General features: G+C 70.1%; 52 protein-coding genes and 1 pseudogene (2 of these 53 running past the window's edge). 29 read left to right on the top strand and 24 right to left on the bottom strand.

The window, feature by feature from the left end; genetic code table 11:
• Positions 1–1,486: the 5' portion of a chromosomal replication initiator protein DnaA gene (gene dnaA, locus ACZ6WH_RS21355; RefSeq protein ID WP_469729922.1), read on the bottom strand. Its footprint begins 524 nt before the window's first position; the window shows 1,486 of its 2,010 coding nt (coding positions 1–1,486); its start codon is at positions 1,484–1,486; the stop codon falls past the left edge of the window.
• A 358-nt stretch (positions 1,487–1,844) separates the two neighbouring features.
• Here dnaA and rpmH point away from each other — a divergent pair, with 358 nt between their 5' ends.
• The 9 genes from rpmH (at position 1,845) to ACZ6WH_RS21310 (ending at position 8,717) form a co-directional block, all read left to right on the top strand.
• Positions 1,845–1,982: a 50S ribosomal protein L34 gene (rpmH, locus tag ACZ6WH_RS21350; protein ID WP_003949374.1), complete on the top strand. Its 138-nt coding sequence runs from the start codon at positions 1,845–1,847 to the stop codon at positions 1,980–1,982.
• A 24-nt stretch (positions 1,983–2,006) separates the two neighbouring features.
• Entirely contained in the window at positions 2,007–2,399 is a 393-nt protein-coding gene (rnpA, locus tag ACZ6WH_RS21345; protein ID WP_469729921.1) for a ribonuclease P protein component, read from the top strand.
• Positions 2,396–2,716 carry a membrane protein insertion efficiency factor YidD gene (gene yidD, locus ACZ6WH_RS21340; RefSeq protein WP_432856856.1) on the top strand — a complete coding sequence of 107 codons (321 nt, stop codon included), beginning with the start codon at positions 2,396–2,398 and terminating at the stop codon, positions 2,714–2,716. The genes rnpA and yidD overlap by 4 nt, the downstream gene beginning before the upstream one ends.
• Before the next feature lie 3 nt (positions 2,717–2,719).
• Positions 2,720–3,910 carry a membrane protein insertase YidC gene (yidC, locus tag ACZ6WH_RS21335; RefSeq protein ID WP_432856858.1) on the top strand — a complete coding sequence of 397 codons (1,191 nt, stop codon included), beginning with the start codon at positions 2,720–2,722 and terminating at the stop codon, positions 3,908–3,910.
• Positions 3,911–3,922: 12 nt separating this feature from the next.
• Positions 3,923–4,429 (top strand): Jag family protein, encoded by a 507-nt coding sequence (locus ACZ6WH_RS21330; protein ID WP_361553353.1) that lies wholly within the window; start codon positions 3,923–3,925, stop codon positions 4,427–4,429.
• Between the two features lie 132 nt (positions 4,430–4,561).
• Positions 4,562–5,287 (top strand): 16S rRNA (guanine(527)-N(7))-methyltransferase RsmG, encoded by a 726-nt coding sequence (rsmG, locus tag ACZ6WH_RS21325; protein ID WP_361553350.1) that lies wholly within the window; start codon positions 4,562–4,564, stop codon positions 5,285–5,287.
• Positions 5,288–5,628: 341 nt separating this feature from the next.
• Positions 5,629–6,699, top strand: a complete 1,071-nt coding sequence (locus ACZ6WH_RS21320) for a ParA family protein (RefSeq protein ID WP_469729920.1) — start codon at positions 5,629–5,631, stop codon at positions 6,697–6,699.
• Positions 6,696–7,790 carry a ParB/RepB/Spo0J family partition protein gene (locus ACZ6WH_RS21315; protein ID WP_432856863.1) on the top strand — a complete coding sequence of 365 codons (1,095 nt, stop codon included), beginning with the start codon at positions 6,696–6,698 and terminating at the stop codon, positions 7,788–7,790. Before ACZ6WH_RS21320 ends, ACZ6WH_RS21315 begins: the two co-directional genes overlap by 4 nt.
• A gap of 309 nt (positions 7,791–8,099) precedes the next feature.
• Positions 8,100–8,717, top strand: a complete 618-nt coding sequence (locus tag ACZ6WH_RS21310; RefSeq protein WP_052866242.1) for a GNAT family N-acetyltransferase — start codon at positions 8,100–8,102, stop codon at positions 8,715–8,717.
• A gap of 64 nt (positions 8,718–8,781) precedes the next feature.
• Here the strand turns inward: ACZ6WH_RS21310 and trxA are convergent, their stop codons facing one another.
• From trxA to ACZ6WH_RS21275, 7 genes are all read right to left on the bottom strand, one after another.
• Positions 8,782–9,108: a thioredoxin gene (trxA, locus tag ACZ6WH_RS21305; protein ID WP_030615259.1), complete on the bottom strand. Its 327-nt coding sequence runs from the start codon at positions 9,106–9,108 to the stop codon at positions 8,782–8,784.
• A gap of 45 nt (positions 9,109–9,153) precedes the next feature.
• Entirely contained in the window at positions 9,154–10,146 is a 993-nt protein-coding gene (gene trxB, locus ACZ6WH_RS21300; protein WP_432856868.1) for a thioredoxin-disulfide reductase, read from the bottom strand.
• Between the two features lie 142 nt (positions 10,147–10,288).
• A complete protein-coding gene (locus ACZ6WH_RS21295; protein WP_469729919.1) occupies positions 10,289–11,284 on the bottom strand; it encodes an anti-sigma factor family protein in 996 nt (331 codons plus the stop codon).
• Entirely contained in the window at positions 11,281–11,964 is a 684-nt protein-coding gene (sigM, locus tag ACZ6WH_RS21290) for an RNA polymerase sigma factor SigM (RefSeq protein ID WP_469729918.1), read from the bottom strand. The genes ACZ6WH_RS21295 and sigM overlap by 4 nt, the downstream gene beginning before the upstream one ends.
• Before the next feature lie 352 nt (positions 11,965–12,316).
• A complete protein-coding gene (locus ACZ6WH_RS21285; protein ID WP_469729917.1) occupies positions 12,317–14,017 on the bottom strand; it encodes a protein kinase family protein in 1,701 nt (566 codons plus the stop codon).
• A 108-nt stretch (positions 14,018–14,125) separates the two neighbouring features.
• Positions 14,126–16,432 (bottom strand): murein biosynthesis integral membrane protein MurJ, encoded by a 2,307-nt coding sequence (gene murJ, locus ACZ6WH_RS21280; RefSeq protein WP_469729916.1) that lies wholly within the window; start codon positions 16,430–16,432, stop codon positions 14,126–14,128.
• 46 nt (positions 16,433–16,478) lie between these two features.
• A complete protein-coding gene (locus tag ACZ6WH_RS21275; protein WP_469729915.1) occupies positions 16,479–18,842 on the bottom strand; it encodes a DUF6049 family protein in 2,364 nt (787 codons plus the stop codon).
• Positions 18,843–19,040: 198 nt separating this feature from the next.
• On the opposite strand from ACZ6WH_RS21275, the gene ACZ6WH_RS21270 reads away from it, so the two are divergent.
• Positions 19,041–20,516 carry a CCA tRNA nucleotidyltransferase gene (locus ACZ6WH_RS21270; RefSeq protein ID WP_469729914.1) on the top strand — a complete coding sequence of 492 codons (1,476 nt, stop codon included), beginning with the start codon at positions 19,041–19,043 and terminating at the stop codon, positions 20,514–20,516.
• Positions 20,517–20,545: 29 nt separating this feature from the next.
• Here the strand turns inward: ACZ6WH_RS21270 and ACZ6WH_RS21265 are convergent, their stop codons facing one another.
• The 3 genes from ACZ6WH_RS21265 to ACZ6WH_RS21255 form a co-directional block, all read right to left on the bottom strand.
• Complete coding sequence (locus tag ACZ6WH_RS21265; protein ID WP_469729913.1) at positions 20,546–21,868, bottom strand: MFS transporter; 1,323 nt, start codon at positions 21,866–21,868, stop codon at positions 20,546–20,548.
• A gap of 99 nt (positions 21,869–21,967) precedes the next feature.
• Entirely contained in the window at positions 21,968–23,050 is a 1,083-nt protein-coding gene (locus ACZ6WH_RS21260) for an inositol-3-phosphate synthase (RefSeq protein WP_469729912.1), read from the bottom strand.
• A gap of 49 nt (positions 23,051–23,099) precedes the next feature.
• Positions 23,100–23,777: a PadR family transcriptional regulator gene (locus tag ACZ6WH_RS21255; protein ID WP_432856893.1), complete on the bottom strand. Its 678-nt coding sequence runs from the start codon at positions 23,775–23,777 to the stop codon at positions 23,100–23,102.
• 365 nt (positions 23,778–24,142) lie between these two features.
• Here ACZ6WH_RS21255 and ACZ6WH_RS21250 point away from each other — a divergent pair, with 365 nt between their 5' ends.
• Together ACZ6WH_RS21250 and ACZ6WH_RS21245 are read left to right on the top strand one after the other, a co-directional pair.
• Entirely contained in the window at positions 24,143–26,767 is a 2,625-nt protein-coding gene (locus ACZ6WH_RS21250; protein ID WP_469729911.1) for a transglycosylase domain-containing protein, read from the top strand.
• Positions 26,768–26,899: 132 nt separating this feature from the next.
• A complete protein-coding gene (locus ACZ6WH_RS21245; RefSeq protein ID WP_469729910.1) occupies positions 26,900–28,360 on the top strand; it encodes a glycosyltransferase family 87 protein in 1,461 nt (486 codons plus the stop codon).
• Positions 28,361–28,475: 115 nt separating this feature from the next.
• On the opposite strand, the gene ACZ6WH_RS21240 is transcribed toward ACZ6WH_RS21245, so the two are convergent.
• The 3 genes from ACZ6WH_RS21240 to ACZ6WH_RS21230 all read right to left on the bottom strand — a co-directional run bounded on the left by ACZ6WH_RS21240 (position 28,476) and on the right by ACZ6WH_RS21230 (position 31,149).
• Complete coding sequence (locus tag ACZ6WH_RS21240) at positions 28,476–29,507, bottom strand: alanine racemase (RefSeq protein ID WP_361553300.1); 1,032 nt, start codon at positions 29,505–29,507, stop codon at positions 28,476–28,478.
• A 67-nt stretch (positions 29,508–29,574) separates the two neighbouring features.
• The gene (locus ACZ6WH_RS21235) at positions 29,575–30,693 is read right to left on the bottom strand and encodes a lipid II:glycine glycyltransferase FemX (protein WP_432856899.1); all 1,119 of its coding nucleotides are present in this window, start codon (positions 30,691–30,693) and stop codon (positions 29,575–29,577) included.
• A 126-nt stretch (positions 30,694–30,819) separates the two neighbouring features.
• The gene (locus ACZ6WH_RS21230) at positions 30,820–31,149 is read right to left on the bottom strand and encodes a hypothetical protein (protein ID WP_432856902.1); all 330 of its coding nucleotides are present in this window, start codon (positions 31,147–31,149) and stop codon (positions 30,820–30,822) included.
• Positions 31,150–31,379: 230 nt separating this feature from the next.
• Between ACZ6WH_RS21230 and rpsF the strand changes: the two genes are divergently transcribed.
• From rpsF to rplI, 4 genes are all read left to right on the top strand, one after another.
• Positions 31,380–31,670, top strand: a complete 291-nt coding sequence (rpsF, locus tag ACZ6WH_RS21225) for a 30S ribosomal protein S6 (protein ID WP_003978891.1) — start codon at positions 31,380–31,382, stop codon at positions 31,668–31,670.
• Positions 31,671–31,748: 78 nt separating this feature from the next.
• Positions 31,749–32,339, top strand: coding sequence for a single-stranded DNA-binding protein (locus ACZ6WH_RS21220; protein ID WP_361553290.1), 591 nt, complete (start codon positions 31,749–31,751; stop codon positions 32,337–32,339).
• Positions 32,340–32,461: 122 nt separating this feature from the next.
• Positions 32,462–32,698, top strand: a complete 237-nt coding sequence (gene rpsR, locus ACZ6WH_RS21215; RefSeq protein WP_003978893.1) for a 30S ribosomal protein S18 — start codon at positions 32,462–32,464, stop codon at positions 32,696–32,698.
• 18 nt (positions 32,699–32,716) lie between these two features.
• Positions 32,717–33,163 carry a 50S ribosomal protein L9 gene (gene rplI / locus ACZ6WH_RS21210; protein ID WP_361553287.1) on the top strand — a complete coding sequence of 149 codons (447 nt, stop codon included), beginning with the start codon at positions 32,717–32,719 and terminating at the stop codon, positions 33,161–33,163.
• Positions 33,164–33,312: 149 nt separating this feature from the next.
• On the opposite strand, the gene ACZ6WH_RS21205 is transcribed toward rplI, so the two are convergent.
• Positions 33,313–34,650 (bottom strand): MATE family efflux transporter, encoded by a 1,338-nt coding sequence (locus ACZ6WH_RS21205; protein ID WP_469729909.1) that lies wholly within the window; start codon positions 34,648–34,650, stop codon positions 33,313–33,315.
• A gap of 464 nt (positions 34,651–35,114) precedes the next feature.
• Between ACZ6WH_RS21205 and dnaB the strand changes: the two genes are divergently transcribed.
• The 4 genes from dnaB (at position 35,115) to ACZ6WH_RS21185 (ending at position 41,266) form a co-directional block, all read left to right on the top strand.
• A complete protein-coding gene (gene dnaB / locus ACZ6WH_RS21200) occupies positions 35,115–36,584 on the top strand; it encodes a replicative DNA helicase (protein WP_432864514.1) in 1,470 nt (489 codons plus the stop codon).
• Positions 36,585–36,732: 148 nt separating this feature from the next.
• Positions 36,733–38,166, top strand: coding sequence for a serine hydrolase domain-containing protein (locus tag ACZ6WH_RS21195; RefSeq protein ID WP_469729908.1), 1,434 nt, complete (start codon positions 36,733–36,735; stop codon positions 38,164–38,166).
• A 157-nt stretch (positions 38,167–38,323) separates the two neighbouring features.
• The gene (locus ACZ6WH_RS21190; RefSeq protein ID WP_469729907.1) at positions 38,324–39,475 is read left to right on the top strand and encodes a pyridoxal-phosphate-dependent aminotransferase family protein; all 1,152 of its coding nucleotides are present in this window, start codon (positions 38,324–38,326) and stop codon (positions 39,473–39,475) included.
• A gap of 789 nt (positions 39,476–40,264) precedes the next feature.
• Positions 40,265–41,266 (top strand): TetR/AcrR family transcriptional regulator, encoded by a 1,002-nt coding sequence (locus ACZ6WH_RS21185; RefSeq protein ID WP_469729906.1) that lies wholly within the window; start codon positions 40,265–40,267, stop codon positions 41,264–41,266.
• A 136-nt stretch (positions 41,267–41,402) separates the two neighbouring features.
• On the opposite strand, the gene ACZ6WH_RS21180 is transcribed toward ACZ6WH_RS21185, so the two are convergent.
• Both ACZ6WH_RS21180 and ACZ6WH_RS21175 read right to left on the bottom strand, forming a co-directional pair.
• Positions 41,403–41,855 (bottom strand): GNAT family N-acetyltransferase, encoded by a 453-nt coding sequence (locus ACZ6WH_RS21180; protein WP_469729905.1) that lies wholly within the window; start codon positions 41,853–41,855, stop codon positions 41,403–41,405.
• Between the two features lie 166 nt (positions 41,856–42,021).
• Positions 42,022–42,501 carry a MarR family winged helix-turn-helix transcriptional regulator gene (locus ACZ6WH_RS21175; RefSeq protein ID WP_361553269.1) on the bottom strand — a complete coding sequence of 160 codons (480 nt, stop codon included), beginning with the start codon at positions 42,499–42,501 and terminating at the stop codon, positions 42,022–42,024.
• A 132-nt stretch (positions 42,502–42,633) separates the two neighbouring features.
• Here ACZ6WH_RS21175 and ACZ6WH_RS21170 point away from each other — a divergent pair, with 132 nt between their 5' ends.
• Positions 42,634–43,986: an MFS transporter gene (locus ACZ6WH_RS21170; RefSeq protein ID WP_469729904.1), complete on the top strand. Its 1,353-nt coding sequence runs from the start codon at positions 42,634–42,636 to the stop codon at positions 43,984–43,986.
• 150 nt (positions 43,987–44,136) lie between these two features.
• Positions 44,137–44,574 (top strand): GlcG/HbpS family heme-binding protein, encoded by a 438-nt coding sequence (locus ACZ6WH_RS21165; RefSeq protein WP_469729903.1) that lies wholly within the window; start codon positions 44,137–44,139, stop codon positions 44,572–44,574.
• A gap of 51 nt (positions 44,575–44,625) precedes the next feature.
• On the opposite strand, the gene ACZ6WH_RS21160 is transcribed toward ACZ6WH_RS21165, so the two are convergent.
• On the bottom strand, positions 44,626–45,228 hold the full coding sequence (locus ACZ6WH_RS21160) for a DUF2269 domain-containing protein (protein WP_469729902.1): 603 nt from the start codon (positions 45,226–45,228) through the stop codon (positions 44,626–44,628).
• 229 nt (positions 45,229–45,457) lie between these two features.
• Here ACZ6WH_RS21160 and ACZ6WH_RS21155 point away from each other — a divergent pair, with 229 nt between their 5' ends.
• The 3 genes from ACZ6WH_RS21155 to ACZ6WH_RS21145 all read left to right on the top strand — a co-directional run bounded on the left by ACZ6WH_RS21155 (position 45,458) and on the right by ACZ6WH_RS21145 (position 49,255).
• The gene (locus ACZ6WH_RS21155; RefSeq protein WP_432856928.1) at positions 45,458–46,093 is read left to right on the top strand and encodes an HAD family hydrolase; all 636 of its coding nucleotides are present in this window, start codon (positions 45,458–45,460) and stop codon (positions 46,091–46,093) included.
• Positions 46,094–46,483: 390 nt separating this feature from the next.
• A complete protein-coding gene (locus tag ACZ6WH_RS21150) occupies positions 46,484–47,980 on the top strand; it encodes a globin domain-containing protein (protein WP_469729901.1) in 1,497 nt (498 codons plus the stop codon).
• 525 nt (positions 47,981–48,505) lie between these two features.
• The gene (locus ACZ6WH_RS21145; protein WP_469730016.1) at positions 48,506–49,255 is read left to right on the top strand and encodes a pyridoxamine 5'-phosphate oxidase family protein; all 750 of its coding nucleotides are present in this window, start codon (positions 48,506–48,508) and stop codon (positions 49,253–49,255) included.
• A 145-nt stretch (positions 49,256–49,400) separates the two neighbouring features.
• Here ACZ6WH_RS21145 and ACZ6WH_RS21140 read toward each other — a convergent pair whose 3' ends face one another.
• The 5 genes and pseudogenes from ACZ6WH_RS21140 to ACZ6WH_RS21120 all read right to left on the bottom strand — a co-directional run bounded on the left by ACZ6WH_RS21140 (position 49,401) and on the right by ACZ6WH_RS21120 (position 53,130).
• Entirely contained in the window at positions 49,401–49,880 is a 480-nt protein-coding gene (locus ACZ6WH_RS21140; RefSeq protein ID WP_030615351.1) for an NUDIX domain-containing protein, read from the bottom strand.
• 129 nt (positions 49,881–50,009) lie between these two features.
• Positions 50,010–50,906 (bottom strand): LysR family transcriptional regulator, encoded by an 897-nt coding sequence (locus ACZ6WH_RS21135; protein WP_469729900.1) that lies wholly within the window; start codon positions 50,904–50,906, stop codon positions 50,010–50,012.
• Between the two features lie 261 nt (positions 50,907–51,167).
• A complete protein-coding gene (locus ACZ6WH_RS21130) occupies positions 51,168–52,295 on the bottom strand; it encodes a cystathionine gamma-lyase (protein WP_469729899.1) in 1,128 nt (375 codons plus the stop codon).
• Positions 52,292–52,714 (bottom strand): annotated as a pseudogene (locus ACZ6WH_RS21125) (arsenate reductase/protein-tyrosine-phosphatase family protein); the annotation flags it as partial. The gene ACZ6WH_RS21130 and the pseudogene ACZ6WH_RS21125, both read right to left, overlap by 4 nt.
• 38 nt (positions 52,715–52,752) lie before the next feature.
• Entirely contained in the window at positions 52,753–53,130 is a 378-nt protein-coding gene (locus ACZ6WH_RS21120) for a phage holin family protein (RefSeq protein ID WP_469729898.1), read from the bottom strand.
• A gap of 48 nt (positions 53,131–53,178) precedes the next feature.
• Between ACZ6WH_RS21120 and ACZ6WH_RS21115 the strand changes: the two genes are divergently transcribed.
• The 4 genes from ACZ6WH_RS21115 (at position 53,179) to ACZ6WH_RS21100 (ending at position 55,576) form a co-directional block, all read left to right on the top strand.
• Positions 53,179–53,496 (top strand): cupin domain-containing protein, encoded by a 318-nt coding sequence (locus ACZ6WH_RS21115; RefSeq protein WP_361553237.1) that lies wholly within the window; start codon positions 53,179–53,181, stop codon positions 53,494–53,496.
• A 190-nt stretch (positions 53,497–53,686) separates the two neighbouring features.
• A complete protein-coding gene (locus tag ACZ6WH_RS21110; RefSeq protein ID WP_432856945.1) occupies positions 53,687–53,908 on the top strand; it encodes a DUF5326 family protein in 222 nt (73 codons plus the stop codon).
• A gap of 366 nt (positions 53,909–54,274) precedes the next feature.
• Positions 54,275–55,045, top strand: coding sequence for an IclR family transcriptional regulator (locus ACZ6WH_RS21105; RefSeq protein WP_469730015.1), 771 nt, complete (start codon positions 54,275–54,277; stop codon positions 55,043–55,045).
• Positions 55,046–55,150: 105 nt separating this feature from the next.
• On the top strand, positions 55,151–55,576 hold the full coding sequence (locus ACZ6WH_RS21100) for an SsgA family sporulation/cell division regulator (protein WP_469729897.1): 426 nt from the start codon (positions 55,151–55,153) through the stop codon (positions 55,574–55,576).
• Between the two features lie 17 nt (positions 55,577–55,593).
• On the opposite strand, the gene ACZ6WH_RS21095 is transcribed toward ACZ6WH_RS21100, so the two are convergent.
• Positions 55,594–55,931, bottom strand: partial view of a YibE/F family protein gene (locus ACZ6WH_RS21095; protein ID WP_469729896.1) — the end only. The gene runs 1,060 nt beyond the window's last position; the window shows 338 of its 1,398 coding nt (coding positions 1,061–1,398); its start codon lies beyond the right edge, outside the window; it ends in the stop codon at positions 55,594–55,596.

The following is a 55,931-nucleotide window of genomic DNA, read 5'->3' as shown; positions in this document are numbered from 1 at the left end:
CGGGCGGCTGGACGTCCGTGATCAGGCCCCACTCGAAGCGGTTGCGCAGCCGGTCCTCCAGGGTCACCAGCTGCTTGGGCGGCCGGTCACTGGAGAGCACGATCTGCTTGTTCGCGTTGTGCAGCGTGTTGAAGGTGTGGAAGAACTCCTCCTGCGTCGACTCCTTGCTCGCCAGGAACTGGATGTCGTCGACCAGCAGGATGTCCATGTCGCGGTAGCGCTTGCGGAACGCGTCCGCCTTGCCGTCGCGGATGGAGTTGATGAATTCGTTGGTGAACTCCTCGGAGCTCACGTATCTGACTCTCGTGCCCGGGTACAGGCTCCGCGCGTAGTGGCCGATCGCGTGCAGCAGGTGCGTCTTGCCGAGCCCGGACTCGCCGTAGATGAACAGCGGGTTGTACGCCTTGGCCGGAGCCTCGGCGACGGCGACCGCGGCGGCGTGCGCGAAGCGGTTCGAAGCGCCGATCACGAAGGTGTCGAAGAGGTACTTCGGATTCAGCCGCGCGGTGGGCTCGCCGGGGCCGGTCGCCGGCGCGGGCTGCGCCGCGAGCGGGCCGGGGGCGCCGCTGGGCGCGGGAAGGTTGCTGCCGTGGCCGCCCGGTGCCGCGTGCCGGCCGTGGCCGCCGGGCTGGAGGCCGTCGGTGTCGCGGTGCTGCGGGGACTGCTCGTACGGAGAGCGCGGCGCTTCGGAGTGCGGACGGTCACTGCCCTGTCGGCGGTAGTCGTCGCCACTCTGCGAGCGGTAGTCGTCACCCTGTGACCGGTAGTCGTCGTTCTGCGACCGATAGTCGCCGTGTGCCGGGCGGCCGTGCTGCTGAAGATGCGAGGGCGGCGTGGCATACGGGTCGCGCTCGGGGAAGCCGCCGAGCCGCTGCTGCTGCCAGCCGTAGTCGTCGTGTCGCCCGGAGTCGTCGCCCATGCCGGACCGGCGGTCGTCCGCGTGCTGCGGCCAGGCGCCGGGCGCGGGGCGCGGCTGCGGGTGCTGCTGCTGGTACTCGGGGTAGGCGGGGCGCACGGTGGGCAGCTCGTCGTTCTGATGGCCGCCGTGTCCACCCTGGGGTACGCCCTGTGGACCGTTTTCGTGGCCGCCCTGGGGCCCGCTCTGCCGACCGTAACCCTGGCGGCTGTCGTAGCTGTCGTACGCGTCGTGCGAGAGCTGCGGCTGCTGCGAGGGGAGGTGCTGCTGCGGAGGCGCGGGGGGCTGGGGCGCCTCGGAGGTGTCGTCGACGGTGATCGCGATACGGATCGGGCGGCCGCACTCGTGGCTCAGCGCCTCGCCGATCAGGGGGGCGAGCCGGCCTTCCAGCACGCCCTTCGCGAACTCATTGGGAACAGCGAGCAGCGCGGTGTCGGCGACCAGGGCGAGCGGCTGGGTCCGCTTGAGCCAGTCCTGGTCCTTGGGCTTGAGGCTGTCGCTCTCCGCCCGGAGCAGGTGGTCGAGTACCCGCGGCCACACTGCGGCAAGATCTGCAGGGACGTCAGCCACAGAGCACGCTCTCTCAGCAGGTCCCACGAATGTGTGATTCTCAGGACGGGCGGGAAGGAATCGGAGTTCAGCCACGGTAGTCAGCTGACCCGCGCGTGTTCAAGTTGTTGTCCACAGCCTGTGTACAGCGTGTCCTGTCATGGAGCCGGTTTGACCGGATGATGCGGCCGCGCGTACCGTAACCAGGTCGAGTTGTCGATGGCTGCTGCCGCCTGCCTCCGATGGGCAAAGATCGCGCCCAGCGATCGTGTAGCGGTGCACTCGGGCGTATGCGAGCTACTCGTGGGCGCACGGTGACAGCCAGTCGACGCCCCACACCTGTCTCGCAAGAGGCAACAATCTTTCCTGGAGCCCCCGAGTGAGCAAGCGCACCTTCCAGCCGAACAACCGTCGCCGCGCCAAGACCCACGGCTTCCGCCTGCGCATGCGTACGCGTGCCGGCCGCGCGATCCTCGCGTCCCGCCGTGGCAAGGGTCGCGCCCGTCTGTCGGCCTGACAGCCCGGCCTCTAGGTCCATGTCGTGCTGCCTACCGAGCATCGGCTGAGGCGGCGCGAGGACTTCGCGGCCGCGGTACGCCGAGGACGCAGGGCCGGGCGCCCGCTCCTCGTCGTCCATCTACGCAGCGGTGCAACGGACCCGCACGCACCGGGGGAAATGGTTCCCCCGGCGCGTGCGGGTTTCGTCGTGAGCAAGGCCATTGGCAATGCCGTGGTCCGCAACAAGGTCCAGCGCCGGCTCCGCCACCTCGTGCGCGATCGGCTGGATCGGCTGCCCGCCGGTAGCCTGGTTGTTGTACGAGCGCTGCCCGGCGCGGGCGATGCGGAGTACGAAGCGCTCGCGAATGATCTCGACGCCGCGCTGCAGCGCCTGCTGAGGACCCCCGGGCGGGACCCAGGAGGGGGCGCTTCATGAAGTACCCGCTGCTGCTGTTGATCAAGTTGTATCAGTGGACCATCAGCCCCTTGCTGGGCCCGGTCTGCAAGTACTACCCGTCGTGCTCCCACTATGGCTACACGGCCATCGACAGGCACGGCGCGGTAAAAGGGACAGCGCTGACCGCCTGGCGCATCCTGCGTTGCAATCCGTGGTCGCTCGGTGGTGTCGACCATGTACCGCCCCGGAAGCATCCGGTCTGGCACCAGCGGCTGAGGAGCCGCCTGGGAGACGGGCCCGCCGCCAATGAGCCCGCCGCACAGCCCGAGACTCAGCCCAACGCCCAAGGAGCTTGATTCGTGGACACGATCCTCGGTCCTCTCTATACCGCTGTCTCCTGGATCATCGTCCAGTTCCACTCGCTGTACAGCCTGGTCTTCGACCGGAACAGCGGCGCGGCATGGGGTCTGTCCATCGTGTCGCTCGTGGTTCTGATCCGTATCTGTCTGATCCCGCTCTTCGTGAAGCAGATCAAGTCGACGCGGAACATGCAGGCGCTCCAGCCGAAGATGAAGGCGATCCAGGAGCGCTACAAGAGCGACAAGCAGCGCCAGTCCGAAGAGATGATGAAGCTCTACAAGGAGACGGGCACCAACCCGCTCTCGAGCTGTCTCCCGATCCTGGCCCAGTCACCGTTCTTCATCTCGCTGTACCAGGTCCTGAACCACATCGCGCAGAACAAGACCGTCGGTGTGATCGACGCGCCGCTGCTGGCGAGCGCGCAGAAGGCCCACATCTTCGGTGCCCCGCTGTCCGTGAAGTTCATGGACTCGGCGTCCAAGGTCGAGGCGCTCGGTGCTTCCCTGACCGACGTCCGGGTCGTCACGGTCATCATGATCGTTCTGATGTCGGCGTCGCAGTTCTACACCCAGCGCCAGCTGATGACGAAGAACGTCGACCTCACGGTGAAGACGCCGTTCATGCAGCAGCAGAAGATGCTGATGTACGTCTTCCCGGTCATGTTCGCCGTCTTCGGTATCAACTTCCCCGTCGGTGTCCTCGTGTACTGGCTGACCACCAACGTGTGGACCATGGGCCAGCAGATGTTCGTCATCCGCCGTAACCCCACTCCCGGCAGCAAGGCCTTCGAGGAGCGCCAGGCGCGTCTGAAGGCCAAGGGCAAGCTGAAGGAGGACCCGGCGGAGGTCGAGGCGAAGCAGGCCGCCGAGGAAGCGCGTCAGCACCGCCAGCAGCCCAAGCGCCAGAGCAAGTCGCAGCGGCAGACCGCGGCCCCCGTGGCCGGCGGCACGCAGACCCGTACGCGGGCCCGCGCGGGTGCGCAGGGCGGGGACTCCACGGCCAAGGAAGGCCAGACGAAGCAGTCGCTGGAGAAGGACTCGGGCCAGAAGGCGGACGCGGCGAAGAAGAACGCCGCGCAGAAGTCGCAGGGCGGCAAGGGCAAGGGCAGCTCCGCCGCCGGTTCCTCCCGTAACGCCAAGTCCGGACAGCGCAAGGGCCAGCAGCGGCCCAAGCACCCGTCCAAGAAGTAGAAGGAGTTCTTCGTGACGGACACGACCCCTGCCGCCGAGGGCACCGACACCCTGTCCCGGCTGGAGCAGGAGGGCGAGATCGCGGCTGACTACCTCGAGGGCCTGCTGGACATCGCGGATCTCGACGGTGACATCGACATGGACGTCGAGGCCGACCGTGCCGCGGTGTCGATCATCAGTGACTCCACCGGCCGTGACCTGCAGAAGCTGGTCGGCCGGGACGGTGAGGTGCTGGAGGCGCTCCAGGAGCTGACCCGGCTGGCGGTGCACCGGGAGACCGGCGACCGCAGCCGTCTCATGCTGGACATCGCGGGCTACCGAGCCCGTAAGCGCGAGGAGCTCGCGGAGCTGGGTGCCAAGGCGGCCCAGGAGGCGAAGACCTCGGGCGAGCCGGTGAAGCTCAAGGCGATGACGCCGTTCGAGCGCAAGGTGGTGCACGACGCCGTCGCGGCGGCCGGGCTGCGCAGCGAGTCCGAGGGCGAGGAGCCCCAGCGCCGGGTTGTCGTGCTCCCGGCCTGATCCGCCGGCGCTCGCGCGTTTCTTGTGGCCCCGTCTGTTCGCAGGCGGGGTCATGTCTTGTCAGCCTTCTGTGTGGACCGGAATCCGACCGGGCACCGGCAGTATCAGCAGTTCAGAGGAAGGGCGGTAACCGTGACGGAGTCAGCGGCGGAGCTTCCCCCGGCGCCGGAGGCGGCGCGGGAGATGTTCGGTGAGCGCTTCCCGGAGGCCGTACGGTACGGCGAGCTGCTCGCCGACGCGGGCGTGCGGCGCGGGCTGATCGGTCCGCGTGAGGTGCCGCGGCTGTGGGAGCGGCACTTGCTGAATTGCGCGGTGCTCTCCGAGGTGGTCCCCGAGGGTGTCTCGGTGTGCGACGTGGGCTCGGGCGCGGGCCTTCCGGGCATCCCCCTGGCGCTGGTGCGCCCGGACCTGAAGATCACCCTGCTGGAGCCGCTGCTGCGGCGCACGAACTTCCTTCAGGAAGTCGTGGAGCTGCTGGGCCTGGACCATGTGACCGTGGTGCGGGGCCGGGCCGAAGAGGTGATGGGCAAGATTCCTCAGGTCCACGTGGTGACCGCGCGTGCGGTGGCGCCGCTGGACCGGCTGGCCGGCTGGGGCGTGCCGCTGCTGCGGCCGTACGGCGAGATGCTGGCGCTCAAGGGCGACACCGCGGACGAGGAGCTGAAGGGTGCCCGGGCGGCGCTCAGCAAGCTCGGCGTCGTGGAGACGTCCGTGGTGCACGTCGGCGAGGGCGTGGTGGACCCGATGTCCACGGTCGTCCGCGTGGAGGTGGGCGAGAGCCCCGGCGGCGTCCGCTTCGCGGCCAAGCGCGCCAAGGCGAACCGCGCCAACCGGCCTGCCAGGGGACGGCGACGCTAGGCCTCAGCAGCGCACAAAACCAGACGCAGACAGGAGCGCTTTCCGTCCGCTGACGGGGAGCGCTCCGGCCGTCCGAGTCCAGTGGTGTCGCTCGAACCGGCCAGGCCCATGCTCCATACAAACCACCAAAACGACATAAGCCGGAGTGTCGCGGGGGAATGGGACACGGTGCTGGCATCGTGTTTCACGTGAAACGTCGCTCCCTGCTGCATGGAATCATCAGCCGAGGTCGTGCGGCTGCCGCACCGCGAGGCCACCGACCCGGTCGGGTCACGGATGTATCCACAGAGGAGGATTCATCCACAGGAGACAGGGCCTCCCTGGTTCACGACACCGAAACCATGGCAGGCTCTGAGCATTGCGAGCCTGAAGTCGAGGAGAGTGAATCCTTGCGGTCCGACGCCAACATCGCGGGCCCGATGACCGATCCGGTCCCCGGTCCCCGTAGCGAGTCGCTCGGGGACGACGTTTCACGTGAAACGCCGCCCCCCATGGACGACACCCCGATCGGTCGTGCTGCTCAGTTGGCGGTCCAGGCCCTGGGCCGTGCGGGAGAGGGCCTTCCACGCCCCGAGCAGACCCGGGTCATGGTGGTGGCCAACCAGAAGGGCGGGGTCGGTAAGACCACGACCACCGTGAACCTGGCGGCCTCACTCGCCCTGCACGGGGCACGAGTGCTGGTGGTCGACCTGGACCCGCAGGGCAACGCCTCCACGGCCCTGGGGATCGATCATCACTCCGAGGTCCCCTCCATCTACGACGTGCTGGTGGACAGCAAGCCGCTCTCCGACGTGGTGCAGCCGGTGCCGGACGTGGAGGGGCTGTTCTGCGCGCCCGCCACGATCGACCTGGCCGGCGCGGAGATCGAACTGGTCTCGCTGGTGGCGCGGGAGAGCCGGCTGGACCGGGCCATCAAGGCCTATGAACAGCCGCTGGACTACATCCTCATCGACTGTCCGCCCTCGCTCGGTCTGCTCACGGTCAACGCCCTGGTGGCCGGTGCCGAGGTGCTGATCCCGATCCAGTGCGAGTACTACGCGCTGGAGGGGCTGGGCCAGCTGCTGCGGAACGTGGACCTGGTCCGAGGCCACCTGAACCCCAAGCTGCATGTGTCGACGATCCTGCTGACCATGTACGACGGGCGTACCCGGCTTGCCTCCCAGGTCGCCGATGAGGTGCGCAGCCACTTCGGCAGCGAGGTACTGAGAACCAGCATTCCCCGCTCGGTGCGTATTTCCGAGGCGCCGAGCTACGGGCAGACGGTGCTCACCTATGATCCGGGCTCCAGCGGATCGCTGTCCTACCTCGAAGCGGCGCGGGAGATCGCGCTGCGCGGGGCACCGGGGACGGCAGGCCAGGGGCTCAGCGTGACCTATGAATCACAGCACAGCATGTCGGAGGGGACTCAGTGAGCGAACGACGTAGAGGACTGGGCCGCGGGCTCGGTGCGCTGATCCCCGCGGCACCGCAGGGTTCGGACAACGCCGGCCCCGCGGTGGGCAGGGGAACGACATCGCCGTCGGCAGTGCCGGTGATGACGTCGGAGCGAGGCGTGGCCGCGGCGAAGGTGGCAGCGATCCCGGACGCCGCCGTTTCACGTGAAACAGAGGCACCGGCCGAACCGACGACGGAGGCTCAGGAGGCCCAGGTCGCCGGCGCGCACTTCGCCGAACTGCCGCTCGACGCCATCACGCCCAATCCGCGACAGCCGCGTGAGGTGTTCGACGAGGACGCTCTCGCGGAGCTGATCACCTCCATCCAGGAGGTGGGCCTGCTCCAGCCGGTCGTCGTGCGGAGCACCGGGTCGGATCGGTACGAGCTCATCATGGGCGAGCGCCGCTGGCGGGCCTGCCGTGAGGCCGGGCTGGAGAAGATTCCGGCGATCGTCCGGGCGACGGACGACGAGAAGCTTCTCCTGGACGCTCTCCTGGAGAACCTCCACCGGGCCCAGCTGAACCCGCTGGAGGAGGCGGCGGCCTACGACCAGCTGCTGAAGGACTTCAACTGCACGCACGACGAGCTGGCGGACCGGATCGGCCGGTCGCGCTCGCAGATCTCCAACACGCTGCGGCTGCTGAAGCTCTCACTGCCGGTGCGGCGACGGGTCGCGGCCGGGGTGCTCTCGGCTGGTCATGCGCGGGCGCTGCTGGCCGTGGAGGACTCCGAGGAGCAGGACCGGCTGGCCCACCGCATCGTGGCCGAAGGCCTCTCCGTCCGGGCGGTCGAGGAGATCGTCACGCTCATGGGGTCCGAGCCCAAGAGCACCTCGCGGGCGAAGGGGCCGCGGGCCGGTACTCGCGTCTCGCCCGCGCTGACCGATCTGGCCTCCCGGCTCTCGGACCGCTTCGAGACGCGGGTGAAGGTCGACCTCGGCCAGAAGAAGGGCAAGATCGTCGTGGAGTTCGCCTCGATAGACGATCTTGACCGCATCCTCGGCTCGCTGGCCCCCGGTGAGGGCAAGGTGCTCGAGAAGCAGCTGGAGGAGGACAGCGACGAGGCGTGAGTGACGCCGCCGTCCTCCAAGGGGCGGGTCGTGTGCCGGTCTGGTGGCCGGAACGCGGCCCGCCCTTTGCCATTGCGCGGTACCCCGGTAGGTGTGTCCCGGTTACGATGCGTTCGGGTATGGCACGCATCCACTCGGAGTCACCTCACGACGAGGAGAGGCCATGCGATCGGTGAGCCGCACCGGATTGATGGCAGCGGGGTTCGGTCTGGGCGCAGTCGGCGGGTTCGTCGGTGGTCTGCTCAGGGAGCGCGTTCCGCTGACCGGGCCGGGAGGTGCGGTGGGCGAGGGAAGTGAGGACCTGGCTTCATGGGGCGTCGGCTCGTACCGCTCACGCTGGACAACCTTCCGGATGTCCCAAAGCGCTGCCGCTCGTGTGTCTTCTGGGAGCTCGACCCCGTCAGCGGCGAGGCCGCGGTAAAGGGCGGCCGGCCCGAGCTGGAGAAGGAAGCCTGGATCTCGGCCGTGCTGCTGGAGTGGGGCTCCTGCGGCCGGGTCGTCTATGTGGACGAGGTCCCCGTCGGCTTCGTGCTGTACGCGCCTCCGGCCTACGTGCCACGTTCCACCGCCTTCCCGACGAGCCCCGTCTCCCCCGATGCCGTACAGCTGATGACCGCCTGGCTCATCCCCGGCTACCAGGGCCAGGGGCTGGGCCGGGTCATGGTCCAGACGGTGGCGAAGGATCTGCTGCGCCGGGGCTTCAAGGCGATCGAGGCGTTCGGCGATGCGAAGTGGACCGAGCCGGCGTGCGTGCTGCCCGCCGACCATCTGCTCGCGGTGGGCTTCAAGACGGTACGGCCGCACCCCCGCTATCCGCGGTTGCGCCTGGAACTCCGTACGACGCTGTCCTGGAAGGAAGACGTGGAACTCGCGCTGGACCGGCTGCTGGGCGCGGTCCAGAAGGAGCCCGTGCTGCGACCACTGTAGGCGGACAGCGAAACGGGCCCGCCCCGAAGGGCGGGCCCGTTTCACGTGAAACAGCGTGCGGAGATCAGGCGAGGTAGTCCGCCAGGTCCCGCTCGATCGCGGCCTTGGGCTTGGCACCGACGATGGTCTTCACGACCTCGCCGCCCTGGTAGACGTTCATGGTCGGGATCGACATGACGCCGTACTTGGCGGTGGTCGCGGGGTTCTCGTCGGTGTTGAGCTTGGCGATGACGATCTCGTCGTGCTCCGCGGCGATGGCCTCCAGGGAGGGGGCAACCTGGCGGCACGGGCCGCACCAGGTGGCCCAGAAGTCGACGAGTACAGGCTTGTCGCTCTTGAGGACGACCTCTTCGAAGTTGTCGTCCGTCACGGTCACCGTGGCACCGGCCATGGCGTTCTCCTTACTGGGTGGGTGTGAACAGCTGACGTTCAGGGCTCAGGCGGTGGGGGTCTGCTCCGGCTCGGCCGGGGTCTGCTCGGGCTCGGCCGGCTCGCTGTCGGTCAGCGAGGCGAGGAAGCGCTCGGCGTCCAGGGCGGCGGAGCAGCCGGTGCCGGCGGCGGTGATCGCCTGGCGGTAGGTGTGGTCCACGACGTCGCCGGCGGCGAAGACGCCCTGGATGTTGGTGTGGGTGCTGGGCGCGTCGACCTTGAGGTAGCCCTCGTCGTCCAGCTTCAGCTGGCCCTTGAACAGCTCCGTACGCGGGTCGTGGCCGATGGCGATGAACAGGCCGGTGACCGGGAGCTCGGAGGTGTCGCCGGTCTGGACGTTGCGCAGGGTCAGGCCGGAAAGCTTGTTCTCACCGTGGATCTCGGCGACCTCGCTGTCCCACACGAACTTGATCTTCGGGTCGGCGAAGGCACGCTCCTGCATGGCCTTCGACGCGCGCAGGGTGTCGCGGCGGTGGACGATGGTGACCGACTTGGCGAAGCGGGAGAGGAAGGTCGCCTCCTCCATGGCCGTGTCGCCGCCGCCGATGACGGCGATGTCCTGGTCCTTGAAGAAGAAGCCGTCACAGGTGGCGCACCACGACACGCCACGGCCCGAGAGCTCGTCCTCGCGGGGCAGGCCCAGCTTGCGGTGCTGGGAGCCGGTGGTGACGATCACGGCGTGGGCACGGTGCACGGTGCCGGCGGAGTCCGTGACGGTCTTGATCGGCTCGGAGAGGTCCACGGCGGTGACATCGTCGGGGATCAGCTCGGCGCCGAAGCGCTCGGCCTGGGCCCGCATGTTGTCCATCAGGTCCGGCCCCATGATGCCCTCGCGGAAGCCGGGGAAGTTCTCCACATCGGTGGTGTTCATCAGTGCGCCACCGGCGGTGACGGCGCCCTCGAACACCAGCGGCTTCAGCGAGGCACGGGCGGTGTAGAGCGCGGCGGTGTAGCCCGCAGGCCCGGAGCCGATGATGATCACGTTACGGACGTCGCTCACGGGTGTCTTCCTTGTCTCTGCCGACTGCGTTGGGTGGGCTGGAGGAACTCTCACCCCACCCAACGGATCCTACGGGGCGAGCATTCCCGCAGTGTTCCAGCGCTCCCGTACCGGCCCGGTGCCCGCCGCGTCAGCCGTCGGCTCAGCCGCGGGGGTAAGTCCCGCTGAGCAGGATCTTCCCCGGGGCGGGCGGTGATGCCGAGACGCAGCCCGCGGAGACCACATAGGCAGAGACCCGGGAGGCGTCCGACGGGTGCGGCAGCACGACGAGGTACGCCTCCTTGCCCCGATAGGTGTCGCGGGTCGCGGCCAGCGGCTTCTCGGAACGGGCGAGACCTTCCCGTACGCAGGAGGGGATCGTGTCGTCCGCGCCCCGCAGCGGCGTCTGGGGCGAGCTCTGGGTGCCCACGTCCGGCGCCTTGCTGCGACGTGGCTCGTCGAGCAGATCACGCACATGGCTGCCCAGTGTCGCGGAGCTGAGAGACGCGTCACCGTTGTTCGTCTCGGTGGCGTTCACTCCGGGGTCCTGCTCGTGTCCCGGATTCCCGGAACCATTCTGCAGAAGGATGCCACCGATCCCGAGTACGGCCGCCGCGGCCGCTGTGCCGAGCAGCACCTTGGGCCAGCGGTGCGCCCGCGTGGTGCGGGTGCCGGGTGCCTTTCGGCCGGGGCCCGTGGCGGAGCGGGGGTACCCGGCCGGGCGATCGGCGGAACTGCCGCCCGAGCGGGTCGGCACTGTTTCACGTGAAACACCGCCGCGGCCCGTCTCCGATGTTTCACGTGAAACAGCGCTGTCGTCCGGCCCTGCCGATTGCTGGGCGACGATCCGCGCACCGTCGCCGACGGTCGTCGGCACCAGGGCGGGCCCACCCGCGGGGGCCGTGGCATCGAGCAGCGCTTCCGCTGCCAGGGCGGCGTCGATGCGTCCCACGACGTCATCCGGCATCCGTACGGGCCCGGGTAGCGTGCCGAGCAGACTGCGGATCTCCTCCAGCGAGCTGTGGACGTCCTCACACAGCGGACAGCCGTCGAGGTGCGCGCGGAGATCCGCTGCGCGGCCGGGTGCAAGCAACCCGTCCGCGAGCGCAGAGATCTCCGCGACCTCCGGATGCCCGCCCGTGTCGGTCGTGGATGTCACGCTCGCCCACCTCCGCCCTTCACGGCCCCTGAGTCGTTGGGTCCTGCCGTCTGTGGGACGGATGTCCCCTGCGCCCGGTTCCTTCCCCCGCCTGAGGTGCCCTTATCCCCGTCTTCGGCGCGCAGATGGGTGAGCATCGGGAGAAGCCGGGCCCGGCCGCGCGCGCACCGGCTCTTCACCGTTCCGGTGGGGACGCCAAGTACTTCGGCGGCCTCGGCGACGGGGTAGCCCTGCATATCGACCAGGACGAGGGCCGCGCGCTGTTCGGCGGGGAGTGTGCGGAGGGCGCTGAGCAGTTCGCGGTGGAGGTCCTGCCGCTCGGCGGGCACGGCTGCGGACTCGTGCGGCTCGATGAGCTGCTCCAGCCGCTCGGTCTCCGCTACCGGCGAGGTGCGCCGGGAAGCCGCCTTGCGGGCCCGGTCCAGGCAGGCGTTGACCGTGATGCGGTGCAGCCAGGTGGTGACGGCCGACTGGCCGCGGAAGGTGTGGGCGGCGCGGTAGGCGGACACCAGGGCGTCCTGTACGGCATCGGCCGCTTCCTCGCGGTCGCCGAGGGTGCGCAGCGCCACCGCCCACAGCCGGTCACGGTGGCGCCTGACGATCTCTCCGAAGGCGTCGGGGTCACCCTCGACATGACGGGCGAGGAGCGCCTGGTCGGAGGGGCGGGAGTCATCTGCCATGGCCCGCCCCGCAGGAGCCGGCCCGGCGCGGGCCGGGGAGCCAGGACCACGCGGACGGGATCACGGGACGCCACCGGCCCGGTGCCGCGCGGGCACGGGCGTCGACCGGACCAACCGGGTCACCGGCCGTTCCGGCCTCTCCTACGACGGTGGGCATCACTGCGCCATCACGCATAACCGAACCCCTGGCGTCAAGCTGTAGACGGGAGCTTACATACGGGTGCTCGGTGGAACCAGACTCCAGGACGACGGCCGCGGCAGGCGGCCACGGACGCCCGAGGAGGCCCGGGGAGCCCCAGTGCGTGCCGGCCGTTGTCCGTGTCGACATCCTGGCGCCCCCTGCTGCCCACCCCTAGCTGAGGACCTGGATCTCCTTGATCTGGCCCCGGTAGTTGCCATCGTCCTTCAACGGGAGGTCGGTGAGCCAGACCAATACGTAACGTGTCTTGATCGGCTCCTTGGCGCGGAGGGTGACGGACTCCCCCTTGCCGCTGGCGATCTTCTTGTAGCCGTCCAGGGTCGTGGGCGCATCGCCGCTGTCCTCGGGCGCGGCACGGAAGTCGAGCGAGGTGTCCCCCAGGAGATCGACCTTGATGCTGCCGACCTGCTGGACCTTTTCGAGGTCGAGAACCAGCCCCACGCCGCTCTTCAGACCACCGAAATCCGAGCGGCCGTAGTAGTTCCGGGTGGGCCAGTAGGTGTCGGCGTTGCCATCGGCGGCCTTGGTGGCTTCCTGGGGGTTCTCCGTACCGTCGCCGGCGGGCGGCGGGTCGAAGTCCATCACCTTGTCGACGTGCACCGGCTTGCCCGATACCGCCTCCGCGTTGCCCCCGGTGGTCTGGGAGCTCCCCGAGTCGTCCTGGTTCCGGTCCTTCAGCAGGGTGTCGGCCAGCTGCCAGCTGCCCAGGCCCAGGGCGGCGATCAGCAGCGCGGAGACGCACCACTTGGCCGCCCTGCCCGTACGGCTCTGCAGCGGGGCCGGCGGTGCGGGAACCGGGCGGGTGGCCGCCGGCCCGGTCCGGCCGGTGCCGGACGTCTGCGCGTACGAGCCCTGCTGGTAGCCGGTGCGCTGGTAGGGCGGCGGGGTGGTGAAGGAGGTCTCCGGCGGGCGGATGCGCGGCATGGCGCCGACGGCCTTGGCCAGCTCCTCCGGGGTGGTGCAGGGCTGCTCCTGGCGGGAGGCGGTGGCGCCGTCGTTGACCAGGGCGCGCATCGCCAGCTCGGACAGGCCGCGGTGCACTCCGGCCCGCACCTGGTCGGGCGCGATCAGACCGACGCCCTTGGGCAGCCCGGACAGGCCGTACGCGTCGTTCTCGTACGGCCAGCGCTGGGTCAGCGCCGCGTACAGCAGGGCGCCGATCGACTCGGTGTCGGTGCGCTGCGGGTGCTCGCTGGTCAGGCCGCGCAGCGCGGCCATGATGGCCAGGCCCCGGATGCGGTACTGGCCGGAGGAGGTGCGCAGGACGGAACCGGGGGTCAGCCGGAGGTGCGCCAGACCTTCACGGTGGGCGGCGGCCATGGCCTGGGAGACCTGGGTCACGAGCTGGTAGGCGTCGTGCGGTTCGAGCGGTCCGGAGGCGAGGACGGTGGTCAGTTCAGTGGCGTCGGGGAGCCACTCGTGCACGACGTAGACCAGGTCGTTCTCCTCGACGGCGTCGAGGACCTGGACGAAGCGCGGGTCGCCGAGCAGCGCGGCGGACCGTGCGGCGGAGAGCACGGGGCGGGCACGCGGGTGGTCGGCGGGCAGGAGGTGGACACCGACGGCGCGGCGCAGTTTCTCGTCGACGGCACGCCAGCTGCTGAAGCCGTCCAGCCGGGTGACGCATTCCTCCAGACGGTAACGCCTGGCCAGCTTGTGACCGCTGTGCAGTTCGAGCGGCTCAGCCTCGGTTGTCGTGGCACTCTTCGCGCCGCTGTCCGCGGTGTCCTGCGCCGCGTCGGCCACCTTCTCGGCCTTCGTGCCGTCGGTCGTGGCCTCGTCCGCCTTGGCGGCGAGCGGCTCTCCACCGCTCGTGTCGGCCACGTCGACGGCAGCCGTGCTCCGTTCCGCCACCGTCGTTCCTGCCTCCCCATCCGTTGCATGCTCAAAAGAGCCAAGTCAATTGTGCCCACAGACCGCCACTATGCACGACACACAGTGGCGGACGAAGGTTGTGCTCGCTCAGCGCCCCAGCTTGCCGCGCACCATGCCGACCAGGGCGTTCAGTTCTTCGATGCGCATCTTCTTCGCGGCGGCGTAGAAGACCACCAGAAGGACGGCACCGCCGCCGACCAGCGCCACGAGCGATCCCAGAACGCCGGTGCCCAGCCCCTGGATGATCCCGTAGACCGCGGCGCCTGAGAACAGGGTGGCGGGAACGCTCGCGCCGGCCAGCCGGGCGTACGTACGCACCACGTGCGCACCGTCCAAGTCGCCGCCCATCCGCTTGCGCAGCCGCCGCCACGCCACCCCGACGCCGGTGATGTAAGCCAGGCCGTAGGAGGCGGCCATGCCCAGCACCGCCCACCGTGCGGGCAGAAGGAGGTAGCACAGCGCCGAGGCGGCGGCGTTGAACGCGGCGACGATGAGTGTGTTGTAGAAGGGCGTGCGGGTGTCCTCGTACGCGTAGAAGGCGCGCAGCACGACGTACTGGACGGAGAAGGGGATCAGGCCGAGACCGAAGGCCATGAGCATGTAGCCCATGGAGACACCGGCGTCGGAACCGGACCCCGCGAAGATCAGGGTGCACATCGGGATGCCGAGCGCGAGGAAGCCGAAGGCGATCGGCACGATGGCCACGGCGGAGGTGCGCAGGCCCTGCGAGATGTCGTCGCGGACGGCACCGACGTCACCGTCGTGCGCGGAGCGCGACAGGCGCGGCAGCATGGCGGCCATCACGGAGACGGTGATGATCGCCTGCGGCATGTTCCAGATCAGCTGGGCGTTGGAGTACGCCATGTAGCCGGTGCCGGGGTGCCCCTGGCCGGCGGCCTTCTCGCCGGCCAGGGTGGAGAGCTTGGAGACGACGAGGACGCCGGCCTGGTTGGCGAGCACGAACAGCACGGTCCACTTGGCGAGCTTGGCGGCCTTGCCCAGGCCGTGGCCCCGCCAGTCGAAGCGGAGCCGGAGCTTGAACCCGGCGTCGCGCAGGTAGGGGATCATCGCCAGGGCCTGGACGACCAGGCCGAGCAGCGTGCCGATGCCGAGCAGCCGGATGCCGGCCTCGGGGATCGTGGTCACGCCGATCTGCGAGGAGCTGGCGCTGCCGTAGACCCCGATGAACAGCCCGAACGTGCTGATCATGACGACGTTGTTGAGGACCGGGGTCCACATCATCGCGCCGAAGCGGCCGCGGGCGTTGAGCACCTGGCCCATGACCACGTGGACGCCCATGAAGAAGATCGTGGGCACGCAGTACCGGGTGAACAAGACTGCGACCTCGAAGCTGGCCGAGTCCGGAGCGAAGCCGGACATCGCCCGTACCAGCCAGGGCGCCGCGAACACCGCGACGACGGTGAGGGCGCCGAGGATCACCATGACCAGGGTCAGCAGGCGGTTGGCGTACGCCTCGCCGCCGTCCTCGTCCTCCTTCATCGCCCGCACCAGCTGGGGCACGAACACCGAGTTCAGGCCGCCGCCGATGGTCAGGATGAAGATCATCGTGGGCAGGGTGTAGGCGACCTGCCACGCGTCACCGAGGACGGCCGCGCCGAGCGCCGAAGCGATCAGCGCGTTGCGGACGAAGCCGGTGAGCCGGGACACCATGGTGCCCGCGGCCATCACGGCGCTGGACTTCAGCAGATTGCCCGCCTTGCCGCCGGTGCGCCCCGAGGGCTCCGGCGACTCCGGTGCGGACACCGGCTCGGGCTCCGCCGGAGGCACGGCCTGTGGCCCGCTCGCCGGTGCGTACTGCCTGCCCGTGGGCCCGTACTGCTGACCGGCGGACGGGTACTGCTGACCGTCGGCCGGCCGGTCGGGCCCCTGGTACGGGCCGGGACCGCTGTTCTGGGCCGGCGGCCGCTGCGGCTCCGGTGCCCGCTGGTCGCGGTAGAGGTGCGCGAAGGCGTCGGGCTCCGCGGGCCGGTCGACGGCCTGGGTGATCAGGTCGTCCACCCCGACGAACTGGGTGGTCGCCGTGGCGTCGCCGTACGACTGAGGGCGCACGGGGCCCTGCGGCTCGGGTGCCGGCGCGGGCCAGGCCTGCGGGTCGGCAGCCGGTGCGGGCCACGCCTGCGGGTCGGGGGTGTGCCGGGGGGCCGGCGGCTGCTGGTACAGCGGCTGGGCCGGTCCGGCCTGCGGCGGATGGGCCGCCCGGTCGTACAGCGCGTCGGCCACCGGGTCGTGGGCCGTGGGGTCCTGCGAAGGGAAGGGCGACCGGGAGTACGCGTCCTGCACGTAGGGGTCCGGTGCCTGCGGCGGCTGTGGGGACCGGTCCGCGGCGTCGTCGCCCGCAGCCCGGCCGCGGTCACCGTCGTACGGCGCATTCATAGCTGCCCCACCTCATCCGTCGCCGGCCATCCGGCCCCGCCATGTATCAACGGTCCACTTTCTCACCTGAGCCGGACCCGCCCGTGCTTTCCGAACCGGTGTCCGGCTCCGGGTCACCCGGCTGCCTGTCGCCGCCGTCCGTGGGCAGGCCGTCCCGGTCGGTGCCGTCGCGGTCCGGAGCGCCGTCGCCGCCGTCCGAGCCGGCCCCGCCGTCGTCCGTACCGGATCCGCCGTCCGTGCCGCCGTCGTCCTCGCGTGCCGCCGCGCGCTTGCGCTGGAGGTAGATCCGTACGCCGGCGAGCACGAGCAGCAGCACGCCGCCCGCGATGACGAGCATGACCGTAGCGGTGATCTCGGTGACGTTCACCTCGAAGGTCATCGCCCGGCCGTACCGCTTGCCGTCCGCCGTGAACAGCTGCGCGGTGACCTGTACCGGTCCGTTCGCGTTCGCGGTGGTGTCGAACTTGAAGGACTGGCTGTGGCCGCCCTCGACGTCGATCGTCTGCGGTTCGCCCGTGTCCAGGCGGTTGGGCTGCGACGACGTGAGCCGCAGCGTCATGCCCTTGACGCCCCGGACGAGGTTGTTCTGCACCGTGACCGGAATCGTCGCGCTGCGCCCGGAGAGCGTGGCGTCCGACTTCTGGATCAGATGGACCTTCGTCGTCAGACCGTCCAGATAGCTGCGCACGGACTTGCGGAAGGCCTCGGCGCCCTTGGCGTCGCCGCGCCACTCCGTCGACATCATCCGCATGATCGCGTTGCCGAAGGGCGTCTCCACGCGCCACGGCTCGGCCAGGATGACCTTGAAGTCGTCCAGGGCGGTACGCGTCTCCTGCGCCTGCCGGAAGGCGGCCGCGGGCAGCTCCTGCTTGCGCAGCGAGGCCGGGTAGGAGGCCGCGCCGGGCACCTGGCGGGTGGCGTTGGGGTCGGGCTTGGCCTTGGCCGCTTCGCTGAGGTCCTGCGCCTCGGCCCAGCCGCTGTCGTTCACGGCCCGCACCGCCTTCGCCATGGCCTGGGCCTGGCTCGCGGTGGGCATCCGCTGTGGTGCCACGACGATGCTGCGCTGCCGCGACGGGTCCTGGAGATTGACCATCAGGCTCTGGGCGAGGAAGTTCTGCACCGCCAGGTTCGCTGTCCCGGCCCTGGTCAGGTCGCCGGTGAAGGCCGTGGACAGGCCGGCGTCCGCCACGACGGCGGTGTTGCCGCCGCCGATGGGCCGGGCGGAGGTGGGGGTGTACGACAGGCCGCTCTCCCGCATGCTGTCGCTGCGGGCGATCACGTTGTGGGCGCCGGCGGAGGTGGCCACGTCCACGACGGAGGAGTCCACGGCTCCGTCGACGGGCCAGGCGAAGTCGGTACGCGCCTTCACGCCCGGCAGGACGGTCCCCACGGTCCTCGACGCGAGATCGGTGGCCGGGCCGAGGTGGCTCAGAGCGCTGGGCACGACCTTGCCCTTGTGCGCCAGCGAGGCGATGTCGGGGTCGGCGAACGGCATCGCGACGACCTCATGGGCCTGGACGGCCTGCTCCAGGTCGCTCAGCCACTGCTTGGCGACTTCCTGGTTCCGGCCCGCCCTGGTGGTGCCGTTCGGCCCCTCGACCTTGTAGCGGCCGGTCATGGCGTCGACGGTGGCGAGCAGGTCGGGGTCGACGACGAAGGTGACCGGAAGATCCTTGCCGAGCGCCACGAGCTGCTGCAGCCGGCCACCGGGAGCGATCTCGGCCGCCAGCTTGTCGTCGCGGAAGATCGGCGTCTGCTGCTCGTCGCCCTCGGTCTCCGCGGTGAGGTGCGTCTTGGAGATCAGCGGCCACATGTACGCGAGCTTGGTCTTCTTCGCCGCCTCGTCCTCCTGCCAGGGCAGGAACGTGCGCTCGATGCCGAGCACCTGCTCGTACGGCGCGCTCTTGGACCGGCCGGAGAAGGAGACGCCGAGCTGGTAGACGCCGTCCTTGCTCAGCCGCAGCTTCTTGACCGGCACACGCAGCGAGAAGGGCTGCGAGACGCCCGGTGCCAGCTTCTCGACCTTCTCGGCCTTTCCGCCGACCTCCTGGCCGTCCAGCCCTGCGGAGTAGCCGGTGCGCCGGGCGACGTTGTCGATGGAGCTGCGGTTGTTCAGTACGGGGCCGCGGCGGAGTCCGACGTGTCCGTCGGTGATCGTCGCCCTGCCCTTGTTGGTGATGCTGCCCGTGACGGTGACCGCGTCGTCGCTGCGTCCGGCTGCCGGCGGGCTGAGCGAGTCGATGTCGACGTCGACGGTGCGGGAGCCGGAGGGCGCGGCGTGCGCCTCCTGCGCGGGCGGTACCAGCACCAGTCCGGCCAGCAGCGGTGTACCGGCGACCAGCGCAGCGGCGCGTCGCAGCCATCGACCACGCGGCCGTTCGGTTACCGGAAACCCTGCCGCCTCGGCCACGCGCTCGCCCGTCCCTCGTCGTCGTCAGTGGTCGTCGCTATGTGCGTCCACGCATGGTAACGATGACTGCTGTGGCGAAGTGCTGCGGACTGCTCCACCTGATCGTGCGGTACCGGTCTCCGCGGGCTTGTCCCCTTTATTCGCGTCCGCTGTCCGGGCGTCCGCCTGCCGCCGCGCGGGCACGTACCCTGTCCTGTTGTGCCGAACGCCAACAATCACACCCACGCCCCGCAGACCGAGCGCAGCGCAGAGTCGACGCAGGCGCTGAACCAGGTACAGCGCCGCGCCGTCAGTGAGCTGCTGCGCGTATCCCCCGTCGCGGACGATCTGGCCCGTCGCTTCCAGGAGGCCGGGTTCACACTTGCCCTGGTCGGCGGTTCGGTACGGGATGCCCTGCTCGGCCGGCTCGGCAACGATCTGGACTTCACCACGGACGCGCGTCCGGAGGACGTTCTGAAGATCGTGCGGCCCTGGGCGGACGCGCTGTGGGAGGTCGGCATCGCTTTCGGCACCGTCGGCTGCAAGAAGAGCTCCTTCGACATCGAGATCACGACGTACCGCTCCGAGGCGTACGACCGCACCTCGCGCAAGCCCGAGGTGTCCTACGGCGACTCGATCGAGGAAGACCTGGTGCGCCGGGACCTCACGGTGAACGCCATGGCGGTCGCGCTCCCGGAGAAGGAGTTCATCGACCCGCACAACGGCCTGGAGGACCTGGCGGCGCGGGTGCTCCGCACGCCGGGCACCCCGCAGGAGTCCTTCTCCGACGACCCGCTGCGGATGATGCGCGCGGCGCGCTTCGCCGCGCAGCTGGACTTCACGGTGGCGCCCGAGGTGGTGGCCGCGATGGAGGAGATGGCGGACCGGATCGACATCGTCTCCGCCGAGCGGGTGCGTGACGAGCTCAACAAGCTGCTCCTCGGGGTGCACCCCCGCAAGGGCCTGACGCTCCTGGTCGAGAGCGGCATCGCCGACCGGGTGCTGCCCGAGCTGCCCGCGCTACGGCTGGAGAGTGACGAGCATCACCGGCACAAGGACGTCTACGAGCACTCGCTGACCGTCCTGGAGCAGGCCATGGACCTGGAGGAGGACGGCCCGGACCTGGTGCTGCGGCTGGCGGCGATCCTTCACGACATCGGCAAGCCGCGGACGCGGCGGTTCGAGAAGGACGGCCGGGTCTCCTTCCATCACCACGAGGTGGTGGGCGCGAAGATGACCAAGAAGCGCATGATCGCGCTGAAGTACTCCAACGAGATGGTCAAGGACGTCGCGCGTCTGGTCGAGCTGCACCTGCGGTTCCACGGCTACGGCACGGGCGAGTGGACGGACTCGGCGGTCCGCCGGTACGTGCGGGACGCCGGGCCACTGCTGACGCGGCTGCACAAGCTGACGCGCTCGGACTGCACGACGCGCAACAAGCGCAAGGCCAATGCCCTCTCGCGGGCGTACGACGGGCTCGAGGAGCGCATCGCGCGGCTTCAGGAGCAGGAGGAACTGGACGCGATCCGCCCGGACCTGGATGGCAACGACATCATGCAGGTACTGGACATCGCGCCCGGCCCGCAGGTCGGCAAGGCCTACAAGCACCTGCTGGAGCTGCGGCTGGAGCACGGCCCGATGGACCGGGAGGCGGCGGTCGGGGCGCTCAAGGAATGGTGGGCCGCACAGAGCTGACCCATGAGCGGCCGGGTGGGCCCGGCCGCTCATGTTTCACGTGAAACATCCCGCGCATCGCCTCGGTCGTCTCCCGGCCGGGGCGATGTTTCACGTGAAACACGTGCTCGCGCCATGGTGACGGCGAGGGCCAGATGGATCACGGCCACGCCGATGATCAGTGCGGGCGAGCGTCCGTCGAGTGGCAGTACCAGGGCCGCGACCCCGGCCGCGCCGACGAAGGCGGTGTGGAAGAGGACGTCGTAGAGGGCGAAGACCCGGCCGCGGAACACATCGTCGACGGCGTGCTGCACCTCCGTGTCCGTGGCGATCTTCGCGCCCTGTGTGGCGAGGCCGAGGACGAAGGCCGCGATGAGTACGGGCACCAGGGCGAAGGACAGACTGAGCGCGGGGACCAGTACGGCGGCCGTTCCGGCACACATCGCGATCCAGCCGGTGGCGGTCAGTCGGGCCACCGCCCATGGGGTCACTACTGCGGCGGTGAAGAACCCGACGCCCGAGGCGGCGACCGCCAGCCCCAGTGTGGCCATGCCGTCCGGTCCGTTCTGCGGCCAGTAGGCACGGCACAGCATCAGCACCGTGATCGTCAGCGCGCCGTAGCAGAAGCGCATCAGCGCCATCGTTCCCAGGGCACGCGCGGCTGACCGGCGCTTCCGGAGGTGGGCCAGTCCGGCGGTGAGCCCGCGGGCGGTGTCCAGCAGCGCGTCGGCAATCCGCGGGGACGCCCGGCGGGGGTCCGGGCCGAGGAGGCCCACAGGGATGCGTTGCGCGACGCCGGCGGCACACAGGTAGAGGACGGCGCCGAGGAGGACGGCGGCCACGTCGGACTTCACGCCCGCGAGCTGTACGGCGAAGGCGAGGCCACCGCCCGCGGTGGCGGCCAGCGTGCCGGCCGTGGGGGACAGGGAGTTGGCCACCACCAGGGCCTCGGCGTTGTCGACGACCCGGGGCAGCGCTGCCGACAGTCCGGCCAGGACGAAGCGGTTGACCGCGGTGACGCTGAGCGCGGAGACGTAGAAGAGCCAGTCCGGCGCACCGGCGAGGAGCAGCAGAGTGGTCGCGCCGGCCAGGACGGCGCGCAGCAGATTGCCGTGGAGCAGGACCTGGCGGCGGCGCCAGCGGTCCAGGAGCACGCCGGCGAACGGCCCGAGTACGGAGTAGGGGAGCAGCAGCACCGCCATGGCGGAGGCGATGGCCGTGGGGGAGGTCTGCTTCTCGGGCGAGAAGACGACGTAGGAGGCGAGGGCGACCTGGTACACGCCGTCGGCAGCCTGGGAGAGCAGCCGGACGGCCAGCAGCCGGCGGAAGTCGCGGCGGCGGAGAAGTACGCGGAGATCACGCGCGGCGGGCATGGGCCACAGCTTCACACAGGCCGCGGGCCCCTGGGGAGACTTCCCAGGGGCCCGCGGGTCAGGACGGTGCGGTCGCGTCGGCGTCCGCCGGTCGCCGGGTCAGCGCTCGACCTCGCCCTTGATGAACTTCTCGACGTTCTCCCGGGCCTCGTTGTCGAAGTACTGCACCGGCGGGGACTTCATGAAGTACGAGGAGGCGGAGAGGATCGGGCCGCCGATGCCGCGGTCCTTGGCGATCTTCGCGGCGCGCAGCGCGTCGATGATGACGCCGGCGGAGTTCGGGGAGTCCCAGACCTCGAGCTTGTACTCCAGGTTCAGCGGGACGTCACCGAAGGCGCGGCCCTCCAGGCGGACGTAGGCCCACTTGCGGTCGTCCAGCCAGGCGACGAAGTCCGACGGACCGATGTGGACGTTGTCCTCACCCAGGTCGCGGTCGGGGATCTGGGAGGTGACGGCCTGCGTCTTGGAGATCTTCTTGGACTCCAGGCGCTCGCGCTCGAGCATGTTCTTGAAGTCCATGTTGCCGCCGACGTTCAGCTGCATCGTGCGGTCCAGGATGACGCCCCGGTCCTCGAAGAGCTTGGCCATCACGCGGTGCGTGATCGTGGCGCCCACCTGGGACTTGATGTCGTCACCGACGATGGGGACGCCCGCCTCGGTGAACTTGTCCGCCCACTCCTTGGTGCCGGCGATGAAGACCGGGAGAGCGTTGACGAAGGCGACCTTGGCGTCGATGGCGCACTGGGCGTAGTACTTCGCCGCGTCCTCGGAGCCGACGGGGAGGTAGCAGACCAGGACGTCGACCTGCTGGTCCTTGAGGACCTGGACGATGTCGACGGGGGCCTCGTCGGACTCCTCGATGGTCTGGCGGTAGTACTTGCCGAGACCGTCGAGGGTGTGGCCGCGCTGGACGTTCACGCCGGTGCGCGGCACGTCGCAGATCTTGATGGTGTTGTTCTCGCTGGCGCCGATGGCGTCGGCGAGGTCGAGGCCGACCTTCTTGGCGTCGACGTCGAAGGCAGCCACGAACTCGATGTCACGCACGTGGTAGTCACCGAACTGCACGTGCATCAGACCGGGCACGCGGCTGTCCGGGTCGGCGTCCTTGTAGTACTCGACGCCCTGCACCAACGAGGCGGCGCAGTTGCCCACGCCGACGACGGCTACGCGAACCGAACCCATTCCGGTTGCTCCCTGTTTGTTCTCGACGCGGCTCCGCGGCTGCGGAGCCTCATGTGGCGGTGTCATCGGACGGATCCGGCCGGGATCCACCCCGGTTGCGGGGCAGGCCGCCCGTCTCTCCTGACTCGTTACGGTCCGGGTCTGCGGAGTCCGGGGCACGCTGGTCGCGCCCGGCCCGCTCGCTCTCGATCAGCTCGTTCAGCCAGCGCACTTCGCGCTCCACGGACTCCAGGCCATGTCGCTGCAGCTCGAGGGTGTACTGGTCGAGCCGCTCACGGCGGGTCAGCGAGGCGCGCATCCTCTCGAGGCGCTCCTCCAGGCGGCTGCGCCTGCCCTCCAGTACGCGCATGCGGACATCGCGTGAGGTCTGCCCGAAGAAGGCGAACCGGACACCGAAGTGCTCGTCCTCCCAGGCGTCGGGCCCCGAGTGGGCGAGCAGCTCTTCGAAGTGCTCCTTCCCCTCGGCCGTCAGCCGGTAGACGATCTTGGCTCGGCGCCCCGCGAGCGATGTCGCGGGGGTGCCGGGAGCCGTTCCTCCCCCGGTCTCCTCGGTCAGCCAGCCATGTGCGACCAAGGACTTCAGGCAGGGATAGAGGGTGCCGTAGCTGAACGCTCGGAAGACACCCAGCGAGGTGTTGAGCCGTTTCCGCAGCTCGTACCCGTGCATGGGTGACTCGCGCAACAGACCGAGCACGGCGAATTCGAGGATGCCGGACCGTCTGCTCATCCTCCGCCTCCTCAGTCGTCTGCGTTCTTTATGCCGAGCTGATGTATCGACTCGATACATCCAGACGATAGAACGGGACACCGGGTGGGACAAGGGCGCGAACGGTGAACGGGATCACATCGCCGATTCGACGTAGCCAACGTGACTGATTTGGAGTGAATTCCGAGCCTGGGCAGGTTTTGGCCGTGCGTAGTCTGTGCGGCATGCAGACTGCCGGGAACCAGGTGGCGAGAAGTGGCGTCTCCGTCCCCGGTGTAGTGCGGCCCGTGCGAGTGACCAGTGCGGGCCGTGTTGTCGGGGGGACCTGAAGTGAACTGCCGCCTTCAGGCGATGTATAGCGCGCCTGCCCGAGGAGTAACCGTTCCATGAGCGAGCACCGTCGCAAACCGCCGCAGCCGCAAGGTGGCGGACGTGCCGCGGCCCGACGCGCCGCACAGCAGCAATCAAGTGGCCGCCGCGCTGCGCGCGGCCCGGCGCAGGGTTCTGCCTCCGCCGCCTCCCCGTCCGGCGCGCCTGGGCAGGAGCCTCCGTATCAGGGGCGGGCGGCGGCGCGCAGGGCTGCGCAGCGCGGCGGGCGCCGGCGAGCGCCCGAAGCCGCGGCCGTTGCGGGCCGCGGCCGCCGGGGCGGTGGCAGTGCCGGAGGTGGCGGCCGGCCGCCCAAGAAGCGGTTCATCGACTATCCGCGCGCGGGCCGGGACGGAGCACGTCGCTGGGTGCCGTCCTGGCGCCTGGTGCTGGGCAGCTGCCTTGGCTTCATCGCCTTCGTACTCGGGCTGTCGGGCATCGCGCTGGCGTACGTCGATGTTCCCGACCCGCAGAAGCTCTCGCAGGTGCAGAAGAACGTCTACTACTGGGACGACGGCAAGCAGATGGTCGTCGCGGGTGGCGGCGAGCTCAACCGCACGATCGTGCCGATCAGCCAGATCCCGACGGAGATGCAGGACGCGGTGATCTCCGCGGAGAACGCCTCGTTCGAGACGGACTCCGGCGTCGACCCGATGGGCATCGCCCGTGCGGTGGTCAAGATGGCCATGGGTGGCGACACCCAGAGTGGTTCGACGATCACCCAGCAGTACGTGAAGAACACGTACCTGAACCAGGAACAGACGCTCAAGCGCAAGATCACCGAGCTGTTCATCTCGATAAAGGTGGGCACCTCGGAGCCCAAGGACAAGATCCTGGCCGGGTACCTCAACACGGCGTACTACGGGCGGGGCGCCTACGGTATCCAGGCGGCGTCGCGCGCCTACTACAACAAGGACTCCGAGGACCTCACCAGGAGCGAGAGCGCCTTCCTCTCCTCGTTGCTCAACGGTCCCAACCTGTACGACCCGTTCGTCACGACGGAGAGCAAGGGCGCGAACCTGAAGCGGGCCAAGGCGCGCTGGTCGTGGACGCTGGACCGGGAAGTCCAGGTGGGCCGGCTGTCCAAGGCCAAGCGGGCTGAGATCACGGACGACGACTTCCCCATGCCGCGGCCGCCGAAGAAGGCGATGGACCTGCGGGGCCAGAAGGGCTACCTCGTCGACCTCGCGAACAACTACATCACCGCCAACACGAACATCTCGGAAGCTGAGCTCAAAAAGGGCGGCTACGCGATTCACACCACCTTCGACCGCAAGAAGATGGGTCAGCTGACCCAGGCGGTCGAGAAGGTCTCGAAGAAGGCGCTGAAGCCCGAGCAGCGTGCGGTCGACAAGTACGTTCAGTTCGGCGGGGCCTCGGTCGAGCCGAAGAGCGGCAAGATCCGTGCGATCTACGGCGGCAAGGACGCCACGGAGCACTACACGAACAACGCCGACTACACCGGCGTCCAGGTCGGCTCCACGTTCAAGCCGTTCGTCCTGGCCGCGGCCATGGACAAGGGCGTGCGGAGTCCGAGCAACCCGGCCATCCGTACCCCCGTGTCGCCGAGCAGCATGTACAACGGCGACAACAAGCTGCGACTGCTCAACTACGACCGGACCGTCTGGCACGACAAGGACGGCAACGAGTGGCACCAGGCCAACGACGGCAACGAGGACAAGGGCCGGGTCAGCCTGCGGACCGCCATGCAGTACTCGGTCAACACGCCCTACATCCAGCTGGGCATGGACGTGGGCCCGGAGGTGGTCAAGCAGGAGGCGATCGCCGCCGGTCTGCGGGACGACAACAGCATGGCGCGGACGACGCCGACCTTCTCCCTGGGGACCTCGGCCCCCAGCGCGATCCGGCTGGCTGGTGCGTACGCCACCTTCGCTGCCAGCGGTCAGCAGACCGACCCGTACTCCGTGGAGTCGGTGACCAAGGACGGCGTGGAGAAGTTCAACCACAGGGATGTGGCGAAGACCAAGCAGGCCTTCGACCCGAACGTGGCCGACAACGTCACGGATGTCCTCAAGAACGTCGTCAAGAAGGGCACTGGCACGGCGGCCCAGCTGCCGGACGGCCGGGAAGCGGCCGGCAAGACCGGTACCACCGATGACAACAAGTCGGCGTGGTTCGCGGGCTACACCAAGCAGCTGGCCACCACGATCGGCATGTGGCGCGTCAACGACCAGGCCAAGGTCCAGAAGTTCCTGAAGATGTACGGCGTCGGCGGCCAGGACAAGATCCACGGAGCGTCGTTCCCCTCGGAGATCTGGCGCGACTACATGATGGAGGCCATGAAGGGAGAGCCCATGGTGGCCTTCCCGCCGCCGCAGCAGATCGGCAAGGTCGTCTACGGCGAGAGCGCCAGCCCGACCCCGACGCCGACGAAGACGGAGGAGCCGTCGGAGGAGCCGTCGGAGGAGCCGTCCGAGACCCCGAGCGACGATGCCTCCCCGAGCGCCACGCCGACCGAGACCTGTTCACCCTGGGACATCGGCTGCAAGGACAACGGTGGTCAGAACGGCGGGCCCTCGGGCGATCCCGGTGACCCCGGGGACGAGCCGTCTCCGCCGGAGACCGAGACACCAGGTGGCGATGACGGCGGCTTCTTCGGAGGCCCGAACGGCATCGACAACTGACCGCACGCTGTTTCACGTGAAACGCTCGACCGGTTTCACGTGAAACAGCGAGCAACACGACAAGCCCCCGCCCGGCATGCCGGGCGGGGGCTTCGCCGTCTCCAGCACAGGGACGTGCGGCAGGATGACCCCATGACGAGCGTGCGACAGGACGAGCCCGTACGGCCGACGCAGCGGGACGAGGTGGCGGCGGCCGGCAGCGAGCTGATCGGAGGCCCCTCAGGCCGCCGCGTACTGCTCGGCGCGAGCTGGTGGACGCCGGTCCGCATCATCGCCCTGGTCGCCCTGGGGATGTTCGCCCTGGGGATGGTGCAGAAGCTGCCCTGCTACAACGGCGCCTGGTTCCTCGGCGCCACCAGCCAGTACACCCATGCCTGCTACTCCGACATCCCGCACCTCTACGTCGGACGCGGCTTCGCCGAGAATCTGGTCCCCTACTTCGACCGGATCCCCGGCGACATGCAATACCTCGAATACCCGGTACTCACCGGGGTGTTCATGGAGGTGGCCTCCTGGGTGACGCCCCACAGCGGCACGATGCAGTACCGGGAGCAGATCTACTGGCTGGCCAACGCCGGGATGCTCATGGTCTGCGCCGCCGTCATCGCGGTCTGCGTGGCCCGCACCCACCGCCACCGCCCGTGGGACGCGCTGCTCGTCGCCCTGGCGCCGGCCTTCGCACTGACCGCCACCATCAACTGGGACCTGCTCGCGGTCGCGCTGACGGCCGTGGCGATGCTGCTGTGGTCGCGCAGCCGCCCGCTCGCCGCCGGAGTCTTCATCGGGCTGGCGACCGCGGCCAAGCTCTACCCCGTCCTCCTGCTGGGCCCGTTGTTCGTCCTGTGCTGGCGGGCCGGCAAGTGGCGTGCCTTTGGAGCGGCGACGGGCGGCGCGGTCTTCTCCTGGCTGGCGGTGAACCTGCCGGTGATGCTGCCGGCCTGGGAAGGCTGGCAGAAGTTCTACACCTTCAGTCAGGAGCGCCCGATCGACTTCGGCTCCGTCTGGTTGCTGATCTCCCAACGGACCGGCAACGCGCTGGAGCACGCCAACACCTACGCGACGTTGCTGATGATCGTCGGCTGCGGAGCCGTCGCGCTGCTCGCCCTCTACGCGCCGCGTCGCCCGCGCCTGGCCCAGCTGGCGTTCCTGGTCGTTGCGCTCTTCATCCTGACCAACAAGGTCTACTCCCCGCAGTACGTGCTCTGGCTGGTGCCGCTGGCCGTGCTGGCCCGGCCGCGCTGGCGGGACTTCCTGGTCTGGCAGGCCTGCGAGGTCATGTACTTCCTCGGTATCTGGCTGTACCTCGCCTACAGCGGCAGCGGGGACAAGCACCAGGGGCTGCCGCCGGAGGGCTACCAACTGGCGATCACCCTGCACCTGTTGGGCACGCTGTACCTGTGCGCCTTGGTGGTCAGGGACATTCTGCTGCCCGACCGGGACGGGGTGCGCAGGGACGGCACCGACGATCCCTCGGGCGGTGTCCTGGACGAAGCGCCGGACGTGTTCGTCCTCGGGCGGCAGTACCACGCCCCGCCGCACACCGTCCCGTACGAGGGCGTGCCACGGGTCGAGTGGGGACCGGCGCGGGACTGAGCGCCGGGTCGGGAACCCGGTCGGCAGGGCGGCCGGCGAAACGCGGCGGGCCCGGGCGTACGGCAGGAGTGCCGTGCGTCCGGGCCCGGGGCTTTTGGTGCCGGTAGGCCGCGGGTCAGCGGTCCACGATGCGGTCGAACTGCGTGGTGGTGTGGCGGAGGTGGGCCACCAGCTCCTCGCCGACCTTCGGCTCGGGAGCGTCGCTCGGCACGAACAGGATGGAGACCTGCATGTGCGGCGGCTCGGCGAACCAGCGCTGCTTGCTGCCCCAGACGTACGGCGAGAGGTTGCGGTTCACCGTCGCCAGGCCCGCCCGTGCGACGCCCTTGGCGCGCGGCATTACGCCGTGCAGCGCCTTCGGCGACTCCAGGCCGACGCCGTGCGAGGTGCCGCCGGCCACCACGACCAGGTAGCCGTCGGAGGCCGCCTTCTGCTGCCGGTAGCCAAAGCGGTCGCCCTTGGCCACCCGGGTGACGTCCAGGACCGAGCCGCGGTACTCCGTGGCGTCGTGGTCCCCGAGCCAGAGGCGGGTACCGATCCGGGCCCGGAAACGGGTCTGCGGGAACTGGGCCTGCAGCCGGTGCAGCTCATCGGCCTTGAGGTGGCTGACGAACATGGTGTGCAGCGGCAGCCGCGCGTTACGCAGCCGGTCCATCCAGCCGATGACCTCGTCGACGGCGTCGGTGCCGTCGGTGCGGTCCAGCGGCAGGTGGATGGCGAAGCCTTCCAGCCGTACGTTCTCGATCGCCGAGGTCAGCATCGGCAGCTCCTCCGGCGTGACGCCGTGCCGCTTCATGCTGCTCATGACCTCGATCACGACCCGGGCGCCGGCCAGGCCGCCGAGCCCCTGGACGGAGGAGACCGAGCGGATCGCCCGGTCCGGCAGCGGTACCGGCTCCTCGCCGTGCCGGAACGGCGTCAGGACGAGCAGGTCACCGCTGAAGAAGTCCTTGATGCGGGCCGCTTCGTAGGTGGTGCCGACGGCCAGCAGGTCGGAACCCAGGCGGGTGGCCTCGTCGGCGAGGCGCTCGTGACCGAAGCCGTAGCCGTTGCCTTTGCAGACCGGGACCAGTCCCGGGAACTGCTGCAGCACCTGCTGCTGGTGCGCCCGCCAGCGCGCGGTGTCGACGTAGAGGGTGAGCGCCATGGCCGGCCCGTGAACCTTTCTCGTGGCTGTGGTGCGTGGATCTGTGGGGAACGTCGCAGGCGAGTGGTCAGCGCCGCGACATGTAGATGTCCAGCGCCTTGTGCAGGAACTTGTTCAGCGGGAAGTCCCACTCGCCCAGGTACTCCGCCGCCTGCCCGCCGGTGCCGACCTTGAACTGGATCAGGCCGAAGAGATGATCCGTCTCGTCCAGCGAGTCGCTGATGCCGCGCAGGTCGTAGACGGTCGCGCCGAGCGCGTAGGCGTCCCGCAGCATCCGCCACTGCATCGCGTTGGACGGGCGGACCTCACGGCCGATGTTGTCGGACGCGCCGTACGAGTACCAGACATGCCCCCCGACGACCAGCATCGTCGCCGCGGAGAGGTTCACCCCGTTGTGGCGGGCGAAGTACAGCCGCATGCGGTTGGGGTCCTCGCTGTTGAGGGCCGTCCACATGCGCTGGAAGTAGCTCAGCGGCCGCGGGCGGAACTGGTCACGCACCGCGGTGATCTCGTACAGCCGCTGCCATTCGGCGAGGTCCTCGTAGCCGCCCTGGACGACCTCGACGCCGGCCTTGTCGGCCTTCTTGATGTTGCGGCGCCACAGCTGGTTGAAGCCCTTGTGGACGTCCTCCAGCGAGCGGTTCTCCAGCGGCACCTGGTAGACGTAGCGGGGCTGTACGTCGCCGAAGCCCGCGCCGCCGTCCTCGCCCTGCTGCCAGCCCATACGGCGCAGGCGGTCGGCGACCTCGAAGGCGCGCGGCTCGATGTGGGTGGCCTCCACGTCACGCAGCCGCTTGACGTCGGGGTCCTGAATGCCGCCCTTGATCGCGGCCGCGTCCCAGCGGCGGATGATGACCGGCGGGCCCATCTTCACGGAGAAGGCACCCTGCTGCTTCAGATGCGCGAGCATCGGGCGCAGCCAGTCCTCCAGGTTCGGGGAGTACCAGTTGATGACGGGGCCCTCGGGCAGGTACGCGAGGTACCGCTTGATCTTGGGCAGCTGGCGGTAGAGGACCAGCCCGGCGCCGACGAGCTGCCCGGCGGAGTCGAACCAGCCCAGGTTCTCCGAGCGCCACTCGGACTTCACGTCGGCCCAGGCCGGAACCTGCATGTGACTCGCCGCGGGCAGGCTCTGGATGTATGCCAGATGCTGCTCTCGACTGATGGTCCTCAGGGTCAGGCTCATGCGGGGCGCTCCTCGGCAGGTTTGTCCCCGTGGTCGGGGCTCCGGCTCTCGCGCCGAAGCCTACTGCGCCAAGGGAGCGCCCCGTCTGGGCCTACGGACGCACACGCCCGTACGTCATCGGTGCGGTCAGCCCAGTACGCCTCCGAAGAGGCCTCCGTGCGCCATGCCGAGGAAGAACCCGAGCGCCGCAGCGCCGAGGCCGATGATCAGCAGGAAGCGCTCACCGGTGGTCACGGAGATGAACTGTCCCCAGGCGCCCGTGGCGATACCGACGAGGCCGGCCCAGGAGCTGAGCAGGTGCAGATGGGTGAAGGCGGCGGAGATCACGGCGATGAGCCCCAGTACGAGGGTGACCGCGGCGAGGGTGTTCTCGACCGGATGCGCCTTGCCGTCGCTGTTCAGCACGGCGAGCAGGCCGTGCTGCTGGGACTTCTGGGGCTGTACTGCATGTGCCATGCGGCACCTCCGTAGACAGGGCGGCGCACTGTAACGCCGCTCACACCCGTTGTGTTCCAGATTGAGGGGATCCCCGGCCTGATTTCAACCGGAAGCCTTCCGGCAGGTACTCTGTACGGTCTGCGCCCATGTCTGTCCGCATTCGCTGTACGGGCCGGGCGCGGAACGCATCACGACCCTCCTGCCACGGAACGACCGTGGCCGCTGAGTCCAAAGGAGGTGGGTTCCACATGCGTCACTACGAGGTGATGGTCATCCTCGACCCCGATCTGGAGGAGCGCGCTGTCTCCCCCCTGATCGAGAACTTCCTTTCCGTCGTCCGTGAGGGCAACGGCAAGGTCGAGAAGGTCGACACCTGGGGCCGTCGTCGTCTCTCGTACGAGATCAACAAGAAGCCCGAGGGCATCTACTCGGTCATCGACCTCCAGGCCGAGCCGGCCGTCGTCAAGGAGCTCGACCGTCAGATGAACCTGAACGAGTCGGTCCTCCGGACCAAGGTCCTCCGTCCCGAGACCCACTGACCGCGTAAGCGTTCAGCGGACATCGGGTTCGAGTAGCAACACAGCAGCCAGCAGCACACCCGCCGAGAGGTTCCCCTAATGGCAGGCGAGACCGTCATCACGGTCGTCGGCAATCTTGTCGATGACCCCGAGCTGCGCTTCACCCCGTCCGGTGCGGCGGTCGCGAAGTTCCGCGTCGCGTCCACTCCCCGCACCTTCGACCGTCAGACCAATGAGTGGAAGGACGGCGAGAGCCTGTTCCTGACCTGCTCGGTGTGGCGTCAGGCGGCGGAGAACGTCGCCGAGTCCCTCACGCGGGGTACCCGCGTGATCGTGCAGGGCCGCCTGAAGCAGCGGTCGTACGAGGACCGCGAGGGCGTGAAGCGCACGGTCTACGAGCTCGACGTCGACGAGGTCGGCGCGAGCCTGCGCAATGCCACGGCCAAGGTCACCAAGACCAGCGGCCGGGGTGCTCAGGGCGGCGGCTTCGGCGGCGGCCCGCAGGGCGGCGGCCAGGGCGGCGGCGGCTGGGGCGGTGGCCCCGGCGGCCAGCAGGGCGGCGGGGGCGGGGCTCCCGCCGACGACCCCTGGGCGACCAGTGCTCCTGCAGGCGGTGGCCAGCAGGGTGGCGGCGGTGGCGGCTGGGGCGGCGGCTCCGGCGGCGGCTACTCGGACGAGCCGCCCTTCTAGGCACGTACGTCTGGCACGTACACGCGGGGCTGTTTCACGTGAAACACGGTTTCACGTGAAACGTGGGCCCGGTGGCCTGAGGGCGCCAGCACAAACTTCTTGAAACTCACTGGAGAGAGACAATGGCGAAGCCGCCTGCTCGCAAGCCGAAGAAGAAGGTTTGCGTGTTCTGCAAGGAGAAGATCTCCTACGTCGACTACAAGGACACGAACCTGCTGCGGAAGTTCATTTCCGACCGCGGCAAGATCCGTGCCCGCCGAGTCACCGGCAACTGCACCCAGCACCAGCGTGACGTCGCCACGGCCGTGAAGAACAGCCGTGAGATGGCGCTGCTGCCCTACACCTCCACCGCGCGATAAGGGAAGGGTGACCGAAACATGAAGATCATCCTCACCCACGAGGTCTCCGGCCTCGGCACCGCCGGCGACGTCGTTGACGTCCGTGACGGTTACGCCCGTAACTACCTGGTCCCGCGCGGTTTCGCTATCCGCTGGACCAAGGGTGGCGAGAAGGACGTCGAGCAGATCCGCCGCGGTCGCAAGATCCGCGAGATCGCGTCGGTCGAGCAGGCCAACGAGATCAAGGGTCAGCTCGAGGGCGTCAAGGTGAAGCTGGCCGTCCGCGCCGGTGACGCCGGCCGCCTGTTTGGCTCCGTCACCCAGGCCGACATCGCCTCGGCGATCAAGGCTGCCGGTGGCCCGGACGTGGACAAGCGTCGCGTGGAGGTCGGTTCGCCGATCAAGACCCTGGGCGCGCACCAGGTCTCCGTGCGCCTGCACTCCGAGGTTGTCGCCAACCTCGGCGTCGAGGTCGTCGCTGCCTGAGTGCAGTCCGATCGCACGGCCTCATCACCGGCCGCGGGCAGCAGCCCGCTGACGCGGCACGGTGAGCGAGTCACACAGCAGGGGCCGCATCCTTCCGGGATGCGGCCCCTGCTGCTGTCCGGCGGGCCGGTGGGCCCTGCTGCCCGTCCTCAGCGGGCGGCGCCCGTCACGATCCAGCGGCCGGAGCGGGTACGGATCCACAGGGTCAGCATGCGGACCACCATCATCAGCGTCATCGACCACCACAGGGCTGTCAGCCCGCCGCCCAGCGCCGGCACGGCCAGGGCCACCGGTGCGAAGACCGCCAGCGTGACCAGCATCGCCCCGGCGAGGTACGGCCCGTCCCCCGCGCCCATCAGCACGCCGTCGAGAACGAAGACGATGCCGGAGACGGGCTGGCTCACCGCCACCACCAGCAGGGCCGGCAGCAGGACGTCCTTCACGGCCGGGTCGGCGGTGAACAGCGGGATGAACAACGGCCGGGCCAGCGCGACCAGGATGCCCAGCACCACTCCCGCGGCGATGCCCCACTCGACCATGCGGCGGCAGGCGGCCTTGGCTCCGTCCACGTCTCCCGCGCCGAGATAGCGCCCGATGATGGCCTGGCCCGCGATGGCGATCGCATCCAGCGCGAAGGCCAGCAGCGACCACAGGGTCAGGATGATCTGGTGGGCGGCCACATCGGCGTCGCCGAGCCGTGCCGCCACCGCCGTCGCGATCATCAGTACGGCACGCAGGGAGAGGGTGCGCACGAGCAGCGGCACGCCGGCCTGCGCGGAGGCGCGGATGCCGGCAGCGTCGGGGCGCAGCGAGGCGCCGTGGCGGCGGGCGCCTCGTACGACCACCGTGAGGTAGACGGCCGCCATGCCGCACTGGGCGATCACGGTGCCCCAGGCGGAGCCGGCGATCCCCAGGCCGGCGCCGTAGACGAGGCCCATGTTGAGGACGGCGTTGACCGTGAAGCCGCCGATGGCGACGTAGAGCGGGGTTCTGGTGTCCTGCAGGCCGCGGAGCACGCCGGTGGCGGCGAGTACGACGAGCATCGCCGGGATGCCGAGGGCGCTGATGCGCAGGTAGGTGGTGGCGTACGGAGCCGCTGTGGTGGAGGCGCCGAACACATCGACCAGCCAGGGGGCGGTGGGCAGTACGACGACGATCACTGCGGCGCCGAGGAGGAGGGCGAGCCAGATGCCGTCCATGCCCTGGCGGATCGCCGCGGAGAGATCTCCGGCGCCGACGCGGCGGGCGACGGCCGCCGTGGTGGCGTACGCGAGGAAGACGAAGACGGAGACGGCCGTCGTGAGGAGGGCGGCGGCGACGCCGAGCCCGGCCAGCTGCGGGGTGCCGAGGTGGCCGATGACGGCGCTGTCGACCATGACGAAGAGCGGTTCCGCGACGAGCGCGCCGAACGCGGGAAGGGCGAGTGCGATGATCTCGCGGTCGTGCCTGCGGCCGGTGCGCCGGGGCTTCGCGGGAGCCTGTGTCATGCACCCAATCTAATCTTCCACAGGTAAGAGACACAACTGCATAGTGCTCCTTACTTTCCACAGTGTGGAGTACGTGTCTCCACACCGATTGTCGCGATCTTGAACAGGTTGCCGAAGTTTTTCTCCCCCACAGGCTATGGATGAGAAAAGTGCAGGTCAGGGGCGGTGGGAAGGGGTGATTGTGTGTTTGTCCACACTGATTTCCCCCGCGCCGTGCACAGGATCCGGGGGGTTCTCCACAGGTTGGGGGCGATCATCCACATGGCCTGTGGATAACCAGATTGGCGGACGGTGCCCACAGGCCTACCGTTATGCGGCGCCCCTTCCCCGTGCCGGTCCCTGGATTCATCCGAACTCGTCGCGCCGTAAGCGGAGTCGGGTGACTCGTTTGTCAGAGCAGTGCCGTAAGAAAGAAGGGCACAGCAAGGTCCGCACCGCGGACGGGAAGAGGTGGCGTGGTGAGCATGCCCGAGGCCATGGAGGACCCCTGGGCCGACGCCGGCCCCGGCGACCGGCTGCCCGCTCCCTCCCGCCGGAACGACGGCAAGGGGCGCGGCCGCGAGGACCGGTTCGACCGCGAGGACAGCGGCGGCGCGTGGTCCGGCGGTGGCTTCGAGCGGGTCCCGCCGCAGGACCTGGACGCGGAGCAGTCCGTACTGGGCGGCATGCTGCTCTCCAAGGACGCCATCGCCGACGTGGTGGAGGTCCTCAAGGGCCACGACTTCTACCGCCCCGCGCACGAGCTGGTCTATCAGGCCGTCCTCGACCTGTACGCCAAGGGCGAGCCCGCCGACCCGATCACCGTCGCCGCCGAGCTGACCAAGCGCGGCGAGATCGGCCGGGTGGGCGGCGCGTCGTACCTGCACACCCTTGTGCAGTCCGTGCCGACCGCGGCCAACGCGGAGTACTACGCCGAGATCGTTCACGAGCGGGCGGTGCTGCGCCGGCTGGTCGAGGCCGGTACGAAGATCACGCAGATGGGATACGCCGCCGACGGCGACGTAGACGAGATCGTCAACAGCGCGCAGGCGGAGATCTACGCCGTCACCGAGCAGCGCACCAGCGAGGACTACCTCCCGCTCGGCGACATCATGGAGGGCGCGCTCGACGAGATCGAGGCGATCGGCTCCCGCCAGGGCCAGATGACCGGCGTCCCCACCGGCTTCTCCGACCTGGACTCCCTGACGAACGGCCTGCACCCCGGCCAGATGATCGTCGTCGCGGCCCGTCCGGCGATGGGTAAGTCCACGCTCGCGCTGGACTTCGCCCGGGCATGTTCGATCAAGCACAACATGCCGAGCGTGATCTTCTCGCTCGAAATGGGCCGCAACGAGATCGCGATGCGTCTGCTGTCCGCCGAGGCGCGGGTGGCGCTGCACCACATGCGCTCCGGCGCGATGACGGACGAGGACTGGACCCGGCTGGCCCGCCGCATGCCCGACGTCTCGGCCGCGCCGCTCTTCATCGACGACTCGCCGAACCTCTCGATGATGGAGATCCGGGCGAAGTGCCGCCGCCTCAAGCAGCGGCAGGACCTCAAGCTCGTGGTCATCGACTATCTGCAGCTGATGCAGTCCGGTGGCTCCAAGCGCGTCGAGAGCCGCCAGCAGGAGGTCTCGGACATGTCCCGTAACCTCAAGCTGCTGGCCAAGGAGCTGGAGCTGCCGGTCATCGCGCTCTCGCAGCTGAACCGTGGTCCCGAGCAGCGTACGGATAAGAAGCCGCAGGTCTCCGACCTCCGAGAGTCCGGATCGATCGAGCAGGACGCCGACATGGTCATCCTGCTGCACCGCGAGGACGCCTACGAGAAGGAGTCCCCCAGAGCCGGCGAGGCGGACATCATCGTCGGCAAGCACCGTAACGGCCCCACCGCCACCATCACCGTCGCCTTCCAGGGCCACTACTCCCGCTTCGTGGACATGGCCCAGACGTGACGCGGTAGCCGAGCGGGGCGAGGTGCCCCCCGTTGTCCTTGCCGCCGGCGCGTCGATGCGTCGGCGGCTCACGTCGTTCATGGGTCCGGGCTCGCCGAATGCGTTTGCTGGGCAGGGGCGTTGCGTGGTGCTCTGCGAGCATGGGGGCATGACGGAGTGGGGTGGCGTGGTGGTGTCCTCGGACGCGGAGCGCGAAGGCGCGGAGCTGTTGGCGGGCACCCGGCGGGAGCTGTGGCGGCGACTGGCCGTCGGGCAGTCCGAGGGGCGTGCACCGTCGATGGCCGGTGCGGTCGTACGGGACGGGCGGCCGGCCTGGCTGGGGCTGCGGGGGACGGTCGACGGCGCGGTGCCGCACGGCGATGTGCAGTACCGCATCGGCTCGATCACCAAGACGTTCGTGGCGGTGCTGGTCATGCGGCTGCGGGACGAGGGGCTGCTCGACCTCGCGGATCCGGTCGGCAAGCACCTCAAGGACACTCCGGTGCCGGACGCGACGGTCGCGCAGCTGCTCGCGCACAGTGCGGGCCTGGCGGCCGAGGCACGCGGGCCGTGGTGGGAGCGCACGCCGGGGAGGCTGCGGCCGGGCTCTGCCGACCTCTTCGGCGAGCGGCCGCGCCGCCACCCCGCGGGGCGGCGGCACCACTACTCCAACCCCGGATACGCGCTGCTGGGCGCGCTCGTCGAGCGGCTCCGCGGCGATACGCACTGGGGTGAGGTGCTGCGGCGTGAGGTGCTGGAGCCACTGGGTATGACGCGTACGACGCTCGAACCGGTCGCGCCGCATGCGACGGGCTGGGCGGTGCACCCGTGGGCGGATGTGCTGCTGCCCGAACCTGCCGAGGACACCGGCCTGATGGCCCCGGCGGGCCAGCTGTGGTCCACGGCGGCGGACCTGTGCCGGTGGGCGGCGTTCCTGTCCCGCGGCGACGAACGAGTGCTGAGCGCGACGAGCGTCGCCGAGATGCGGACCCCCGCGGTGCCGGCGGAGGGCGACTGGACCACGGGCTACGGCCTGGGGCTGCAGCTGCTGCGGACGGACGACGGCCGGGTGCTGGCCGGGCACACCGGCTCCATGCCGGGCTTTCTGGCGTCGCTGTGGATCGGCGCGGATCCCCGCACGGACGAGGGGCTGGCGGGTCTCGCGCTGGCCAACTGCACGTCGGGCCCGGCGGTGAGCGGTATCGCCGCCGATCTCGTACGGATCGTCGCCGAGCGGGAGCCGCGGATCCCCGCGCCGTGGCGACCGCTGGCCGGCCCCCTGGACGAGGAGCTGCTGGCGCTGACCGGTCCCTGGTACTGGGGCGCCAGCCCGTTCGTCCTGCGGCTGCGTGCGGACCGGGAGCTGGAGCTGGGCCCGGTGTCGGGCGGCGGCCGCAGCTCGCGGTTCAGGCCGTCGGAGGACGGCACCTGGACGGGGCTGGACGGCTACTACGCGGGGGAGACGCTGCGCGCCGTGCGGGCCGGGGACGGCTCGGTGAGCCACCTGGACCTGGGCACGTTCGTGTTCACCCGCGCCCCGTACGAGCCGGCGGCGCCGGTGCCGGGCGGCGTCGACCAAGGCGGCTGGCGCACAGAGGGCTGAGACGCCGGGTCGAGGCGTCAACGGGGACCGGTAGCGGGACGCCCGTGGACAGCGGGTGCCGGAGGCGGGGCGGCGGGGCGGACGTACAGTCGAGCCAGATATCAGGAGTGCCCGGGAGCCGCCGTCGTGCGGGGCCCGCTACCGCTGGAAGGCCACTGTGACTGCCGTGAACGATGCGACCGCGACCGCGAACTCCGACTCCCCGGCGCTGCTCGACCTGCCGCCGCTCACCGCGGCGCACTTCGCGCGGATCGAGGACAAGGTCGCCGCGCTGATGGGGACCGAAGCGGACGTCGTGACGATGCAGGGCGAGGCGCTGCTGCCGCTGGAGGCATGCATCCGCTCGGCCGTCAGGCCCGGCAGCACCGCGCTGAACATCATCACCGGACCGTACGGCGAGACCTTCGGCGGCTGGCTGCGGTCCTGCGGCGCCGACGTCGTGACGATCAGTGCGCCGTTCACCGGTGCGGTCTCGCCGCAGCAGGTGGCGGACGCGCTGCGGGAGAACCCCGCCATCGAATTCGTGAGCCTGGTGCACGCCGAGGCCGCGACCGGCAACACCAACCCCGTGGCCGAGATCGGCGCCGTGGTGCGGGAGCACGGGGCGCTGCTGATGCTGGACGCGGTCGCGTCGGTGGGTGCCGAGCCGCTGCGTACCGACGAGTGGGGCGTGGACCTGTGCGTGATCGGCGGACAGAAGGCGCTGGCGGGCCCGGCCGGGGTCTCGGTCGCTTCGGTGAGCGCCCGTGCCTGGGAGCGGATCGCCGCCAACGAGCAGGCTCCGCGCCGCTCCTACCTCTCGCTGCAGGACTGGAAGGACCGCTGGATCGACGGTGGCCGTAAGGCCCTGCCGCACGCTCCGGCGCAGCTGGAGATGCTGGCACTGGAGCAGGCCGTGGACCGGGTGGCGGCCGAGGGGCTGGACGCCGTCATCACCCGTCACCGTGCGGCAGCAGCTGCGACGCGTGCGGGCGTACGTGCCCTGGGCGGTCTGACGCCGTATGTGCTCCGCGACGAGGACGCGGCGCCGGCGGCGACGACGCTGCGGGCGCCGGAGGGGCCGGACGCCCGCGAGATCGTGGCCGCTGCGCTGGCCGCCGACGGTGGGGTGCCGCTGCAGGCCGCGGCCGGCACGCTGGCCACCGAGATGATCCGCCTCAACCACTACGGCCGCGCCGCGGACCGGGGAGTGGTGTTCGCCGCGCTGTCCGCACTGGCCGCGGGGCTGCGCACGCTGGACGCCGAGCCGGACACGGACGCCGCTGTGAAGGCTGCCGGAGCCGCATGGGACGCGGTGATCGGGGGCTGACCCCTTCGTGCAGGGCGCCCAGGAGGGGGCGACTGGTCTGCAGGCGGCAGTACCGGCCTGGCTAGGCCAGTCGGGTGACTTTTGGGCCTGTAGGCCGCGATAAGAGCTGAGTGGGGCCGTGTTTCACGTGAAACACGGCCCCACAGTCATGTGTGGGCGACGCGGCCACGTTGGCGGGGGGGGGAGGCCGTGCCGGGCATCCGCCGGGCGGCATGTGCGGCTGTGCGCCAGCACCCGTGTCCGGGGGCAGTCGCGTGTCCGAGACATCCGTGTCCGGGGGCAGTCGCGTGTCCGAGGCACTCGTGTCCAGGGGTAGTCGCGCCCGCGGGGAGCCCGGCGGGTCCTGGTCTGACGAGCATCGGCAGCCCGAGGCGGTCGTTCGGCATCCATTCACCTGAAAACGGAACGCTGGACCCCCAACTCCCCTAATTTAACGATCACTTGGGTGGGTAGTTGAGCGGCCAGAAGGTAGCCGAAGGGGGGCAGGTGGCACCCCTTTTTTTGAGCCGGCCCACTCGCATCTGCCGGGGGCAGCTCGGCGGCTGTCCGATAAACGGAATCGACAGCCCGGTTCGGGGAGTGCTTTTTGCCGGCCGCGGCCGGGCCTCGGTAGGGCCGCGGCCGGCCTCACCCGGCCTCGTCCGGCGCATTTCTGACGCTCCGGGGACGGCGCGCCGGGCCACAGGTCACCGGTCACGCATTTGGCGGTGCTTAGAATCGGAACGTCCGGCCCGTTTATCTGCACGGTTTCCGAGACAGTGGTGCAGCCGTTTTCGAGGAGGCCGGAGAATGCCGGAGAAAGAGACCTCGGCATTGCGTGCCGACGCGCGACGCAATCGGGCTCTCGTGTTGCAGGCGGCCCGAACTGCGTTTGAGGAACGCGGGTTGAACGTTCCGCTTGGAGAGATCGCTCGGCGCGCGGGGGTGGGGGCCGGCACCGTTTACCGTCATTTCCCTTCGAAAGACGCGCTGTTCAAGGCGACGGTCGCGGACCGGCTGCGGCTGTTCACCGACAGCGCACGGGACTTGGCCGATGTGCCGGACCCGGGCGAGGTGTTTTTTCGCTTCATTTCCTCGGTGGTCAGGCTGGCCGCGCAGAACAAGGCGATGAGCGCCGCGCTGGAAGGTGCGGAAGTGATCCGTGCGCGCCCGGTGGAGCCGGGGCTGGAGCGGGAATTCTGGGCGGCGTTGGAGGTTTTGCTGCACAGGGCGCAGCGGGCCGGTGCGGTGCGCCAGGATGTGGTTCTGGCCGATGTCCGGGTGCTGTTGACCGGCTGCATGGCCATGGAAGTACGCCGGTCGAGTGAAGGCCGTGCAGCGACGGGGGAAAACGGGGTCGGTACGGATTATCCCCTGGGTGCGGAGCCTGAGGACGCTGTCGTGGGGCGTATGACGGCGCTGATGTGCGACGCGCTGCGCGCCGGGCGAGACGTAACGAAACTACCGTTCGAAGCGGCCGACTGTAACGAAACTCTGTGCGAAGAATGCGGCGTACCTGTACCTTCGGCGCATACCGGCCGGCCCGCCCGCTACTGCGGTGGGGCCTGCCGGCAGAAGGCGCACCGGGCCCGGTCAAGGGTGCGTTCGGGTGACATCGCCGGTTCTTCCGGCCCTGTCGACGACGGTATGGACGTCGAGGGCGGTATGGGCGCCGAGGGTGATGTGGACGCCGAGGGAAGTGTGGGCGCCCACAGCGTGGACGCCGACGGCACTGCGGAGGGCGTTGACGGTTCTGCGCAGCCCTCTCAGGCCCAGGGCGCCGCGGCTATGGAAGTCCCACAGACCCCGTAGGCCTCACAGGCCCCGTAAGCCCATGGGCCTCATAGGCCCCGCAGCCCCGCAGCCCCATAGCCCCATAGCCCCGTAGGCCCGTAGGCCCGTAGGGGACACGGAGTGCTCACCACAGCTGTTGCACCAGGCCCCCAGGTCACAGCTGGCGTTTGAAGCCCAGGTGGGAGGCCTCGAAGCCGATGCGCTCGTAGAAGCGGTGTGCGTCGACGCGGGTCGCGTCGGAGGTCAGCTGGATCAACTGCACGCCGAGCGCGCGGGATTCCTCCACGGCCCAGTCCATGAGCCGGGTGCCCAGGCCGCTCCCCCGCTCGTCGGAGTGGATGCGCACACCCTCGACGATCGAGCGGGTGGCGCCGCGCCGGGAGAGGCCGGGGATGACGGTGAGCTGAAGGGTGCCCACGATGCGGCCGTCGTGTTCGGCGACCACCAGGTGCTGGTTCGGGTCGTCGGCCAGCCGCTTGTACGCCGTGCGGTACGGAGTCGGGTCGTCGGGCGACTCACGGGTGGCGCCCAGCGGGTCGTCGGCCAGCAGCGCCACGATGGCGGGGATATCCGCCTCGGTCGCCCGGCGGATCTTGAAATCGCTCATGCGCGCGACGATATGCCGTGTGCGGCCCGTGTCCCAGGGGTCCGGCGCGTAGCGCGCACCACTCTTGATCAGTCGGCCCGGGCCGCCCGGCCGAGCGGCACGCGCCTCCGCGGATCAGGCTTCGGCCGGCCGGCGCCGCCCGTGCGGCCGTGCCTTCCGCAGCGGATCAGGCCTCGGCCGGTACCGCTCCCGTGGCCATGCCCTCCACCGCGGCCACCAGCGGGGCCAGCTCCGGCCGGCGGGCGGCTTCCTGCAGCGCCTCGGCCAGCGCGGCGTCGTGCGTCGGACGGGCCTGCTCCAGCAGCCGGTGGCCCTGCTCCGTGACATTGGTGTAGATGCCACGACGGTCGTCGGGGCACAGGTAGCGCGACAGCAGTCCACGCTCCTCAAGCCGGGTGACCAGGCGCGTTGTCGCGCTCTGGCTGAGGACGACGGCGTCGGCGACCTGGTGCATGCGCAGATGGCCGCCCACCCCGTCGTGCTGCTCGCTCAGCACGTTCAGCACGGAGTACTCGCGCACGCTCAGGTCGTGCCCGTCCTGCAGGGCGCGCTCGATGTGCGACTCGATCCGGCCGTGCAGGGCGGAGAGCGCGCACCACCCCTGGGCGAGGCCGGGCGCGCGGACCGTCTGCTGGCACTGCGTCATGAGAACCCTCCTTTGGGTCGTACCTCTCAGGGTAGGTCACCCGCGAAATAGCCAGCGCTTGCAAGTAACCCGCGCCTGCAATTATTGTGAACGCATCCAACCTTCCCCTGCAACGTTTTGAAGGGCCCAGTCATGCCTCTCGCACTACTGGCGCTGGCAATCGGCGCCTTCGGAATCGGCACCACCGAGTTCGTGATCATGGGGTTGCTGCCGGAGGTCGCCGCTGACTTCGGCGTCTCCATCCCCACCGCCGGCTTCCTGACCACCGGCTATGCGCTCGGTGTCGTGGTCGGCGCCCCGCTCCTGGCCATCCTCGGCGCCCGCGTCTCGCGCAAGCGGATGCTCATGCTGCTGATGGGGCTGTTCGTCGCGGGCAACCTCGTCTCGGCCGTCGCACCCGTCTTCGGCGTGATGCTCGCCGGCCGGGTGATCGCCTCGCTCGCGCACGGCGCGTTCTTCGGCATCGGCTCGATCGTGGCCGCGGGCCTGGTCGCGCCGCACAAGAAGGCCGGTGCGATCGCGATGATGTTCACCGGTCTGACCGTCGCCAACGTCGTCGGCGTCCCGGCCGGCACCTTCATCGGCCAGAGCATCGGCTGGCGCGCGACGTTCTTCATCGTGGCCGCGCTCGGCGTCCTCGGGCTGCTGGGCATCGCCGCCCTGGTACCGGCCGACCGGCGCGAGCCCGCCCGCGAGGGGCACTCCGGCACGAACCTCCGGCGCGAGCTGGCCGCCTTCCGCAATCCGCAGGTGCTGCTGGCCATGGCCATGACCGTGCTGGGCTTCGGCGGCGTGTTCGCCGCGATCACCTACATCGCGCCGATGATGACCGAGGCCGCCGGGTACGCCGACTCCTCCGTCACCTGGCTGCTCGTCCTCTTCGGCGTCGGGATGGTGATCGGCAACCTGATCGGCGGGAAGTTCGCCGACCGCGCGCTGATGCCGATGCTGTACGTGGCGCTCACGGCGCTGGCCGTCGTGCTGGGTACCTTCACGTTCACCGCGTACGACAAGGTCGCCGCGGCGGTCGCCATCCCGCTGATCGGCGCATTCGGGTTCGCGACCGTGCCGCCGCTGCAGAAGCGGGTGCTGGACCAGACCGCTGACGCGCCCACGCTGGCCTCCGCCGTCAACATCGGTGCCTTCAACCTCGGCAACGCGATCGCCGCCTGGCTCGGCGGGATGGTCATCTCGGCCGGCTTCGGCGTCACGGCCCCGAACTGGGTCGGCGCGCTGCTCGCGGCGTCCGCGCTGGTCCTGGCCTTCTGGTCGGCCGCGCTGGAGCGCCGGGACCGGGGCGCCGGCCGGACGCACGGCGGGGCGGCCGATGCCGGAACCGACCGGCTCGTCGCGGGCACGGCGTCGGCGAAGCACTCGGCGGTGGAGCACTCGGCGGCGCGACGGGCGGCCGAGCAGGCCACCGCGCAGGACGCCCTGGCAGGCGGCCTGGCGCAGGGCAGCCCGGCGGAGACCACGCGGGCGTAACGGCGGCGGCACAAGAGCCGCGGGCCCCGGCTGCGAGTGCTACGGCCCCGCAAAACATCACTCAGCGCGACCCCACACCGCACAACCCCACACGGCACGACTCCACACCCCACGACTCCACACCCCACACCCCCAAGGGAGCACCACCCCGTGAGCACCCCCGAGACCATCACCGCCGTTCGCCCGCTGACCACCGGTGACGCGGACGCCCTCGTCGAGGCCGCGCGGCGGGCCGCCGACGGTGAAGGCGTACGCGGCAGCGTCACCGTCCTGGACGCGGGCGGCCATCTGCTCGCCTTCCGGCGGGACGACGACGCCGTCCTGATCTCCGGCGAGACCAGCACCCGCAAGGCGTACACCGCGCTGCAGCTGGACGCGCCGACCGCGGACCTGGTCGACCTGGTACGCCCCGACGGCCTCTTCCACTCGCTGCCGACCGCGCTCGACCGGCCGCTGCTGTTCATCGCGGGCGGCGTACCGCTGCACCGCGACGGCCGGCTGATCGGTGCGATCGGCTTCGGCGGCGGCGCGCCCGAGCAGGACCACCGGATCGCGACCGCCGCCCGTGAGGCCGCCGGCCTGGAGTGATCACTCCCCTGTGGCGATCACCTCCCTGCGGTGATCACTGCCTTGCGGTGATCACCCCACGGCCGCCCGGCCCGCCCGGCCAGCCCTCTCCGGCCGCCGCCCGCGCTCTCCGCGCAGGCGGCGGCCGCGTGCTGTCGGCCCCCAGGGCTTCAGCACTGAGACGGCGGTCAGGAAGACGTACAGCGTCAGCGCGACGGCCGGCGCCGCGACGAGGTCGACCTCCGGCGGCACCGGGCGGCCCGCCGTCACCGCGGCCGCCGCACTGTTGACCTGCGTACGCAGCGCGAACACGGTCGCGGCGACCGCGCCCAGGGTCAGCCAGAACTTGGTGACCACCCACCGGTGCCGGGCCAGCCCCCACGGCGTACCGAGCGACAGGACGAGGCCGGTCACGAGGGTGAGCAGCGCGAGCGGGACGATCAGCCAGTCGACGAAGACCTTCATCGAGCGGTAGGCGGCTCCGGCGAGGCCCACGGCAGCGCTGGACGCACCCGCACCACTGGTCGTACCCGTACTGCCGGACGCACCGTCCCCCGCGGCCGCCGCCGCGATGCCGAGCGCCAGGAGGCCGAGCGTGAGCCCGAGCCACGCGACGGAGACGACGACGTGGACGACGAGAGTGGCCCGCCGTGCGGGTCGGCTGAGCTGCTGCATGCCCCCACCGTCCCGCCCGCCGGCCGGCAGCGCGTCTGACGGCGGGAGTATCCCTCCGTACGCGCGGACGAGTACGCGGTACCCGACCGACCCGACCGACCCGACCGACCCGACCGACCCGACCGACCCGACCGACCCGACCGACCCGACCGACCCCACCGACCTCACCGCCCCGACCCGACCGACCCGCCCCGGCTGCGAATGCAGGCCACGGCCTACCCTCGCCCCCATGGCCAAGCTGCACCTTTTTGACCTGGACGGGACGCTGCTCTACCGATCGGCCGCCGCCGTGGAGATCGCCCGGCAGCTCGGGCTGGAGCGGGAGACCGGCGAGCTGGAGCGCGCGTTCGCGGCCGGCGAGCTGACGCCGCCGCGCTTCGCCCAGCTGGCCTGTGACCTGTGGACCGAGCTCACACACGCCGATGTCGCGGCCGCGTTCGAGGCGGCGCCCTGGCTGGCCGGTATCCGTGAGGTGTGGGCGGACATCCGCGCGCGCGGCGAGCGCTGCGCGGTGATCTCTTTGTCGCCGTCGTTCTTCGTGGAACGGCTGCTGGACTGGGGCGCGGACGCCGCGCACGGCTCGCGGTGGCCGGCGGTGCCGTTCCGGGAGCGGGTGGATCCGGCGGGCATCCTCTCCGCCGGGGCGAAGGTACGGATCGCCGACGAGCTCTGCGCGTCGTTCGGGCTGAGCCGGGCCGACTGCGTGGCGTACGGGGATTCCCGGTCCGACACGGAACTGTTCGCGGCCGTTCCGGCGTCCGTGGCGGTGAACGCCGACCACCACGTCAGCGAGCTCGCGACCTTCGCGTACGGCGGCCGGGACCTCCGGGAGGCGTACGCGCTGACGCTCGGGAGCGCCGCATAGGGCATGGAGGGCCGCGCCATCGGCCGCTTCACCGTACGCTCACCAGCGCTTCACCGGGGCGTCGGTGGGGTGCGGGGAAACGGGGCTTGTGGATTCGACCGCTGCCGGTATGGTCGAATCCGGATTCAGTGGACGGACGCGTCGTGGGAGGCCCGACGGACGTCCGGAGCCCGCCAGCCTAGCGGCAACGGCCTTGCGGCCACCCGGACTTCGGGCTGCCCGCTCCGGCGTGCGGGTGCGGGCTGACAGGCTGCGAAGGCGTGCGGAGACGGGAACTGCGTTGGATGTCACATCAGTCGGAGGTGCCCCGCTTTCTTGGGTATTGCCCGGCTAGCGGTTTCCGATCAAGAATGCGAAGACGTTCCCCGACCGTTCGAGGCGAGGCAGACCATGGACGCTCCGACCACCGCGTCGGCCGGTAACGGCGCCGACGGCGACAGTGGCGCATGGAGTTGGTTCACCCCCTCTCCCGCCAAGTCACCGGAGATGCCCCAGGAATCACCGGAGAGGCCCGCGGAATCACCGGAGAGGCCCGCGGAATCACCGCAGAGGCCCGCGGAGTCCCCGGAGGGGCATGATCCGGAGCCGGCGCCGGCTCCGGCCGACGGTCGCGCGCCCGCTCACACGGGCGGCGCTCACGGAACGGCCACCCTGCCGCCCCGCCGCGCGGTCCCGTCGGCGGCCGGCCCCGCGCCCGAGTCCGCCCTGGAGGCGTCGCTCCGCACGCCGCATCCCGCCGCGCCCGAGGCGTCCGCCGACGCGCTGCTCATCCGGCGCACGATGGCGGAGATCGAACCGGTGGCGGACCAGGTCACCTCGTACTTCTACGCACTGCTCTTCGTCCGGTACCCCGAGCTGCGGCAGCTCTTCCCGGTCTCCATGGACGAGCAGCGCGACCGGCTCTTCAAGGCGCTGCTGACCGCTGCCCAGCGGGTCGACGACGACGCTTCGCTCACCGAGTTCCTGGCGCACCTCGGCCGTGGCCACCGCAAGTACGGCACGCAGCCCGAGCACTATCCGGCGGTCGGCGAGTGCCTGCTCGGCGCCCTCGCCCGGCACGCGACGTTCAGCTGGGACGACCAGGCCGAGGCAGCCTGGATCCGCGCGTACACCAAGATCTCGCAGACCATGATCGATGCCGCCGCCGAGGACGAGGCCACCGCGCCCGCCTGGTGGGACGCCGAGGTGGTCGCGCACGAGCTGCGCACCTCCGACATCGCGGTCGTGACCGTGCGTCCCGACCAGCCGTACCCGTTCCTCGCCGGTCAGTACACCAGCGTGGAGACGCCGTGGTGGCCACGGGTGTGGCGGCACTACTCCTTCGCGGCGGCGCCGCGCTCGGACGGGCTGCTCTCCTTCCACGTCAAGGCGGTACCGGCGGGCTGGGTCTCCGGCGCGCTGGTGCACCGGGCGCGGCCCGGCGACGTCATCCGGCTCGGTCCTCCAGGCGGTTCGATGACCGTCGACCACACCACCGACAACGGGCTGCTGTGCCTGGGTGGCGGCACGGGCATCGCCCCCATCAAGGCGCTGGTCGAGGATGTCGCCGAGCACGGCCGCCGGCGTCCGATGGAGGTCTTCTACGGCGCGCGCAGCGACCACGACCTCTACGACATCGACACCATGCTGCGGCTGGAGCACGCCCACCCATGGCTGTCCGTACGCCCGGTGATCTCCAGCGGGCCGACGGGCGGCACGCTGCGCAGCATCAGCGGTCAACTTCCGGACGCGGTAAGGGAGTACGGGCCGTGGGGTGAGTACGACGCGTACCTGTCGGGGCCGCCCGGCATGATCCGCAACGGTGTGGACGCGCTGGTCGGCGTCGGCGTCCCGTCGGACCGCATCCGGCACGACGCCCTGGAAGAGCTCGTCGCGGCGGGGGAGTAGTTCTTGAGCACCGAAGACAGCAGCCGCTGGGGGTACCCGGCGGAGTACGGCGGCTGGGATCCCGCTGCCGGCCACCCGGACCGGCAGCCGGACGAGCGCCCGGGAGGCCATGCAGGCCACCACCCGGGTGGCCATGCCGGCGCGTACCCGAGCGGGCCCACCGGCGGGTACCCGGACGAGCAGCTTCCCCAATACCCGGCCGAGCCCAATCCCCGGTACCCGGACGAGCTCCTTCTCCGAGATTCGGGCGACTCCGTTCGCCGGTACCCGGAGGAGCCGCCCGCCGGCCGGTACCTGGACGATCCGGTCGGCCGGTATCTGGAGGAGGGCCTGCCCGCAGGTCACCACCCCGCAGGGCAACATCCCACCGGTCACCACCCCGCCGGTCATCGCCCCGCCGGTCACCGGAATGCCTCGCCCGGCGGTTCGTCAGGCGCTCGCCAGGGTGAGGACCCGGCCGACCCGGCCCGGTACGCGCACGACGAGCGGCCCGGCAGCGACGGCGAGCACGTCGTGCAGCGGGAGATGGGGACGACCGGCCGCGCCGACCGCTTCTACCGCGACCAGGTGCTGGATCACCTCAACGCCCGCATGCAGGAGTTCGTCGGCCGCCAGGAGATGTTCTTCCTGGCCACCGCCGACCGGCACGGCGAGTGCGACTCGACCTTCCGGGCCGGACCGCCCGGCTTCGTCCGGGTGCTGGACGAGCGCACGCTGATCTACCCCGAGTACCGCGGCAACGGCGTCATGGCCTCCCTCGGCAACATCTCCGAGAACCCGCGGCTGGGCATCCTCTTCGTCGATTTCCTGCGGGACCGGATCGGCCTGCACGTCAACGGACGGGCGTGGGTCGTCCCGGACGAGGAGATGCGGGTGCGCCACCCCGACCTGCCGGTCGACCCGGTGCCCGGGCGGCGCGCCCAGCTGTGGGTGGCGGTCGAGGTGGAGGAGGCGTACATCCACTGCGCCAAGCACATTCCGCACCTGCAGAAGGTGCCCCGGCAGGAGCGCGGCGAGCGTGACTGGGGGACGGACGACGTCAAGCGCAAGGGCGGCGACTTCTTCGGCTCGGCGGCCGAGGCGGCGGACCGGGCGCCGTTCCGGCGGCGCGAGAACCCGCCTGCTCCGCAGTCGCCGTCGACTCCCGCACCCCAGCCCGAGCCTGCCCGTGCTGCCTCCCGCTCATCCTTCCAGGAGGAGGCCGAACGGGTCCTCGCGCTCGTGCAGCAGCGGGCAGCGGCCGACTCGCAGGAGTTCCGCGGCTGGTTCGGCTGATTCGGCCCCTCGGCCGGACCGGCAACCCGATGTTTCACGTGAAACACGTGAAACGGCGAAAGCGTGCGATCACAGAGAACGCGGAGGTTTCACGGGTTCTGCATGTATCGCGGATAACGCATGTTTCACGTGAAACATGTGGACCTCAGCCCAGGTCGGGTGCGTGCAGCGCCCGGACGCCTTCGATGTTGCCGTCGAGGTAGTGGCGCAGCGAGAGCGGTACTACCTCGACGGACGCGATCCCGACGCGGGTGAACGGCACCCGCACGATCTCGTACTCGCCGCACGGCTCCTCCACCTCGGGGCCGTGCCGCCGGCTCAGGTCCATGGAGTCGAGCCGGCAGACGAAGAAGTGCTGCACCTTCACGCCGTCCACGCCACCGTCCGTGACGTGCTCGACCGTGTCGACGAACACCGGGACCACGTCCTTGACCTTGGCGCCCAGCTCTTCGTCCACCTCCCGGTGGAGGGCGTCGATGACGGTGGCGTCCTCGGGCTCCACACCGCCGCCCGGCGTGATCCAGTACGGGGCCCGTCCCGGCTTGGTGCGCTTGATCAGAATGAGGTCGTCACCGTCGAGCAGGATCGCGCGGGCGGTGCGTTTGACGACTGGCCGTACGGTCATAGGGGACAGATGCCGCTTTCGACGGCTGGTGAAACCCGCGACTTGCGGGACGCGTGACTTCCGGACCGCTCGCGCCGGAGCAGCGCAGAAGCCGCGCCGGTCGCTGTCGGAATGCGCTCCTCCGCCCGTTCACCACGCCGCTGCGGCCCGCAGCAGCCATTCATGGGCCCGGGCGATGTGCGGCAGGGCGAGAGTTCCGGTGCGGACGACGAGGAAGTACGTGCGTAAGGGCGGTACCGGCGGGTCCAGCAGGGAGACGACCTCGCCGCGTTCCAGCGCCGGCGCGGCGAGGTAGCGGGGTACGACGGCGATCCCGGCGCCGGCCGCCGCACAGGCCAGGACCGCGCGCAGGTCGCCGGCTATGACGGCGGCGGGGGTGGTCGGCCGGGCGTCGAAGACGGCGGACCAGTAGCGGGTGACGAGGGGCAGGGTCTCGTGGACCTCGACCACGGGGACGGGGTCGAGCGCCTTGGGGCCGCGGTCCTGGAGGACGGTTGGGTCGCCGAGCCGGGCCGCCCAGCGGGGCGCGCCGACCAGGACGTGTTCCTCGTCGCACAGCGGTGTCGCGGTGAGCAGGCCACCGCGTGGCCGGGTGGTGGTCACGGCGAGGTCGTGGTGGCCGGCGGCGAGCCCGTTGAGCAGTTCCTCGGCCGAGCCGAAGGAGGTGCGTACGGCGAGCCCGCGGTCGATGAGGGGAGCCAGGGCCGGGAGGGCACGTTCGGCGGCGAATTCCGGGGGCCCGGCCAGGTGGAGTGTGCGGGTGACGGATTCCTCGTCGAGGCCGGCCTCGGTGATCTCGGTGAGCGCGTCGAGATGCGGGGCGACCTTGTGGGCGAGTTCGTCGCCGACGGTGGTGGGGGTGACCCCGCGCGGCCTGCGCAGGAAGAGCGGGCGGCCGAGCTGGCGCTCCAAGGACCGTATCTGGCTGGTCACCGCGGGCTGGGAGAGGCCGAGGAGGGCGGCGGCGCGAGTGAAGGAGCCGGCCCGGTGCACGGTGACAAAGGTGCGCAACAGCGCCAGATCCATCCATTCCCCCTTCGCCTGGGAGGCCTGCTCGAGGGCCAACTATAAATTTGTCGATAGGGCTGTGTCGCTAGCGTGATTGGACACTGACGCTGAGTCAACTAGCCTTGATTGTGCGGTTCGTTGCACGTTGAACCGACGGCGGTCCGAGCCAAGAGGGGGGAGGCTCGGACCGTCTGCTGTGCGTACGGCGGGATCCGCCCGGCGTGGCTGCCCGGCATGCCGCCGGGCCCGGGCCGAGTACCCGTGTGCCGCCGGGGTCAATCAGCCCCGGGACGCCCGGTCCAGCGCCCGGAGCACGTCGGCGACCAGGTCGTCGGGGTCCTCGACGCCGACGGAGAAGCGGATGAAGCCGTCCGGTACGGCGTCGCCGCCCCAGCGCCCGCGGCGTTCCGCCGTGGACCGTACGCCGCCGAAGCTCGTCGCGTCGTCCACCAGGGTCAGTTCGGCCAGAAAGCGTTCCGCGTGTGCCTTGTCCGGCAGCACGAAGGAGACGACGCAACCGAAGCGCCCGGGCCGCATCTGGGCCACGGCGCCCTTGTGCGAGGGGTCGGTGGGCAGGCCGGGGTGGCGCAGCCCGGTGACCTCGGGGCGCTCACCCAGCGCCTCGGCGAGCGCGAGCGCGCCGGCCGCCTGCCGCTCCACGCGCAGCGCGAGCGTGGCCAGTGACCGGTGCGCGAGCCAGGCCTCCATCGGCCCGGGGATCGCGCCGACGGTCTTCCGCCACTGCCGTACGGCGTCGGCGAGGGCCTGGTCGCGCGTGGTGACGTAGCCCAGCAGGACATCGCCGTGGCCGGTCAGCGCCTTCGTACCGCTCGCGACGGAGAAGTCGGCGCCGAGGTCGAGCGGCCGCTGGCCGAGCGGCGTGGCGAGGGTGTTGTCGACGGCGACGAGAATGCCCCGGTCGTGCGCCGCCTCGGCGAGCCGGCGGATGTCGCAGACGTCCAGGCCGGGGTTGGACGGCGTCTCGATCCACAGCAGCTTGGCGCCCTCCAGGACGTCGAGCTGCGCGTCACCGGCGGTGGGGGCCGTACGTACCACCACGCCGTAGCTCTCAAGGCGCTCCCGCACGGCGGGCATGAGCTGGTAGCAGTCGTTCGGCAGCACGACGACGTCGCCGGTGCGGACCTGGGAGAAGAGAACGGCGGAGATCGCGGCCATCCCGGACGCGAAGACCGCGGTGTGGGCCGGCTCTCCGGGCGACTCCAGCTCGGTGATGGCCTCTTCGAGGAGGTTCCAGGTCGGGTTGGACTCGCGGCCGTAGGTGTACGGCCCGGTCGCGTCGCCCGGCAGGTGGTAGTGGGCCGCGAAGACCGGTCCGGGGAGGGTCGGCCGGTACGCCTCGGCCTCGGGGAGGCCGGCCCGTACGGCCCGGGTGCTGTCGCCTGTCATGCGCTCGTCTCCGCCTTCTCGTCGTGCGTGTCCCGCCCGGCCAGTTCCGCGCGGACCACCGTGAGCAGATCCTCGCTCGCGGCCTCCACCATGGCCAGACAGTCCTCGAAGCTTGACATGCCGCCGTAGTACGGGTCGGGAACGTCCGGATCCAGGACGGACGTGGCGTACGCCGCGGAATCCGGGGCGGTACAGGCGCGCAGCAGCCGGACCTTGGCCGCTTCCGTCTCCGTGGGAGCCATGCCGCGCAGGTCGGCGAGGTGCCCGGAGTCCAGCGCGATGATCAGGTCCAGCCGCTCGAACCACTCCGGACGGAACTGCCGGGCGCTGTGGTCCGCCGCGTACCCGGCCTCCCGCAGGACGGCCAGGGTGCGCGGATCGGCGTCGTCGCCTTCGTGCCGGCCGCCGGTGCCGGCGCTGGAAGGGCGCTGCCTGCGGGGCGGGCGCGCGGCCCCGGTCAGTCCTCGTCGGGCAGGATCACGTGCAGCGCCCAGGAAACGATCGAGACGATGAAGCCGCCCAGGACCGCGGTCCAGAAGCCCTCGACGTGGAAGGCGAGGTCGAGCTTCCTGGCGAGCCAGGACGTCAGCAACAGCATCAAAGCGTTGATCACGAGCGTGATCAGGCCCAGTGTGAGGATGAAGAGCGGGAACGAGAGCAGCTTCACCACGGGCTTCACGATGACGTTGACCACGCCGAAGATCAGCGCCACCAGGATCAGCGTCCACACCTTGGTGCCGGTGCTGGACCCGGTCAGCGTGATGTCGCTGAGCAGCCAGATGGCCACCGCGAGTGCCGCGGCGTTGGCGATCGTCTTGACCAGAAAATTTCTCATGGTGGGATCGTCGCAGACACGACGGAATGAGTGAGGGGTGCGCGGGTGATGAAGGCGTTCAGGCTGGAGGAGCTGGAGGCGGAACGGGCCGCGAACGACGGCGCCTACCTGCAGTTCCTGCGGGAACGCAATATGTCGGCCGGGCTCTACGCGCTGGACGCCGGCAGCAGTGATCCGCAGTCGCCGCACGCCCAGGACGAGGTCTACCTCGTGGTGAGCGGGCGCGCGTCGATCACGGTGGGGGTGGAGACGACGCAGGTCGCGCGGGGCAGCGTGGTGTACGTACCGGCGGGGGTGCCGCACAAGTTCCACCACATCACCGAGGACCTGCGGGTCATGGTGATCTTCTCGCCGCCGGAGGGCTGAGGCCGCGGGGGCCCGCCTCCCCCTGTGAGCCGAGGCGCGCCCTCCGTATCCCGTAGGGGAAGGTTCAGGGGACGGCCGGGGACTGCGAGCCCCCATGTGTCCGACGGCCGCCCTAGCATCGAGGGTGCAGGGGAGAGATCGGACAGGTGCCGGGCGGACCGGGCGACGACGAAGAAAGCGGGGCAGAGCAATGGCCGTGAAGGAGATATTCGCGGGACTTCCGTGGTGGGTGAAGTGGGTCGCGGTGCCCGTCATCCTGGTGGTCGTCTTCGGCGGGCTGATCGGCAGCGTGGTGGGTTTCCTCATCGGTCTGCTCTTCAAGATCCTGCTGGCCGTGGTGCTGATCGCCGGAGTCGTCTACCTGGTGCGCCGATTCACCGGTTCGTCCTCCTCGTCGCGCGGCGAGTGGTGAGTTCCGTACGCGGCGGGCGATGAGTGCCGCCGCGCCGAAACGCCGGGCGTCCCGTTCCCTCTCCGGGGGAACGGGACGCCTTTTCTTTGTCCCTGCGAACAGATGTCCGGGGCGCTCGCGCCGGGCGGGCTTCCGGATCGGTCAAGAAATGCGCCGCCTGAGGTAATTCGCAAGCTAATCGACCTGCCGCCCGCGGGCTCGCGTTAGAGTGCGGACGCGGGGCATCTTCCGGATGCCGGCGTTACGGAATGTCCGGCTGTTGCCGGGCGGAACGTACGGGCTTCCGGGGAGCGCACGCGGCACGGGCGCGGGGCCCGGGCCCGGGGTCCCGGCTCCGGCGACCTGTCCTGGGGGTTGGTCTTGGTGATCGCGAACGACGCATCCACGACTCCCCCGACCCTGATCGGCTCCGTGCAGCGGGCGCTCCGGCTGCTGGAGGCGGTGGCCGCGCATCCACGCGGCGCGCCGGCCAAGCAGCTGGCCCGAGAGACCGGTTATCCCCTGCCGACCACGTACCACCTGCTGCGCACGCTGACCCACGAGGGCTATCTCCAGCGGGAGAACGGGGTGTTCGTCCTCGGGGAGGCGGCCGAGCTGATCAGCAGGGCCGGGGCCCGCCGCCGGCGGCACACCCGGATCTCCGACGCGCTCTCGGACATGGGCCGGGAAGTGGGGGCCGCGGTCTACTTCGCGGTGTACCGCGCGGGCGAGGTGGAGGTCGTGGCGGTGAGCGACGATCCCGACCGGCCGCCGGTGGACGAGTGGGCGGACTTCCGTACGACCGCTCACGCGCACGCGATAGGCCAGTGCCTGCTCGCCCAACTCGACGAGGAGGCGCGGAAAGACCACTTGGCGCGCTATCAAGTCCAGTCGCTCACGCCGCATTCCGTGCGCAGCGAAGATCATCTGCTGCACCGTTTGGATACGGTGCGTAAGTCCCAACTCGCCGTCGAGCGAGAGGAATATGCCGTGGGCACCGTCTGTGCGGCAATTCCCATTCACGTCGGTTCGGCGGCGGCCACGGTGGCGATTTCCCTCCCCGCAGGTGAGGGCGATCGACTGCCGTCCGTAACCGAAAAGGTACAGAGGATGGCAGAGTCGACCCTTATGACGCTGGCCTTCTCTATCAGTATCTGAAAAATTACTCCTTGTGATCTGTCGGCAACTGGTCGACGATGGCGTCAATAGCGGTCGGCGGATCATTACCGGCCACTTCGATCAAGTAGTGCGGGGCAGTGGTTGATGAGCCAGACAGTTCAGGCAGAAGTGATGATGAGCTTCATCGTCTCCGAGGAGCTCGCCTTCCGGATCCCGGTGGAGCTGGATTTCGACAGCGCCGACCCCTACGCCGTGCGCTTCACGTTCGACCTCCCCGGCGACTCCCCGGTCACCTGGGCGTTCAGCCGGGAACTCCTCCTGGACGGCCTGAGCCGGCCGGCCGGCGAGGGAGACATCCACGTGGCGCCGGTCTCCGGCGCGCACCTCAGTGACGTCTTCGTCAGCCTTCAGGTGGGCGCCGAGCAGGCGCTCTTCCGCGTCGGCGCGGCACCGATCGTCGCCTTCCTGGACCGTACGGACCGGCTGGTGCCGCTCGGCCAGGAGCAGGTCTGCGGCACGCTCGACGCGGAGCTGGACCGGATCCTCGCGAACGCCCAACAAGCGGGCTGACCGCCGGTCCGGCCCGGTCAGCGCTTGCGGCGGCGGCCCCGGCCACCGCGCCTGCTGCCCGGCTGCCCGGGCCCCGGACCGGCTGCCCGGGCGGGCTCCGTCCGCCGCCCGACCGCACCGGCGCGGTCCGCCGAGACCACCAGCACCGCCAGCAGCGTCGTCAGCGGTACGGACGCGACGAGCCCGATGCTGCCCACCAGCGTGCGGACGATCTCCTCGGCCACCACCTCGCTGGTGGCGACCGTACCGACACTGCTCCGCGCGATCGAGAAGAGCAGCAGCAGCGGCAGGGCCGCGCCCGCGTACGCCAGCACCAGCGTGTTCACCACCGACGCGATGTGGTCCCGGCCGATGC

The organism is Streptomyces sp. NPDC050806 (assembly GCF_055586425.1).
The sequence above is the reverse complement of the archived record's forward strand: the minus strand, read 5'-3'. Positions and strand labels throughout refer to the sequence as shown.

Excerpts from the sequence above, each read along its gene's own strand:
- murJ (WP_469729916.1), bottom strand. The coding sequence starts at position 16,432 with ATGAATGCGCCGTACGACGGTGACCGCGGCCGGGCTGCGGGCGACGAC.
- ACZ6WH_RS21180 (WP_469729905.1), bottom strand. The coding sequence starts at position 41,855 with ATGAGCGATTTCAAGATCCGCCGGGCGACCGAGGCGGATATCCCCGCC.
- ACZ6WH_RS21160 (WP_469729902.1), bottom strand. The coding sequence starts at position 45,228 with ATGCAGCAGCTCAGCCGACCCGCACGGCGGGCCACTCTCGTCGTCCAC.
- yidD (WP_432856856.1), top strand. The coding sequence starts at position 2,396 with ATGAAGTACCCGCTGCTGCTGTTGATCAAGTTGTATCAGTGGACCATC.
- ACZ6WH_RS21240 (WP_361553300.1), bottom strand. The coding sequence starts at position 29,507 with ATGGCGCTCACCCTCTACGTCGACACCGCGCGCTGGCGGGCGCACCAG.
- ACZ6WH_RS21150 (WP_469729901.1), top strand. The coding sequence starts at position 46,484 with ATGGACGCTCCGACCACCGCGTCGGCCGGTAACGGCGCCGACGGCGAC.
- ACZ6WH_RS21250 (WP_469729911.1), top strand. The coding sequence starts at position 24,143 with ATGAGCGAGCACCGTCGCAAACCGCCGCAGCCGCAAGGTGGCGGACGT.
- ACZ6WH_RS21100 (WP_469729897.1), top strand. The coding sequence starts at position 55,151 with ATGAGCCAGACAGTTCAGGCAGAAGTGATGATGAGCTTCATCGTCTCC.
- dnaB (WP_432864514.1), top strand. The coding sequence starts at position 35,115 with ATGCCCGAGGCCATGGAGGACCCCTGGGCCGACGCCGGCCCCGGCGAC.
- rplI (WP_361553287.1), top strand. The coding sequence starts at position 32,717 with ATGAAGATCATCCTCACCCACGAGGTCTCCGGCCTCGGCACCGCCGGC.
- trxA (WP_030615259.1), bottom strand. The coding sequence starts at position 9,108 with ATGGCCGGTGCCACGGTGACCGTGACGGACGACAACTTCGAAGAGGTC.
- ACZ6WH_RS21140 (WP_030615351.1), bottom strand. The coding sequence starts at position 49,880 with ATGACCGTACGGCCAGTCGTCAAACGCACCGCCCGCGCGATCCTGCTC.
- ACZ6WH_RS21170 (WP_469729904.1), top strand. The coding sequence starts at position 42,634 with ATGCCTCTCGCACTACTGGCGCTGGCAATCGGCGCCTTCGGAATCGGC.
- ACZ6WH_RS21220 (WP_361553290.1), top strand. The coding sequence starts at position 31,749 with ATGGCAGGCGAGACCGTCATCACGGTCGTCGGCAATCTTGTCGATGAC.
- ACZ6WH_RS21260 (WP_469729912.1), bottom strand. The coding sequence starts at position 23,050 with ATGGGTTCGGTTCGCGTAGCCGTCGTCGGCGTGGGCAACTGCGCCGCC.
- ACZ6WH_RS21245 (WP_469729910.1), top strand. The coding sequence starts at position 26,900 with ATGACGAGCGTGCGACAGGACGAGCCCGTACGGCCGACGCAGCGGGAC.
- ACZ6WH_RS21320 (WP_469729920.1), top strand. The coding sequence starts at position 5,629 with ATGGCAGGCTCTGAGCATTGCGAGCCTGAAGTCGAGGAGAGTGAATCC.
- ACZ6WH_RS21155 (WP_432856928.1), top strand. The coding sequence starts at position 45,458 with ATGGCCAAGCTGCACCTTTTTGACCTGGACGGGACGCTGCTCTACCGA.
- rpsR (WP_003978893.1), top strand. The coding sequence starts at position 32,462 with ATGGCGAAGCCGCCTGCTCGCAAGCCGAAGAAGAAGGTTTGCGTGTTC.
- ACZ6WH_RS21265 (WP_469729913.1), bottom strand. The coding sequence starts at position 21,868 with ATGCCCGCCGCGCGTGATCTCCGCGTACTTCTCCGCCGCCGCGACTTC.
- ACZ6WH_RS21230 (WP_432856902.1), bottom strand. The coding sequence starts at position 31,149 with ATGGCACATGCAGTACAGCCCCAGAAGTCCCAGCAGCACGGCCTGCTC.
- ACZ6WH_RS21120 (WP_469729898.1), bottom strand. The coding sequence starts at position 53,130 with ATGAGAAATTTTCTGGTCAAGACGATCGCCAACGCCGCGGCACTCGCG.
- ACZ6WH_RS21235 (WP_432856899.1), bottom strand. The coding sequence starts at position 30,693 with ATGAGCCTGACCCTGAGGACCATCAGTCGAGAGCAGCATCTGGCATAC.
- ACZ6WH_RS21110 (WP_432856945.1), top strand. The coding sequence starts at position 53,687 with ATGGCCGTGAAGGAGATATTCGCGGGACTTCCGTGGTGGGTGAAGTGG.
- ACZ6WH_RS21130 (WP_469729899.1), bottom strand. The coding sequence starts at position 52,295 with ATGACAGGCGACAGCACCCGGGCCGTACGGGCCGGCCTCCCCGAGGCC.
- sigM (WP_469729918.1), bottom strand. The coding sequence starts at position 11,964 with ATGGCAGATGACTCCCGCCCCTCCGACCAGGCGCTCCTCGCCCGTCAT.
- rpsF (WP_003978891.1), top strand. The coding sequence starts at position 31,380 with ATGCGTCACTACGAGGTGATGGTCATCCTCGACCCCGATCTGGAGGAG.
- ACZ6WH_RS21185 (WP_469729906.1), top strand. The coding sequence starts at position 40,265 with ATGCCGGAGAAAGAGACCTCGGCATTGCGTGCCGACGCGCGACGCAAT.
- ACZ6WH_RS21310 (WP_052866242.1), top strand. The coding sequence starts at position 8,100 with ATGGGGCGTCGGCTCGTACCGCTCACGCTGGACAACCTTCCGGATGTC.
- ACZ6WH_RS21115 (WP_361553237.1), top strand. The coding sequence starts at position 53,179 with ATGAAGGCGTTCAGGCTGGAGGAGCTGGAGGCGGAACGGGCCGCGAAC.
- ACZ6WH_RS21195 (WP_469729908.1), top strand. The coding sequence starts at position 36,733 with ATGACGGAGTGGGGTGGCGTGGTGGTGTCCTCGGACGCGGAGCGCGAA.
- ACZ6WH_RS21175 (WP_361553269.1), bottom strand. The coding sequence starts at position 42,501 with ATGACGCAGTGCCAGCAGACGGTCCGCGCGCCCGGCCTCGCCCAGGGG.
- ACZ6WH_RS21145 (WP_469730016.1), top strand. The coding sequence starts at position 48,506 with ATGGGGACGACCGGCCGCGCCGACCGCTTCTACCGCGACCAGGTGCTG.
- ACZ6WH_RS21255 (WP_432856893.1), bottom strand. The coding sequence starts at position 23,777 with ATGAGCAGACGGTCCGGCATCCTCGAATTCGCCGTGCTCGGTCTGTTG.
- ACZ6WH_RS21205 (WP_469729909.1), bottom strand. The coding sequence starts at position 34,650 with ATGACACAGGCTCCCGCGAAGCCCCGGCGCACCGGCCGCAGGCACGAC.
- ACZ6WH_RS21135 (WP_469729900.1), bottom strand. The coding sequence starts at position 50,906 with ATGGATCTGGCGCTGTTGCGCACCTTTGTCACCGTGCACCGGGCCGGC.